The organism is Oceanobacillus senegalensis (assembly GCF_900176885.1).
In the GTDB taxonomy this organism is placed as follows: Bacteria; Bacillota; Bacilli; order Bacillales; family Amphibacillaceae; genus Oceanobacillus; species Oceanobacillus senegalensis.
The window spans coordinates 1,725,826-1,783,496 of the sequence record NZ_LT839648.1; the positions used below are offsets into that span (position 1 = coordinate 1,725,826).

A 57,671-nucleotide genomic window follows, 5' to 3' on the forward strand; every position below is an offset into this window, starting at 1 on the left:
TTTTTTCCAGTTCATAAGTTGAAAAGTGGACAATAATTGGTCTGCCATGTGGACACGTAAATGGATCAGTCGTATTTCGAAGGTCCTCCAGTAAACGAAACATTTCTTCCTGATTTAAATAATGATTTGCCTTAATGGATCGTTTACAGGACATTAAGATGGCTGCATCTTCTCGTATAGCTTCAATATTAACCTTCTCATCATTCATGACTTGCTCAACCATCTCGCGTATAACCTCTTCTTCAAATCCATTTGGAAACCAATTAGGGTGGGAGCGAATGACATAGGTTTGGTTACCAAACTGTTCAAAAAACAACCCAACCTTTTCTAGATCTTCCTTATACTGTTCGATAAAAATGGATTCTTGCTTCGAAAATTCAAAGGTCATTGGTATAAGTAATTCCTGTGACTCGTTAGATGGATGCCCAAGCTTTTCTCTAAAAAATTCATATTTAATTCGTTCCTGTGCTGCATGTTGATCAATCATATATAATCCATTTTCATTTTGAGCAAGGATATACGTACCTTGTAATTGACCAATCGGATACATGGTGGGTACCCTTTCTTGAGAAGCATTAGCATATTCTTTCTTCGTTTCTTCCAACTGTACTGGTTCCCGGACAATTTCATCCTGATTTTCTTGTTCCTCAACAAGTTCATTCCTGGTTATGGTTTCAGTAGATAATGGAGCCATTTCTGTATTAGATTGGTCCTTATTTTGCATAAATGCTTCTTTAGGAGCTTCTATAGGTGCCTCAACAGGATTTAAATTCTCCGCTACACCCTTATTACTTTCAAAATTCATGGTATGCTGATAGGATTTTTCTTTTGGCTTCGGTTTCTTATGCTCCAGTTCAGGAATTAACGTTATCTCTCTAAATTTGTCGCGAATCAATCCCTCAAGAAGAGTAAATAATTCTTTATCCTTACTAAAACGAACTTCCAGCTTGGTTGGGTGTACATTTACATCTACTAAAATAGGATCCATCTTAATAGAGAGTACGACAATTGGTGAACGTCCAATTGGAAGCAAGGTGTGATATCCACGTACGATAGCATGATGGAGTGGAATGCTTTTAATATACCTACCATTAATGATGGTGGAAATGTAGTTTCTGGATGCTCTCGTTACTTCTGGTTTAGCAATATAACCCTCTATTTTAAAATCTAATGTTTCATGTTTAATAGGGAGCATATTCTTTGCTACGTTCATGCCATAAACTTGTGAAATAACCTGCAGCATATCACCTGTACCCGCCGTTTTAAACAACCCTTTTCCATTATGGGTGGCTTCAAAGCGGATATCGGGATGGGAAAGGGATAACCTGTTTAACAGGTCGGTAATATGCCCTAATTCTGTATGAAGGCTTTTCATGTACTTTAGACGTGCTGGAGTATTAAAGAAAAGATTATCAACCGTTATCTCTGTCCCTTTTCTGGCATCACTTTTCTTCTTCTCAATGGTCTTTCCACCTTCCAACCTTAAAATCGTTCCCGCTTCTGTGCCTTCCGATGTTTTAATCGTTAACTGACTAACGGAAGCGATACTTGCAAGTGCTTCGCCACGGAATCCCAATGTCTTAATATGGAATAAGTCATTTTCATCCTTGATTTTGCTAGTGGCATGGGGAAGAAAAGCGCGCTCAGAATCTTCTTCACTCATTCCATCCCCATTATCCGTTATTTTTATTTGTTCTAGTCCCGCTTCTTTAATCTCTACCTTAATCCATGTACTGTTCGCATCGATACTATTTTCGACTAGCTCTTTAACTACAGATGCGGGTCTCTCCACCACTTCCCCTGCAGCTATTTTATTAGCTAATGCATCTGACATTTGGTATATCTTCATGCAAACAACATCCTTTCTTTCTTTGAGGTTGTTCATCGCACGCTATTTTACATTACTATTTTTTGCTTCCTTTTGTAATCGGTACAATTCATTCATTGCATCCATCGGTGTCATTTCAAATAAATCAACATCTAATAACTTTTTAATAACTTTTTCCGTAGGTTCCGATGTTTTTCCTGTATTCGGAATTTCTTGTTTTTTCTCTTTCGGTTCAACAAAGAAGGATAATTGATTTGTTTCAGATTGTTCATCCGATGAATCTAGTTCTTTGGTATTTCCTGATTCTAAATCTTGCAAAATCGCACCTGCTCTTTCTATTAATGTTTCAGGTAAATTCGCAAGCTTGGCAACATGAATTCCGTAACTCTTATCTGCTGCTCCCTCATTAATTTGATGCAGAAATACTACATTTCCTTCATACTCCTCTGCTCGTACATGAATATTTTTTAAATGAGGTAATGTTTCCTCTAGTGTGGTTAATTCATGATAGTGAGTAGAGAATAATGTCTTGGCATGTACATGATTGTGTATATATTCTACTATGGCTTGGGCTAATGCCATTCCATCATATGTGCTTGTTCCACGACCAATTTCATCTAGCAAAATCAAACTCTTATCTGTTGCATTAGCAATAGCATGATTTGTTTCTAGCATTTCTACCATAAAGGTACTTTGACCTGATACTAAATCATCTGCCGCTCCAATACGGGTAAAAATTTGATCGAAAATGATTAGCTCACCATCGTCACTTGGAATAAAACAGCCAATCTGTGCCATGATTACCGTTAATGCGACCTGCCTCATGTACGTACTTTTACCAGACATATTGGGTCCTGTAATTAATAAAATGTGCTTGTCATCATCTAACGTAATATCATTCGGTACATAAGCCCCATCCTTCATCACCTGTTCGACCACCGGATGACGGCCGTTTTTAATATGAAGCTGCTTTTCCCCAAATGTTGGGCGTTTATAATTATTTTTCTCACTCACCTCTGCAAATGCCTGTAGAACGTCAATCTGACTAACGACATCTGCTAGTTGCTGTAATGCAGGAATATGTTCTTTGATATGTTCACGAATATCTGTAAATAGTTCGTATTCCAAATCAACACTTTTTTCTTCCGCTTCAAGAATTAATTGCTCTTTTTCCTTTAATTCAGGTGTAATAAATCGCTCGGCATTTGTTAATGTTTGCTTTCGTTCATATTTTCCCTCTGGCAACAGATGTAGGTTTGCTTTAGTGACTTCAATATAATAGCCAAATACTTTATTAAAACCAATTTTCAATGATTTAATGTTGGTTTCCTGTTTTTCTTTCGATTCTAATTCTGCAATCCATCTTTTTCCATTTCGAGAGGCATCACGATACGTATCAAGTGTATCATTATATCCGTCTTTTATAATTCCGCCTTCCTTAATGGATATTGGAGGGTCATCAATGATTGCATGATCTAATAACTCTACAATATGATCCGGATAAATCAAATCCCGTGCAAGGTTCTTGATTTGTTCTTGTTCAAATTGGTTTAATGTTAACTTCAATTCCGGGATTTTTTGCAATGATTGCTTCAGTTGGATTAAGTCCCGTGCATTAACATTTCCAAAAGCAATCCTTCCGGATAAACGTTCTAAATCATATACTGACCTTAATGTCTCCCGAACAGCATCTCTTTCCATAAATCCATGGTAAAAACCTTCGACTGTATCTAGCCGATTTTCAATGCGCTTTCTATCTAACAATGGACGTTCCAACCACTTTTTCAGCATTCTTGAACCCATAGCTGTAACCGTCTGATCAAGAACCCAAAGTAAGCTACCATGTTTTCCTTTTTTAATGATGGTCTCCGTTAACTCCAAATTTCGTTTGGAATACATATCAAGGGATAAATAATTCTTTAATTCTATTACTTCAGCTGGTTTTAAATGGTCCAATGATCGTTTTTGGGTATATTGAATATAATTTAACAAACGACTAAACCCTGTCATTAGCCGTTTATCATTAAGATTATCACTTAGCTCTCGATATTCCCCATTAAATGTAATCTCATCCTGGTAAGACAAGGTTACATTTAAACGTTCCTTTAATTGTGTTTGCAAACTTTCAGGAAGACTGGATGAAACAACGATTTCCTTAATAGGCTGGTTAAATAATTCATGAATAACCGCATCCCATCCATGGGTGATTAGAGTAATTCGGTTCTCACCCGTTGAGAGATCATTATATACAATGACATAGGAGCCGTCTTCAAAATGTGAGAGACTAGCAATATAGTTATTCTCTCCCTCACTAAGCATATTACTTTCCATTACCGTTCCTGGAGTTATAAGCTGAACGACTTCCCTTTTCACAACTCCCTTTGCTGTTTTAGGGTCCTCCACCTGCTCACAAATTGCCACTTTGTATCCTTTATCAATCAATGCTTTAATATAACTCTCTGCTGAATGGTATGGTACACCGCACATTGGTATCGGTTCATTCTTTCCATTGCCACGTTTCGTCAAGGTGATTTCTAGTTCTCTAGCAGCCTTGATTGCATCCTCAAAAAACATTTCATAAAAATCCCCAAGTCTGTAAAACAAAAAGGCATCTTTATAATCTGCTTTTATTTTCATATACTGTTCCATCATTGGTGTCAGCTTTGTCATAATAATAAAATCCTCCAAAAACCGATATTTACTCTAGCCATTATAGCATAAATGGTCGAAAAAAAGAGTCTTGATTGTTTTACTTTTATTTCTAGTAGAGTGATTATTAAGGTATTTATTTAAACAAAAATGCGAGGGAATCCCCCTCGCATTTTACTTAATCCTTTTTATTTAAGAAATCGGCTTTAACGTCTTCTAGTTCTTCATCTGTTACCTTGTAGTCCCATGCTTCATCATCGTCATCATGATGATCGCCTACCGGATCTACTCTTACAAACACCTTAGTTTCTCCCATCACCTGTACCACAAACTCACGCTCAATCTCAACAACGATTTTATGACCGTTACTAGCGATTTTGCATTCTAAGCAGTTTGGTTGCTGCATCACCTTTGCGAAAACATCATATTCATCACTGATTGTATTCTTATCCATGATAGAAAGTGGAATAACGTCCGTATAATTTACCCGCTCTGTTACAACCTCTGTCTTGGTATTATCGTTGTAAGAATACCAAACGTTAATGTCATAGCTACCTTTTATTTCCACCGTATCATCTGATTTCTTTTTAGCATTATATAAATGGTTAATAACCCAGCACCCTAGTATACTTGAAGGTCTATGTGATGGTGTGATGGAATGGGAATCCTGTGCAAATTTTCGCCCCTTCCCACAAACAGCTTTTGTAATAATTTCTCTGTATTCTTTATCAAGAAAAGTCATAATTACCTTTACCTCCTCTTTTTTCATAGTCATTTTATGCAAGACAAATACCTAAAGTGCATAGCGATTTAATGAAAAGTGGAGTTTGGATTTTTCTTTTCGTTTTATTGAGTAGTATGGATTACTAAAACGAAAGAAATGGGTGATGTATTTGTTTCTATATCCTATGTAAGGAACCCAGATAATGTTTATAAATGTAGGCATTTTTCTTAAGGAAAGTTATTTGTGACGTGAAATAGATAGAATGCGCAGTAATTTTCTAGGAGATACTTGGTGTGATGCGTTTGTTGATTTTCACTACGGACAGTCGCTTTCGGGAACGGCTTCGGCCTTCGTAGAAAAAGATGTCTTCCTTTTTTAGAGTCGACTTCCCTCCCTCAATCAATCCGGTTAATAGTGAAAAACCTATTAATTATTTCAGCTAAATTAAATGTTAAAAACCTCCACACCAGCGGAGGAAATATACGAAGACTCCTCGAAAATAAAGTTCAATTTGTCTGATTGCGATGCGTTGCTGCCATAGCGTTCCTTGTCCTGTGGGACGAGAGGCCTAGGTGAGACCCCGGAGTGCGTAGCACGAGGAGGGCTCAGCAGTCGCCTTTGGTGCGCGTAGTGTATTTCCGTAGCGGTATTATCATACAATCTTGATTTTTAGAGTTACTGCGCATTTTCGTTCAAATACGACGAAAAAAAAACAGATAAAAGGATTGCTCCTCTTATCTGTCTTTTATCATTTATTAATGAGAACACTCAACTTTATTGGATGCTTTTGAACCTGTTTCACCCGCTAATACATCGCCACCAGTTGATTTGATAACATTATTCGTTACTTCACGAGCAATGGTGCCAGATACTAGCTGCAAGACATCATTAACAACAACTTGAGTTTCTTTGAATTCTTGTACAATAGGAATGGAGTCTATTTCATCCTGCAAACGATTAATTTCCTCATCAGCTTTCTTCAATGCTTCCGTCTTGCCATATGCCTGAAAGTTAACAGCTTGCTTTTGCAGTGTTTTAATTTTTTGAATAAGCTTTTGAACTTTTTGATTTTCATTCAGCTTTGCTTCTACCTGCTTAAAGCGATCTATTTCATCTGTACTTGAAAGCATCTCTGCTAATTTCTTCGCTTCATCTAGTACATCTTTTCTTGTGTATTTAGCCATGTTAGTTCACCTCTATTGTGTTTTCCACCATTATACCATCTAATGACCACGTTTTGGCTTCTGTAATTTTTACATCCACAATTTTACCAATTGCCGACTTAGGTCCCTTAAAATTGACTACTTTATTTTTTTCCGTATAGCCTGCAAGAACATCTGGGTCTTTCTTACTTTCGCCTTCCACTAGTACTTTAACTACTTTATCCTTGTATTTTTTCATCGATTCAGCAGATTGTTTATTTACTAACTCATTTAATCGATATAAGCGTTGTTTTTTCACTTGTTCAGGTACATCATCTTTTTTACGAGCCGCTGGTGTTCCCTCACGAGGCGAATAGATAAAGGTATAAGCTGTTTCAAAGCCAACCTCTTCTACAAGAGACATTGTCTCCTCGAATTGCTCATCGGTTTCATTAGGAAATCCAACAATAATATCCGTAGTTAGCGTTACATTAGGGATAGCCTTACGTATTTTACGAACCAATTCTAAATATTCCTCACGGGTATACTTACGATTCATTTTCTTCAATACTTCCGTACTACCCGATTGAACAGGAAGATGGATATGATCAAGGAGGTTACCACCCTTAGCCAATACCTCAATTAAATGGTCATCAAAATCCCTTGGATGTGATGTCGTAAAGCGAACTCTTGGAATATCGATTTTATGAATATCGTCCATTAAATCCCCAAAGGTGTAATCAATATCTTCAAAATCTTTACCATAGGCATTTACATTTTGCCCAAGCAGGGTAACTTCCTGGTAACCTTGTGCAACAAGATGTCTTACTTCTTGAATAATATCCTCAGGTCTCCGACTTCTTTCCTTCCCGCGAGTCATTGGTACGATACAATATGTACAGAATTTATCACAACCATACATGATATTAACCCATGCCTTAATTTTACCTTTTCTAGCCTTAGGAAGGTTCTCAATAATGTCTCCTTCTTTTGACCATACCTCTACAACCTTCTCTTTACCGAACATTGCGTCTTTCACCAATTGTGGCAGGCGATGGATATTATGTGTTCCGAAAATCAAATCAACATGTGGGTGCTTTTTCATAATTCGATTGACGACGGATTCTTCTTGTGACATACAGCCACATACCCCAACAATTAGATCTGGATTTTCTAGTTTAAGTGGTTTTAAGTGTCCAATTTCACCGAACACTTTATTTTCCGCATTTTCGCGGATAGCACATGTATTCAATAGAATAATATCCGCTTCATTCGTATCAGAAGTAGATTCGTATCCCATTTCATGTAAAATACCAGCCATTACCTCTGTGTCATGTTCATTCATTTGACATCCATATGTACGAATTAAAAATTTCTTCCCTTCCCCAATTGATTGCATATCTTCTGGAATAGAGAAATCATAATGGAATTTTACTTCTTCTTTATAGCGTTTTCTAGCTTTTTTTATGTCAGGTGTTTGATTTGCTTGAAAATACTTTGCTATCAAATCATCACTAGAAGTATTTTTTAAGCGTTCCATATTATCTTTATTATCTATATTTATATCTACTTTCTTAATTTGATCCTGTTCTTTACGCTGCTTTTCGTTCATGGATTAACTCCTTTCTTTAAGCCTAGAAATATATGTATAAGTTTACAATTTTACAGTATAACCCTTATTCTTAAATTTAACAATAAAAGAATAAATGGGCAAATAAAAACCTTCCCTATTAAAAAATCAGGAAGGCTATAAGTATAACATATTGTTCAAAAAATCCGGTAAATGGCAATACATTGGTGTGCTGGTTCATTTATCGGTTCATTTTGAATACGTTTTTAACGTTATCTAGGTTCGACAATCAGTTTAATTGCAGTTCGTTCTTCATTATCAATCATAATATCTGTAAATGCTGGAATGCAAATTAAATCCACTCCACTTGGTGCTACAAATCCCCTAGCAATTGCAACAGCTTTTACGGCTTGATTTAATGCACCTGCCCCAATCGCCTGAATCTCTGCTGTACCACGTTCTCGTAAAACATTCGCAAGTGCACCTGCTACTGAATTTGGACTTGATTTCGCTGAAACTTTCAATACTTCCATGACTAGTACCTCCTTCATTTGCTATTGTAGTTCTATTGCTACTATATTCTTGGAGATGTTAGCTTATTCCCTATTATGCATCAATTTTTCATAAAATTCAATAAATCAAACCGTCAAAACCGCTAGAATTCAATGAGGATGCCAATTCAATATTTTTATTTTTTTACACTTTGTCCAACTACTACTTATGAATTTGAATAAAAGTATTACCCAAAGAATGGGTGGTCATCATTAATTAATATTCTTTCTATATCCTTTGTTTTCCCGCTAGAAGGATCAATAGTAACTAAAACTGCCCCCATTTGAGTCCTACCATTTTTCGGTACTTCAAAACGAACTGGCAAGGATGTTAAAAATCGCTTAATCACTGCTTCCTTTTCAACACCTAAAATTCCATCGTACGGACCAGTCATACCCACATCTGAGATATATGCAGTACCTTGTGGTAATATACGTTCATCTGAAGTTTGTGTATGGGTATGTGTTCCAACTAAAGCACTTACACGTCCATCTACGTACCAGCCAATCGCCTGCTTTTCACTCGTTGCTTCCGCATGAAAATCAATAAAAATAAGATTCGTACGTTTTTTTGCTTCCTCTATTAGCTCATCTGCCTTCTTGAATGGATCATCAATTGCGGGAAGAAAGGTTCTCCCTTGTAGATTGATTACAGCAACCTCCACCCCATTTACATTAATATAAGTAATGCCCTTACCTGGAGTTCCTTCAGGAAAATTGGCAGGACGTATCATATATTTTGAATCATCAATAAATTCGAATATCTCTTTCTTATCCCATGTGTGGTTCCCCATTGTAACAACTTGGGCTCCCCATTCCATAAATTGCTTATAAATTTTTTCGGTAATACCTTTACCCGCTGCAGCATTTTCTCCGTTGATTATCGTTAAACTAGGTCGGTATTTTTCCTTTAGTTTCGGTAAGTATTCCTTTACCATATCACGACCTGGTGATCCCACTACGTCACCAATAAATAATATTTTCATCCAATCATCCTATCTATTATATTACTTCTAGTTTTCCATAATGCAGATTTATTGTCAAAATTTTTTGCTATGTAATCTAACCATTTCATTAATAATGTTATCTTTTAATAGCTTGATTTAGACACATAATTTGTATTTTGTACATGAAGTTGACCCAATTTGGTGCATGTTGTATTCCGCTTCAGTGAAATCCAAAGTAACTAAACATACGAAATATAAGATAAATAAAAAAACAAAAGCAGTCGTAAAGACCACTTTTGTTTTAATTATTTCGCATATTCAACTGATCTTGTTTCCCTAATCACGGTTACTTTTATGTGACCTGGATAATCTAGTTCCCCTTCAATTCGTTTACGAATTTCTCTAGCAACACGTACGGATTCTAAATCATCAATTTCGTCAGGTTTAACCATAATTCGAATTTCTCGACCCGCTTGAATTGCGAAGGATTTTTCAACGCCTTCAAATGACTCGGAGATTTCTTCTAACTTCTCAAGTCTCTTAATATAATTTTCAAGCGTTTCACTTCTAGCACCTGGTCTAGCTGCAGATAATGCATCAGCAGCGGCTACTAGTACGGCAATAATAGATGTAGCCTCTTCATCACCATGGTGGGAAGCAATCGAATTAATAACAATTGGGTGTTCTTTATACTTGATTGCTAATTCTTTACCAATTTCCACGTGGCTACCTTCTACTTCGTGATCAATTGCTTTACCAATGTCATGAAGCAAACCAGCCCTTTTTGCTAACGTTACATCTTCGCCTAATTCAGCAGCAAGTAAACCGGATAAGTACGCAACTTCTGTAGAGTGCTTCAACACATTCTGACCATAACTTGTACGATATTTTAGACGTCCAAGTATTTTCACTAAATCTGGATGTAGACCATGTACACCTACTTCGAATGTTGTTTCTTCCCCAACTTCACGTATATATTCATCGACTTCACGTCTAGCCTTTTCCACCATCTCTTCAATTCTAGCAGGATGAATACGACCATCTTGTACCAATTTTTCTAAAGCTATACGAGCAATCTCTCTTCTAATTGGATCAAAACCAGATAAAACGACTGCTTCAGGCGTATCATCAATGATTAAATCAATACCAGTTAACGTTTCAAGGGTACGAATATTGCGGCCTTCACGCCCAATAATACGACCTTTCATTTCATCATTTGGAAGGTTAACAACAGATACTGTTGTTTCAGCAACGTGGTCTGCAGCACAGCGTTGTAAAGCAAGTGATAGAATACTTTTTGCTTTTTTATCCGCTTCTTCTTTCGCACGATTTTCCGCTTCTTTTATCATAATTGCTGAATCATGCTTCACTTCATTTTGAATTCGTTCTAAAATAATCTGTTTAGCTTGGTCTGTTGTATATCCGGAAATGCGTTCAAGCTCCGTTTGCTGCTTCTCTTTCATAGCTTCCACTTTGCTTTTCATTTCTTCAATTTGTTGTTGCTTTTCTGCTAGTGATTGTTCCTTGTTCTCTAACAAAAGTTCACGCTTGTCTAAGGTTTCACCTTTTCTATCAAGACTTTCTTCTTTTTGCAACAGACGATTTTCTTGCTTTTGCACTTCCGTACGACGTTCGCGCAATTCTTCTTCTGTTTGCTGACGAAGTTTATGATTTTCATCCTTCGCTTCAAGAAGTGCCTCCTTTTTAGAGGCATCTGCATTTCGATGTGCTTCCTCTACAATCTGCTTTGCTAAGTTTTCCGCACTAGAAATTTTAGCTTCTGCAATAGATTTACGTATCAGATAACCAACAACAATACCGACGATCAGAGTAAGCAAAATGGAGATGATTACAAAGATAATGTCCATATTTTCACCTCCTATTGCCATAGGTTTTCATTCATATTGTCGGCATGTAACATTTTTGGTGCATAATCTAACAATTAATGTTATAAAAATTATAAAATTATACATTCCCAATTGTAATTGTCTGTCACGCAATTGTCAAGAATTCGCAACAGGAAATGATAAATGATGCAAAGCGTTTTCAGCCTTTCTGTGCTATGATTGACATCCAAAAGACTATGTTTTCGTGCGATTGATTTTCTTCCCAATTAAAAGCTTATCAATCGGATTTGCATTCCGTGCATAACCTGCGAACAATGAGTCTGCCAATACGAAAAAACAATCCTAAACCTAAAAACGGTAAAGGATTGTTCGTTTATTATACATCTAAACTTTCTTGACCTAATTCTTCTGTTTCTTCAGGTTCATCATCTAGACCATAATGGTTACGTATTGCATAATGGATCTCATCCATCATATCTGGATTCTCTTTTAGGAATTGCTTGGAATTCTCTCTTCCTTGTCCGAGTCTTTCTCCATTATAAGAATACCATGCACCACTTTTATCAACGATATCTAAATTAGACCCAATATCAAGAATTTCCCCTTCTTTAGAAATACCTTGTCCGTACATAACATCTACTTCTGCTTGTTTAAATGGTGGTGCTACTTTATTTTTAACAACTTTAATTCTAGCCTTACTTCCGACAACATCATTACCTTGTTTCAATTGTTCTGCACGACGAACTTCAAGTCTGACAGAGGAATAGAATTTAAGTGCACGCCCACCTGGTGTTGTTTCAGGGTTACCAAACATAACACCAACTTTTTCACGAATTTGGTTGATGAAAATAGCGGTTGTTTTAGATTTATTAATAGCACCAGATAGCTTTCTAAGGGCTTGTGACATTAATCGTGCTTGTAAGCCGACATGGGAGTCCCCCATCTCTCCCTCAATTTCTGCTTTCGGAACAAGTGCTGCAACCGAGTCCACAACAATGATATCAACCGCTCCACTACGTACCAATGCCTCTGCGATTTCTAAAGCCTGTTCACCTGTATCTGGTTGAGATAATAATAATTCATCAATATTTACACCTAATGCTCGTGCGTATATCGGATCGAGCGCATGCTCCGCATCAATGAAAGCCGCTTGTCCACCTTGTTTTTGTGCTTCAGCTATGGCATGTAATGCTACAGTTGTTTTACCAGAGGATTCTGGTCCATATATTTCTATAACTCTACCTCTTGGGTATCCACCAATTCCAAGGGCAACATCTAATGCTAATGATCCACTAGGGATGGTAGCAATTTTTTGCATTTCTTGTTCTCCAAGTTTCATAACCGATCCTTTACCAAATTGCTTCTCTATTTGCCTTAAAGCCATATCTAAAGCTTGCTTTTTATCACTCAACAAGACTACCTCCTTAAATTAACTACATTCATCATACAATGTTTTTCATATTTTAACAAGAAAAAATCGAATAAACGTTCTTATATTTTAGATGGAAAAATAGAGCAAAAATTAAATTTCACTCTACTATTTCCCCCTCAAAATTTAAAAACTAGCTTTACTCTTTAACTATTATTTGATTTTAAATAGTTTAAGATTATTTCTAAGCCTTTTAAAGTTGCTCTTCTTCTTACCATCTGACGATCACCAATAAACTCAAATTTTTGAACTGATTTATGCCCATTATGAGCTACAAATCCAATATATACGGTACCAACTTTTTTTCCTTCTACAGGATTAGGTCCTGCTACGCCAGTAAAACTAATACCTATATCTGAATCTAGTTTTTTAGTAACATTTTCTGCCATTTCAAGGGCACATTCCTCACTAACTGTGCCTTTTTCCGAAATTGTCACTTTCGACACCTCAAGCAAATCCTGCTTTACATTTGTATCATAGCAGACAATTCCACCACGACACACTTCAGATGCCCCCGAAACAGATATAAGTTTATCGGTAAACATTCCGCCTGTTAAACTTTCGGCTACTGAAATGCTCTTATTTTGTTCTTTTAATAGATTGATGACTCTTTCTTCAATCTTTTGATCATTTACCCCAAAAAAGTAATCACCAACTCTATCAAGAATAAGTTTTTTCGTATTTTCTAGTAAACCATCCGCTTCTCCATAGGATTCCGCCTTGGCTGTTAAGCGAATCACCACACCGTCATCTTGAGCCAATGGAGCAATCGTTGGATTTTGCTGTCGTTGGATGAGGTCACTCAATTCATGTTCTAATGTTGATTCACCGATGCCAATAAATTTTAATACGAGTGATTTAATAACATCTTGATTTCCGGTTAACTCATGTAAATATGGTAACACTTCATTGGTTACTAGATCCTTCATTTCTCGAGGTACACCAGGTAGAAAAATCCATGTTTTGGAGTCATGAGTTACAATCATACCTGGAGCCATTCCTTGCTTATTAAATAGAACTTTACTACCTTTAAATACACGTGCCTGTTTTCGGTTATTCGGAGTCATTGCCTGACTTTTCCTTGTGAAGTAACTTTCTATTTTTTCCATAGATGCTGCATGCTCTTCCATTTCCAACCCACTGATTAACTGAAAAGCCTCTCGTGTTAAATCATCTTCGGTTGGGCCAAGTCCACCGGTAACAAAAATAATATTGGCTCTTCTTTGTGCCTGCTCAAAAGTATCTTTTACACGATGGATATTATCTCCTACAACTGCATGATGATAAACATTAATACCCATGGATGCAAGCTTATCTGACATCCATTGTGCATTCGTATTAGCAATTTGTCCTAAAAGCAATTCAGTTCCAACAGCAATAATTTCCGCATTAAATTCTTTTGTCATTTAGAATCCCTCATTACATGCCAATTTTTTATAAAATATTCAAGACCAGACCATATGGTAAAGAATAATGAAATATATAACATCATTATACCAAATGGGAAGTCAATATAGGAAAATGGAAAATTATGTAGTAACAACACTGCAATTGCAACCATTTGTGTTGCTGTTTTGATTTTCCCCATACTTCCAGCGGCTAATACAATTCCTTCACCAGCAGCAACGAGCCTGAGCCCTGTCACTGCAAATTCTCGACTTATAATAATAATCACAACCCATGCAGGTGCAACTCCCATTTCAACTAGTAATATTAATGCTGCTGATACAAGTAATTTATCAGCTAGTGGATCTAAAAACTTTCCAAGATTTGTGACAAGGTTATACTTTCTAGCATAATAACCATCGACCCAGTCTGTTCCTGAAGCAATAATAAAAATAAGTGCAGCTATAAAATGTGCTATCGGAAGCTCATTACTACCAATATTCCAAGTACCCCAATCAAATGGAACAGTTAATAAAAAAATAAAAATTGGAATAAGCAATATTCTTGATATAGTAAGTTTATTAGGTAAATTCATATGTCATTTCCTTCCTATTTAAGATATGAAGCAATAAAACTTTACGTCCTAATAATATGATAAACCCTTCCAAAATCATAATAGGAAGGGTTTCTAAAAGGCAGGCATTTTTACTTATTCTGTCTCCTTGATCATATTAATCCGTAATCTTTGGTGTACATAGTCATTTGGATTAACAGGATATTCCAGTTCCACACCATTAATGGTAATAGTTAAATCAGGAGCATTCCCAACGTTAAAGAAAATTTGATCTGTATCCGTTATTTCTAACTCTAACGGAGAGTTATCACTGACAAAGTTTTCACTGACTAGTGTTTCATCACCAGTTTTTACATCGAGCCAGGTATTTCCAGTTGTTTCTAATACAACTGATACTTCCTCACTTACACCCCTTAATTCAAGTGTAGACTCCGGACTTTTTCCTGTACCTTCTTCTACAACCTCAATTTCTACTCGTGATGGCTCTTCTACCTCATCTTCTGTATTAGCTCCATTTCCTAGATTTTCTTCACCTGGAGATTCTTCCTTGTTCGAAGGCTCTTCCTCATTTTGTTCATTATCCTCTGTATCGTCAGCTACCGAACCTTCGTTATTATCTCCTCCATCTGGATTGTTAATGATTATTTCATTATCTTGTAGTTCATCTTCCCCAGAGGTATCATTATTAGCACCTGACATACCATTCCAGAAATACCAAAACACAAACAAAATACCTATTACTAGTAATACGACAATAACAGTAGGAAAGACCGAGAATATCTTCGTGTTTTTTTCGACATTACTTTCCTTTCTAGTACGTTCCATACGACTGTATTGTACGACTGAATCATCTTCTGTTTTAGGTATTTCCTCTTTATGTTCCTCTAATAAATCACTTGGGTCTATACCGACTGCATTAGCATATTCCTTAATAAATGCCCTTGCGTAAAATTTTCCTGGAAGAATTTCTAGTTTTCCTTCTTCAATTGCCGTTAAATATCTTTTTTGTATTTTGGTTATCTCTTGCAACTCATCTAATGATAATTCTTTTGAGACTCTAGCCTCTTTAAGCTTTGCCCCTATATCCATTAAAAACACCTTCCGTTTTTAGAAATCGAACATAGAAAAACCACTTTCTTCACTAAATTGCTGCTTTTCAAGTGTTTCATATGTAATTTCCTCTTCTTCATGACTTCGTAACTCTATAAAATAATCAAAATCATCCAGCGTATATTCCGTTGTTTGAACAAAAATATCTGGATGTTCAACGACTTTTACTGCAGGTAATTGCATGATTTCGCGAACTAATTGCCAATGCTTTTCATTCGCTCTTCTTGTGGAGACAATCCCATCCATGATGTAAATGGTGTCAACATTATATTCTCCCTCAATCAGTTTACTTCTAACCGTTTGTTTGAGCATCGTACTAGAAACAAATAGCCAACGTTTATTAGCACATACACTTGCAGCAACAACAGACTCCGTTTTTCCAACACGTGGCATTCCACGAATTCCGATTAATTTGTGATCATTTTGTTTAAAAAGTTCGGCCATAAAATCAACTAACAGACCTAATTCATCTCGAACAAATCGAAATGTTTTCCGGTCATCTACATCGGTATGTATATACTTCCCGTGTCTGACTGCCATTTTATCTTTTAATTTTGGTTTGCGAACTTTTGTTACCTTAATGGTTTCCATCATTTGTAAAATAGTTTTTAGACGAATAATATTTTCATCAAATTCGGAACGAAGAAGCATACCCCTTCTTGAATTCTCAACACCGTTAATGGTTGTTATATTAATGGAAAGCATCCCAAGTAGTGATGATATTTCCCCTAATAAACCGGGTCTGTCATTTTGAATTTCGTATTCAAGATACCACTCTTTTGTTTCCATGATAAACCCCTTTTCGTCTTAAAAAAGTTGTAATAAAATTAAAATACATACTTAGATTATGCTACCTAATCCTATATATAAATGCAATATAAGGTTATACAAAAGTACGGGTGAAAATGACAATATGAGTGTGTGTCACTGACGGAGTGTTCCTTAACCTGTAGTAACGTAGAACTCAACACAACACTTGCTAGCCCGCTCCTTATGTACCACACATGCTATATCTATCATAAATGATTTTTCTTATAGTGAAAAGATTTAACTTATACTTTTACCAATTTCTCCAAGGGTTAAAGAAAGAAAAAGAAGCTGTACCTCTTGGAGTATACAGCTTCTGATAGGTTTATTGTTTATTTAGCGTTCTGAACAAGTTTTACCATGGTGCTAGCGATAGCTTGTTGTTCTTGTTCAGATGCAGCATTCCAAAGTTCTTTTAAAACTGATTCTTCTTTGTTTTTTGCATCCACATTTTGCGCTAAGTAATCGCCTACCTCAGCAGCGATACTCGTAATGGTTTGCTGATCCATACCTTGCTGTTGTGCCTGTTGTAAGCGGTTTGATAAAAAGCCTTTCCATGTGTCGAAATTATCAAGAACTGACATACATCTGCCTCCTTGGATTTATTACACGTATAGTATTTGAAAGTAATGTTTAAATATACATGGAAAATTTCTAATTACCATCCACCTGTAATGTTAAGAATCTCCCCTTGGATATAGCTCGAGCGTTGATCCAGCAAAAAACTTACGGTATGGGCAACCTCATCCGGAGAACCAGCACGATTCATCGGTATTTCCATATATATAGATGACCTTTCCTCATCAGATAAATGACTGTTCATCTTTGTATCAATAAATCCAGGACTAATAGCATTAACGGAAATACCATTCGGTGCAACTTCTTTAGCTAAAGCCTTCACAAAAGTATTTTGTGCACCCTTTACAGTAGAATAAACTACCTCCAAGCTTGCACCAATATCTCCCCATATCGAGGTAATAAAGATGATTTTACCGAAGCTTTGTTGAATCATATTTGATAAAACAGATTGCGTAATCCTCCAAGGAGCTTTCACATGAATATTAAGCATTTGGTTCAGTACTTCTTCAGGTGTTTCCTGGAATAAACCATAATATGCTTTCCCACTTGCAAAAATAACTCCGTCAACATGAAAGGTAACATGTTTTAGGAATTCTTCTATTTCCACCACATTGCCTAAATCAGCTTGTATGACACTTAAAATTCCTTTATCATTTATCTCTCTTCTTAAATCACGAATGGCTTTTGAATTACGATGATAGTGTAGAATTAACTGGTATCCTTCTTCAGACAATCTTTTCACTATCGCTTTTCCTATATCCCCACTTGCACCAATAATTAATATGTTTTTATCCATTTTTTCTCCTACTCAGCAGTAATTGTACAAACTGCTAATCGATCTTCTTCAATCCAATGTTGTAAAAAGTCATTCGCTTCATTCAATTCTAGGGACTGGATATTCGGTATAATATCAAATAAATCGATGTCAGAAGTATGGTAATGAATATATTTATTTGCCATAAATTCTAAGGAATTCATGGAACGCAATAACCGTCCTATTTTCTTTTTCTTCATTCGTTCAAAATCTTCTTCAGATAATGTTTGATCCTTCGTGGACAATAATAAACTCTTTACCTTTTCAGCAAATTTTTCCGGATTTTCTGTATTACTGCCAATGAATGAATAGCCAAAGTTTTTATCTAATGTTGTTTCAAAATAAAAACTGCTATCAATTAATTTGTCTTGATAAAGTTCTTGATAGAAAGAGCCACCTTTTGAAAAATAAAAATCCATCAGCATATTTTGCAGTAAATCTTTTTTAAGAAACGCTTCTCCACTTAATTTATTAGATGACTCTTTTATTCCAACGGTACACTTTGGTATGGATACTGGCATCGTAATTTTATAGTCCTTTTTCGCTACATTTTTCGGCTCTTCTGGAAAACTACGTTGTAATTCCTCCATCTTTTCAAATTCTTTATTCGCCTGATTATTTTTAATTAATTGCATCATTTTATCTGGATCAAAATGACCAGCTATAAATAATGTCATGTTTTCAGGATGATAAAACGTATGATAACAAGTATACAAATCATCTTTCGTTATTTTACTAATGGATTCCACCGTACCTGCAATATCAATATTTACTGGATGATTCTGAAACAATGCCTTAATGGTTCCCATAAAAGATTGCCAATCTGGTTGGTCGTCATACATCTTAATTTCTTGTCCGATTATCCCTTTTTCTTTCTCCACAGACTGCTCTGAAAAATAAGGGTCCTGAACAAAATCAATTAATGTTTCTACATTTTTCTCAATATGATTAGTAGCTGAAAAAAGATATGCTGTTTTTGTGAAAGAAGTAAAGGCATTGGCTGAAGCACCTTGTTTTCCAAAATCGGCAAATACATCATGATCTTCTTTTTCAAAAAGTTTATGTTCTAGGAAATGGGCTATCCCCTCAGGAACTGTTATCTCTTCCGTTTCACCAATTGGAACAAATGTCTGATCAATAGAACCATAATCCGTAGAAAAAATACCATATGTTTTAGACATCTCAGGCTTTGGTAATAAAAAAACCGTTAGACCATTATCCAGTTTCTCTGTATAAAGTGTTTCTGCTATGTGATCATACGATTGTTTATTCATTATGATTGGCCTCCTTCGCTCGTTAATAAATAAACCGTATCCTCTTGAATTTTCTGAGCTACCGCAATTACTTCCTCTTTTTTTACTTCCTTTATGCGGGTTAACAGCTCATTCGGAGAAATTTCTGTCCCGCCAATCACTTGTTGGTAAAGTAATTCAATTATTCCTTGAGGATGATCCATCGTTTCTAATAATTGGTTAATAATTAACTCTTTGGTCTCATTTAACTGTTCCTCTGTAATATCACCATTTTTCATGGCAGTCATCTGTTCTCTAATAATATCCCTTGCTTTTTCAAAGTTTTCTGGTGCAATTCCACTGAAAACAAATAACAATCCTTTATGACTTTCCATTTTGGAAGATGCATAGTAAGCTAAGCTATTCTTTTCCCTGACATTGATAAATAATTTGGAGCTAGGGAAACTTCCAAAAATCCCGTTAAATACTTGTAACGCTGGATAATCTTTATCTTTATAACGTATATTTGTTCGGTAGCCAATATGAAGTTTCGCCTGTTGAACATTTTCAGTCTCTATTATCTCATTGGATTGAACATCTTCGGGTTCATCTAAAGCAACTGTTATTTGCTTTGAAGTTTCATTTCTTTTTATGTTCGAAGTAATTAAATTCCGCATTTCTTCCTCATTAAAATCGCCAAGCACATAAATATCAAACTGATCTTCCTGAAGTAATTGTTGATAATATTCATATAAACCTTCTGGTGTAAGGCTATTCAAATCATCTTCATAACCATGAACGTGGAGTTCGTATGGTTCCCCTTTACACATTTCATCAATTAAGCGCATGTTTGCGTACTGCATTTTATTATCCTTAATCGATGAAATTTTCTGTTTCAATGTTTCTACTTCCCGTTCAAAAGTTTGTTTATCAAAAGAATTATCCTTCACGTTTGGATTTAATAAAATCTCACTGAATAACGCAATACCTTCTTCGGTGATAGAGGATGTTTCCGGAAGATATTTTGGATTTGCTAGTTCTAAACGAAAAGTTAAAATATGGTTTTCCCCTTTTTTTCCACCGTCAACGGAAAGAACCGCACCATACAAATCGTCCAATTTTAACTGCAAATCTTTTCTTGTAGGATAAGATTTCGTTCCTTGTTTTAAAATGTATGGTAATAGAGCCCGTTTTGTAACCGTTTCTCTATCCAAATGACCTCTCAACTTTGCAATAATATTTAATGTTTTATATTTTTTACTTTGAATAAAATGTATATGCATACCTTGTTCATCTAAACGTTTTTCCGTAATTTCCTGCATGTATGATCCTCCCAGAAAAAAATAGTTTTACTTATAGTATATTGCACAATTTTTCCATTTATCATCCATTATACGTGAAAAAATATGGAGTTGCTATGGTAACAAATTTGTTTTCCATTCAAAATATCATAAAGTGCGTCTTCAATCGGTGGGGGTTTTCCTTCATCCTCACATTTTTCCGCCATTTTTGAGGTGTAGTACTGCCCCTTAACCTGCGATAAAAAGCGATATAGCTTAAGATTTGCTATACCGCTTTTAATTTTATTTATGACGTCTTTTCTTCTTGTACTTGTGAAACGAGTACGGTTCTAGGCTTACTTCCTTCATAAGGCCCCACAATGCCTCTGTCTTCCATAGCATCGATTAGTCGGGCCGCTCGTGTATAACCTATACGGAATCTACGTTGTAGCATAGATACACTTGCACTTTGCATTTCTATAATCATCTGAACTGCATCATCATATAGTTCATCATCTACCTCTTCCATCACTTCATCATTTTCCTCTGGAATCATTTCTTCCTGATAGGAAGCTTTCTGTTGATCGATACAATGATCAACAATTCGTTCAACTTCCTCATCCGATAGAAAGGCACCCTGAACACGTTTTGGTTTCGAAGCGCCAACAGGGAAAAATAACATATCACCTTTCCCAAGTAGTTTCTCCGCACCACCTGAATCCAAGATAGTTCTAGAATCAGTTTGTGACGAAACACTAAAAGCAATTCGACTCGGAATATTAGCTTTAATGACACCTGTAATAACATCAACAGATGGTCTTTGTGTTGCAATGATAATATGGATTCCAGCAGCTCTTGCCATTTGAGCTAAACGAGTGATTGCATCCTCCACATCATTGGAAGCAACCATCATTAAATCTGCTAGCTCGTCGACAATGACAACAATATAAGGTAGATGGGCTTGCGACTCCTCGGAAGTTAAATTATATTTACGAATGTGCTCATTATAACCCTCGATATTTCTTGTTCCGGTTTCTGAAAATAGGTCGTATCGTCTCTCCATTTCAGCAACTACTTTTTTCAATGCCCTAGAAGCCTTTTTCGGATCAGTGACTACCGGTGTAAGAAGATGTGGAATTCCATTATAAACATTTAATTCCACTTTTTTGGGGTCAATCATCATCATTTTAACTTCATGCGGCTTTGCTCGCATTAATATGGTAGTAATAATTCCATTAACACAAACACTTTTACCACTACCTGTTGCACCCGCAATCAATAGATGGGGCATTTTATTCAGTTCAGCAACTACTGCGTCTCCTGAAATATCCCTTCCTAATCCAACTAATAGTTTAGAATTTTTATTATTCGAAGTGCTATCCATCACTTCTCTTAATGAAACCATTGCAACTTCTTGATTTGGAACTTCAATCCCAACAGCTGACTTACCAGGAATTGGTGCTTCAATCCGAAGATCTCTAGCAGCAAGGGCTAACGCCAGGTCATCATGTAAATTAACTATTTTACTGACTTTTACACCAGCCTCTGGTGAAATTTCATATTTTGTAACAGCTGGACCGACATTCACCTTCGTTACCCTTGCTCGTACACCAAAGCTTTTAAACGTTCTCTCTAATTTCCGAACAGTTGCCTGAATTTGTGATTTTTCATGTTGTTGTGTATTATGTGCTGGTTCAGAAAGCAAATCAGGAGAAGGTAGAATATATTCATAATTTTCTACCTCTGTCGTCGATATTGGATATTCCATATCATCCACTTCTGCATCATTGGCTTTTTTCGATTCATTGGCACTAGCAACTTTAACCGATTCTTTTTCTTGATGATTCATTTGGTCTTGTTGCTTTTCTCCTTGTAAATCCTGAATTGTATAAACATCTGTAAAATCATTTATTAATGGTTCTTCATTCGGTATATCATTTGTCATGATTTCAGGTTCTTTGTCTAATTCTTCCAAGGATTTTGATCGTTTGGTCTTCGCACCCTCTATACGTTCACGCAATTTTTGAGCCCTGCTAGTTAACCGATTATAAAGTTTTATAAAAATGTCACCGAGTGATACTTCTGTAATAAATAGAAATCCAATTAGCATGGAAAAGATACTAATAATTTTTGCCCCTACTAAGGAAAATAAATAATTAGTAAAAGCTAACAAAACACCACCTAATATTCCTCCCCCAGTTTGTATGGAGGGACCTTGTCCATTCATAAATAAAAGAAAATGATTCCATGTTGAACGAAGGATGGACATATCTTGAATTAATAATCGTTCAAATGTCTGAATATGTGTAAATAGTAATACACCCATAAATAAGATATAAAACCCAACTAACTTTCTATGAAAGAAATCTGGCAATCTTCTCTTAATCAATAAAAAGATTCCTGTTATAAAAAGGAAAACAGATGCAACAAAATACCAGATTCCTAGAAAGAAACGAAATAAATACTCTAAACCTCCTGGAATGGCTCCATCACTTATAGCACTTGCACCACTTCCAAATATTGCCAGTGCAATTAATAATAAACCAAGTAATTCATTTTTCAATTGCATCGTTTGTTTTGATTTTTTACGTTTTTTTCTCTTTTTTGCCATTATCTCACCTCATTTCACTTACTAACAAAATTGACCGTCTATTTCCATGAAATAAAATACATGCTAGACCACATGAAAAGAAAACCCTGCCAAAAATGGCAAGGGCTGTATCATTTTATATTCATTATATCATAAAGTAACCACTTATTAACCTAATATTGATCCAGGTAAAAATCTTTGATCAAGAAAATCTTCAGGATTGGATGAAAGTAATTGTACTACTTGGTATGTTCCATCCTGGTTTCTATCAGCTATCATCATTTTTCCATCACATGAAATACATTGTCTACTTGAAAATGCATCCTCTGTTGGTGGAAATATATCATTTTCTGATAAAGGTGTATAAAGTATCATTGAATCACCTGATCTTCCTGGCCTTTACTCTGATCAATGAATTCACTTAATTTTTTCATAGCTTCATTTACACCGCCAACTTCGTCAATTAACCCATACTCCACTGCATCAGTACCTATTACATTGGTACCAATATCTCTTGTTAAGTTTCCTTTAGCGAACATAAGATCTTTAAATTTTTCTTCCTTAATGTCTGAATGTCCGATAACGAATTGAATCACTCGTTCCTGCATTTTGTCTAGGTATTCAAAAGTCTGCGGCACACCGATTACTAGGCCAGTTAATCGTACAGGATGTATGGTCATCGTTGCTGTAGGTACAATAAAACTATAATCGGTTGATACTGCGATAGGCACACCAATCGAATGCCCTCCACCTAATACAATGGAAACGGTAGGTTTAGACATAGATGCAATCATTTCAGACAATGCTAGTCCTGCTTCTACATCACCTCCGACTGTATTTAATAAAATAATAACACCTTCAATTTTTGGATTCTGTTCAATAGCAATTAATTGTGGAAGCAAGTGTTCATATTTGGTTGTTTTATTTTGTGGTGGCAATTGGACATGACCTTCGACCTGCCCGATAATGGAAAGAACATGAATATTCGAATCAGGTGCCTGTGGTAAATTGGTTTGACCAAGAGCCTGAATTTTTTGCACTAATTGAGAGGAATTTCCTTGTTCCTCTTTTTTCTCTCCTTGTTGATTTTCTTTAGCCAATACAGTTCACTCCTTTAATTTGTACTCACTCCTTACTTAGTATGAACGTAATTGTAATTACAATGCAGAACAGATTAATATTAAGTGGTTTTCAGAATACCATTTTGACACCGCATTATATGTATTTTACAAAATGGCACAAATTTTAGGACCTATTTCCAAAATATATACCTTTACTATAAACAGTAATCAGCGTGAACCAAATTAGATTGTAATCTTTAACTACAAATAAAAAAAATATACGATACTTGAAAAAATCAATATAAAAAATATCGGCTAATTTCTAGCCGATATTTTTTAATAAAGCTTTTATATTCTCTGTTTCGCTATCTGATAATGGTATAAGCGGTAATCGCACACTACCAACCTCTACTCCCTTTAGATTTAAAGCTGTTTTAACAGGAGTAGGTGAAGGTACTGCAAATAATCCGTTCATAATTGGTAGTAATTTATGGTGAAGTTTTGCAGCATCTTCAACTTTACCAGCGAAAAAGAGTTTAATCATTTTTTTCATTTCATTCCCAATGACGTGGGAAGCTACAGATACTACTCCGGTTGCTCCAAGCGATAACATTGGTAAGGTCATACTGTCATTACCGCTATAAACACTAAAGTCATTATTTGTACGTTCTACAATTTCTGATAGTTGATCCATATTCAATCCAGCTTCTTTGATGGATACAATATTATGAATCTTACTTAGTTTAATAACTGTTTCTGCATCCATATTAATGACAGAACGACCTGGAATATTATATAACATGATTGGTAATTTTGTACTCTGAGCAACAGAACTAAAATGCTCGAACAGTCCTTCTTGATTTGGTTTGTTATAGTAAGGTGTTACAAGTAGAATGCCATCTACACCAGACGCTTCGGCTTCCTTTGTTAGGGCGATAGAATCTTTCGTATTGTTACTTCCCGTACCAGCAATAACAGGAACTCTATTATTTACCACCTTTACAACGTGCCTAAATAAATGAACCTTTTCTGCCGATGTTAAAGTAGGTGATTCACCGGTAGTACCCGCAACAATCAAACCATCTGTTCCATTTTTTAACAAATAGTCGATTAATGGATTTATTTTATAAAAATCGACTTCTCCACTTTCACTAAACGGTGTTACCATCGCAGTTAGCAGTTGGCCGAAATTCAATTCCGTCACCTTCTTAAAATAGTGAAGTTATACTAACTTGTGATTTAAGCATTATTAAGAGCAAACACTTCATGCAAGGCATTTACAGCTACTTTTAAATCTTTTTCGTGTACAAGAACCCATATTGTCGTATGACTATCAGCTGATTGTAATATCTGCACTCCTCTATCAGTTAATGCTTCTACAATTTTTGCTGCAACACCTGGCACCCCTGTCATACCCGCTCCTACAGCAGAAACCTTTGCACATTTTTCAGTGACTTCTGGATAATACCCTAATGTTTCAAGAACATGGGTTGCTTTATTTGTCATTGTGTCAGGTACTGTGTATACAACACCAGCTGGTGAAATATTAATAAAATCTACCGAAATTCCAGCCTCTGCCATAGCTTTGAATATTTCGGACTGTATTCTATATACTTCTCCCTTTGTTTGAACTTTTATTTGAGATATCGATGACATATGGGCAATACCGGTTACTAATTGATCGGGAATATCTGTTACTTTTTCACGTTCTCTCGAAGAAGTAACAAGTGTTCCATTTTCTAGTGAATAGGTCGACCTAACACGCATCGGTATTTCTGCCTGCATTGCAATTTCTACCGCCCTTGGATGAACTACTTTTGCTCCTTGATATGCTAAATTACAAATTTCTGAATATGTTGCAACATCAAGTGATTTTGCATTTTCAACAATTCTTGGATCGGCAGTCATAATTCCTTCAACATCGGTAAAAATTTCTACCATTTCAGCTTGTAATGCTGCTCCAAGAGCTGCTGCAGAGGTATCACTACCACCACGTCCGATTGTCGTGATTTCCCCAGATTCGGATTGACCTTGAAATCCTGCCACAACAACCACATCATTTTTCTCTAATTCCTTATAAACTCTATCTGGTTTCACTTTCTTAATTTTAGCTTTTGTGAAATCCTCTGTCGTAATGAATCCTGCTTGAGCTCCTGTTAGTGCAGTAGCCGTAATATGCTGTTTTTGAAGTTCATTAGCTAATACGACAGAGGAAATAACCTCCCCAACAGACATGAGTAAGTCAAGTTCACGATTAGAATTACTATTTGCTGGGAAGTTGACTAAATCCAATAGCGTATCTGTTGCATATGGATCTGGTTTCCTACCTAGTGCAGACACAACAACTACTAATTTATATTCTTTTACTAAAGCATTTTTTATATGCTTTATAACATGCTCTCTATTTTCTTCCGACTGCACAGAAGTACCACCAAATTTTTGAACTAAGATTTCCATCTCAACACCTCTAAATCAAAACACCTTATAACCAATTATTTTTTACTAACGTTTGTGCAATTTGTACTGTATTCCATGCAGCACCTTTCAGAAGATTATCGGATACAATCCATAAATGGAATCCTTTATCATTGTCTAAATCTTTACGAACTCGACCAACGAATACTTCCTCTTTATTTGCTGCACTTAATGGAGTTGGATAAGTTTGTGTTGATGGATCATCTTCTAAAACAATGCCATCTGCATTTCTTAGCACATTCCATAAGTCCTCAACAGTAACTCCTTCCTTATCCACTTCAACATATACACTTTCTGCATGAGATGTGAAAAATGGAAGACGTACACAAGTTGCAATAACAGATAATTCTGGTGCATGCATAATTTTCTTGGTTTCATTTATCATTTTCATTTCTTCAAATGTATATCCATTGTCCTGGAACTTATCAATTTGTGGCAGCGCATTGAATGCTATTGGATAATGCTTTTTATCCCCACCTACAGGTAATATATTTGCTTCCATTTCTTCGTCATTAAGATATTGCTGTGATTGTTCCACTAATTCGTCTACAGCTTTCTTTCCTGCACCTGAAACAGCTTGATAAGTTGATACAATAATACGAGATAATCCGAATTGATCTTTAATAGGTTTTAGTCCTGCTACCATTTGAATAGTGGAGCAGTTAGGATTAGCAATGATTCCTTTATGTTTCTGGATATCCTCACTATTAACCTCTGGTACAACTAGTGGTACATTCTCATCCATTCGGTATGCACTTGTATTATCAACCACAACGGCCCCGCGCTTCACAGCCTCTGGAGCTAATTGTTTAGAAACAGATCCCCCTGCTGAAAATAGTGCTATATCTACTCCTTCAAAACTCTCTGGCTTAGCTTCCTCGACAACAATGGTTTTGCCATCAAATTCTAGTTCTTTCCCTGCTGAGTTTTTAGAAGATAATAGTTTTAAATTATTAATAGGAAAGTTTTTCTCCTCTAATATTCTCATAATCTTTTGACCTACTGCTCCTGTTGCTCCTACCACTGCTATATTATAAACTGTTTTTTCTGACATATTATTTTCTCCCCTCAAAATGATATATTAGTCCCTTGGTAGATTATTTTAACATACTTTACTGATTATGAGGAATAATTATGGGTTGAAGCTGTTCTCTATTTAGTGCAGACACGATACTTTCCTCTAATAAATCGAGATTAGCAACAAGAGAATTAGGTTTTTTCATCGGATTATCTTGCCCGAATGGAACAAAATAAATATGCTTACTATTGATTAAACGCATTAAATTAACCCCATTCATACCAAGGGCATCATTTGTTGTCACACTTAAGACTACAGGATTTTGATTTCGTATCGTTGATTTTGCAGCCATTAATACTGGATTATCTGTCATACCATTGGCAAATTTTGCCATTGAATTTCCGGTTAATGGAGCAATAACCATACAGTCCAATGGATTTTTGGGTCCTAATGGCTCTGCATCCTGCATCGATTTAATTACTTTTTTTCCAGTAAGTGACTCCAACCTTTTTACATGGTCTGTTGCATTACCAAATTTAGTATCTGTGTGTTGGACCGTATTAGAGACAATGGGGATCACTTCTGCATTTTTCTCTACTAATCTTTTAATTTGCTCAAATACTTTACTATACGTATGATGTGAACCGGTTAATCCAATACCTATTCGTTTTCCCTCTAACTGTTTCATGATACGCTCCCCTCATTAAGCAAAATTTGTTTAATGACATCAGCCAGTATTCTACCAGCTGTTTTTGGCGCAACAATACTCGGTAAACTTCCAGTTAATATCGCCTGAATTCCACGTTTTTTTGCAAATTCAAAGTCTGTTCCTCCTGGCTGTGAGGCTAAATCTATAATAATTGCATTTGACGGTAGTTTTTGAATTGCCTTTTGATTAACTACTAAAGCGGGCACAGTATTTATTAAAATGTCACATCTGTCTGTGTATTCATGTAATTGATCAATCGGAATAGGAGTAAATCCCATCTCCGTAATCCTAGCAAGTTCTTTTATGCTATTCGCACTCACTGAAACCTTTGCACCAAATGAACCAAATCGATTAGCAACCGTCTGCCCTACTCTACCAAATCCAGTTACAATAACTCTTGATGAGTGAATGGTATAATCCGTATGTTCTATTGCCATCATAATGGCGCCCTCTGCTGTTGGAATAGAATTATAAATGGCAACATCATCGCGATTTAATAAAGGAATAAGGGAAATATTAGCATCCTTTATTACCTCATTCAAAAATGCATTAGTGATTCCAGTAAATACAGTAGTCGAATCCTTCAATTGGTGAAACCAATCTTTCGTAAGTTTTATTTTTTGATCGGAAAAAACAGTTTCTATATTTCCATCTAAATCTGTTCCTGTTATCGGTAAAATAATAATATCTAATTGATTTAATTCCAAATCCTCAAAGTCCATTTTCTTTAATCCTGTAAATCCCTGTTCTAAATGATCAAATCCAACAAGGATGATAGTTGTTTCTGATAACATTTGTAATTGTCTTATTAATTCTAGATATCTTGCATCGCCGCCAATTACAGCAATAGTTCGACTCATCGTTGTTTGAACCCTCCAGACATACTGTTCCTAAATCTGTTCTATATAGCATATGCCCAAGAGAATAGAGGGTGATTCCTTCCTATAAAAATGCACAAAAAAAGACTAACATCATGGATGAGGTTAGTCTTAACTTAAAAAGTTCTATAGATTTTCCAACGTCGCATTTGAAAGAAAATGCGCAGTAATTCAGCTGATGTTATTAATGACTGCCTTTCCAATTAAAAGGGAAAATGGGTGCACTTCAATTTCCACTGTGGGCAGTTAGGGCACGGATTCAAACAAGTGCTATTCCCACAGGACAAGGAAGGCCCAGTCAGTATGACATCTATGTTAGATGATTTATCTTTATTTTCAAGGAGTGGACTGGTCCTCCCTTCATCAACCATTATTATAGCTAAAATAATAAAAGAAGATTATGCTCAAAAATAGCGAAGGAAATATACGTAGACTCCTGTGGGACGAGAGGCCTAGGTGAGACCCCGGAGTGCGATAGCACGAGGAGGGCTCAGCAGCCGCTCACGGAAAGCGCAGTGTATTTCCGTAGCGGTATTTACGCACCTTTTTTCGTATTAGGTTACTGTGCATTCTATCTATAATGCGTAATAAATCATATTTTGATAATAACATTCATCATTTTTATAGAGTATGTTAAAATTTATCCATTTCCACCATTATCATGTCTTCTCCAATTTTTTTAACAGCATTCCAGCGAATTTTGGTTTGGTCACCTTCTTTTTTTAAACCAAACCACTTATAAGAAGGTATGATAAATGCTTCAATTTGTCCTGTTTTTTCATTTATTTCTAAATCAGTCTGTCCTAGTACTCCTAACCTTGTACCTTCATTTATATTAACGATTTCCTTTCCACTAATTTCTTTAAATCGCATCATAATACCCCCCATTAATATAGGATATTTCATTATATGCGGATTAGTAAGGGGGTATGCATTTTGTCCCATTTTATTACACAATTAAAAAATGCTCACCATTTAATAATTAGTAAGCATTTTCCTGTAAGGATAGACTACGAAACCTGCGGAGCTATTAATGCTGTTGATGCTGAAGTTTTAAATGTAGAATCAATCACTTCTTGAATAGACTCATGTGTAACTGCATCAATCGCTGTAATTAACTCATCTAGTGTTCGATGTCTTTTTAATAAAAGTTCGTTTCTACCATTCCGACTCATTCGACTAGTTGTACTTTCTAAACTTAGCATTAAACTTCCTTTTAATTGTTCTTTACTATTTATCAGTTCTTTATCTGTTAAACCATTACGAATCAAATGATTAATTGTTTGATCAATTGTATCTTGCAATTTCGGTAATTGATCTTTACCTGTTCCAGCATAAATGGTTAATAGACCATTATCTAAAAATGAGGAGTGGTAAGAAAAAACGGAGTATGCTAAACCTTGTTTTTCTCTTACTTCCTGGAAAAGTCTTGAACTCATACTTCCACCAAGAACATTATTCATGACAACTAAGCTATACATATTCTCGTTACCAAGTTCTAAACCATCAAAGCCAAGGCACAAGTGTGCTTGTTCCGTATCTTTATTTCGTTCAATCTGCTCAGCTAAAAATGATGGTTTACTTATCGTTCCATCGTCACCCGATGATTGGTAATTTCCAAAATGATTTTCAATGTCCTTTACAAAACCTTCATCCACATTACCAGCAACTGAAATAACTACATTATTAGGTGTATATCTATTTTTAATATAATTTCTTAATAAATCGGGTGTAAATGATTTTAAATGATTTTCTGTTCCCAAAATAGGATAACCCAATGGATGCTGACCAAATGAGGCTCTTGCCAATAAGTCATGGACAATATCATCTGGCGTATCCTCGTACATTTTGATTTCTTCATAAACTACTTTTTTCTCTCGTTCCATCTCTTCTTCATCAAAAGAAGAGTTAAAAAACATATCCGCTAAAATATCTAACGCATAATTTTTATGAGTATCGAGAACCTTGGCATAATAGCAAGTATACTCCTTTGATGTAAACGCATTAATTTGTCCACCTATAGAATCAAATGCTTCCGCAATGTCCTGAGCTGTTCTTGTTTTTGTACCTTTAAAAAACATATGCTCAAGAAAGTGGGAAATACCATTATTTTTATCTGTTTCATTTCTTGAACCGGTTAATACCCATATACCGATTGTTACCGAACGTACAGCGGGTATATTTTCTAAAACTACTCTTAATCCATTTTTACAAGTATGTCTTTGTACCAAAGCATGTCCTCCTACACTAAATTTAAAACAAGTTGTGTTCTAATAATTCTCTTCACTTAGTAATTTCTCAATCGTACCAATACGATAACCTTTATCTTTTATCATCTTAATTAGATCGTCTAGTCCATCAGCAATAGCTGCTGTAGGGTGCATAAGTATCGTTGCTCCAGGATGAATTCTATCGTTTACTCGGTTAATCATAACATTTACTGTCGGATTCTTCCAATCAATCGTATCTACCGTCCAAAGAATAGTTTCCATTTGTAAATTACTAGCTGTCTGAACCACTTGTTCATTAAAATTTCCGCTAGGGGGGGCAAACCATTTCGGTTTTTTATCTGTAATGGCTGTGAGGATTTCATTGGTTTGTACAATTTGTTCAACTATTTTCTGATTAGGTATAGTGGCCATATTCGGATGATTATAAGCATGATTTCCAATTATATGTCCTTGCTCATCAATCATTTTCACTAATTCCGCATTTTCCTTAGCCCATTTTCCCTCAATAAAAAAGGTTGCTTTCACTTTATTTTCTTTTAAAGCCTTTAATATGTGCGGGATATGCTCCGTTCCCCATGAAACATTAATTAGAAACGCAACCATCTTCTTATCCGGATGTCCTCTATAAATTGGAGATGCCGGAAGATCTGAAAGTTTTATTTCAGGAGGAATCTGCTCGTATACTAATAATGACTCATCAAATTCCCCTTTTTCCTTCATTTTTTCATAGGATTTATCTACATCCACTTTTTTACCATTTCTTCCTGGTGTTTTTTTCCAAACCTCATCTATATATGCATTCTCAGGAGGTTTTTGAAATTCCTTACTCTTTTCCTCGATTTCCTTGTATAATGAGTCCTCTCGCATGATTGCATGTGATAACGTGGTGGTAACTTCCTCATTCACTTTTAAGGGATTATCACTTACGGTATCATTAATAGTATTATATGATAAAGCAACTATTATTATAAACAAACATAAATTTATATATTTCTTATACTGAAACATTCTCTTCCCCCCTCCGCTTAAATAATATGCAGGAGAAGGACAAGGTATGATTGAAACACTTATTTATGTGGCTTTTTCGTATGTTTTGTTGCTTTTTTATCGCACCTCTTGATTTCCGCAGGCACGACTTCAGACACCATAGTAGAAATCATCGCTAAAAACCAAACTGATTGAAGGTTCACTTATTTCCTACAATAGAAAAAGGCCATAAAAAAAGAAACTGTTTGTACAGCTTCTTTCTCGCTTGTAGGAAAGTATAAAATTTTTAACTAAAGCTAATTAAGAGAAAACCAACACAAAACCAAGCCTATACGAAATTTCTAATTAATTTATAATCATTTGGTTTTATTGTTTTGCTTTTTCTTTTCTTTCCTTCTCTTCTTTGAGGACAGCTTTTCTCGAAAGATTAATTCTTCCTTGACGATCGATTTCTTTTACTTTAACCATAATTTCATCGCCTATAGAAACAACATCTTCCACTTTATTTGTACGTTCTTCAGCCAGCTCAGATATATGAACCAGACCGTCTTTTCCTTTAAACAGCTCGACGAAAGCTCCAAATTTTTCAATACGTTTTACAGTACCTAAATAAATTTGACCAACTTCAACTTCACGAACTATATCTTCTATGATTTTCTTCGCTTTGTTATTCATTTCCGAATCAGTAGAAGAAATGAAGATACTACCATCCTGTTCAATGTCAATCTTAACACCAGTTTCATCAATGATTTCATTAATTTGTTTACCACTTGGTCCAATTACAGAACGAATTTTATCTGGATTAATGGACATGGTTAAAATCTTAGGTGCATATTGTGATAAACCTTCCCTCGGATGGTCAATGGTTGCTAACATGGATTCTAGTATTTGCATACGGCCTTTTTTCGCCTGGGTTAATGCTTCTTCTAGAATTTCTTTAGATAAACCTTCAATCTTAATATCCATTTGAAGAGCGGTTACCCCTTTTTCAGTACCTGCAACCTTGAAGTCCATATCTCCTAATGCATCTTCCATACCCTGAATATCAGTAAGGATCGTGTAATCTTCACCAGATTTAACTAACCCCATTGCAATTCCAGCTACAGGAGATTTAATTGGTACCCCAGCATCCATCATTGCTAAAGTACTTGCACAGATACTTGCTTGGGAAGTGGAACCATTAGATTCTAGTACTTCTGAAACCAAACGAATAGTATATGGGAAATCCTTTTCTGAAGGGACTACCTTTTCAAGAGCACGCTCCCCTAATGCCCCATGCCCAATTTCACGTCGACCAGGTCCTCTAATTGGCCCTGTTTCCCCAACACTAAATTGCGGGAAATTATAATGATGCATGAACCGTTTGGATTCTTCCAAGTCTAACCCGTCTAGAATCTGCACATCACCTAATGCTCCAAGTGTACAAACACTTAAAGCTTGCGTTTGTCCACGAGTAAACAATCCTGATCCATGAGCTCTAGGTAAAATACCCACACGTGATGATAGTGGACGAATTTCATCACTTTTTCTTCCATCTGGTCGTACCTTTTCAACCGTAATCAATCGTCTTACTTCTGCTTTCACCATTTTATCTAAAACTGTTTTAACTTGACCAATAATTTCCGTTTCTTCTTCATCATATTGTTCAAGAATTTCATCTTTTACTTGTTGAATTGCATCTTCTCTAGCATGCTTTTCTTTTACTTGAATAGCTTCAATTAGTTTATCTTTTGCTGCTGCTTCCACTTTTCGATTTAAATCCTCTTCCACTTCAAAAAGCTTTACTTCAGATTTTTCTACTCCACAAGCTTGGATAATTTCCTCCTGAAAAGCAACAAGACGCTTAACTTCTTCATGTCCAAACATAATCGCCTCGAGCATTACCTCTTCTGGAACCTCATTTGCTCCAGCTTCAACCATGTTAATGGCATCTTTTGTACCTGCTACGGTTAAATCAATATCACTTTGTTCATTTTGTTCAACAGTAGGATTAATGATAAATTCTCCATTAATACGACCAACATGCACCCCTGCGATTGGTTGTTCAAAAGGTATATCAGATATACTTAATGCAATGGATGAACCAACCATAGCCGCAATTTCTGTAGAACAGTCTTGATCCACACTCATCACTGTACTAATTACTTGTACTTCATTACGAAAACCGTCGGGAAACATTGGGCGAATCGGACGATCAATTAATCTGGAAGAAAGAATGGCTTTTTCACTCGGTCTTCCCTCACGTTTAATAAAGCCTCCAGGAATCTTCCCCACTGCGTACAGACGTTCTTCATAGTTAACGGTTAACGGGAAAAACGGTAGGTCCTTTGGCTCTTTAGAGGCAGTTGCTACAGCTAATACAGAGGTATCACCATAATGTATCATACATGCCCCATTGGCTTGTTTCGCTAATTCTCCTATTTCAACAGAAAAATTTTTACCAGAAATTTCTGTAGAGAATACTTGTTTTTCTTCTGCCATTCGATATAATACTCCTTTCTTTGCATTTCTAATTTCATTTTATAGTTTATAGTCATAATTGTAAATTTTATCCCATGAAACGACTTGGAAGTTTCATACAAGTTCATTCATATGTAGAAATAAGGGTTGTTCTATTTTTAGGATAAATAAAATATCCAGATAATAGAAGAAGCAGGATTTCTCCTGCTTCTTAAGATTATCGGCGTAAGCCAAGTCTTTTAATTAATTCACGGTAACGAGTAACATCCTTGTTACGTAGGTAGTTAAGTAAATTACGACGTTTACCTACCATTTTTAACAAACCACGACGTGAATGATGGTCTTTCTTATGAACACGTAAATGATTATTTAACGTATTGATTTCTTCCGTAAGTACAGCTATTTGTACTTCTGGAGAACCTGTGTCCGTATCATGAACTTTGTATTCATTAATGATTTCATTCTTACGTTCTTGTGTAATTGCCATTTGGCACACCTCCTATTATTTCTTAATCCCCAATCTCCTAGCAAGCGTCGGAGTTACGATTTGCCAAGGGACGGTTCACGAATATAAGCATAACGTTTTTTTGGTGAAAATGCAAGCAAAAGTCTATAATTGAGAGAAATAGTTTCGAATATTTTTTTCGTCAAGTGCCATTGTATCAATTAGTTCTTGAACATTAGCGAACTTTTCTTCTTCTCTCATGTATTTATACCATTCTGTAACCAATTCTTCCCCATATAGATTATTATTATAATCAAATATATGAACTTCAATGGATAAATCTTCTCGATCAGCAGTAAATGTTGGATTTGTACCAATGTTAGCCATTCCAGTTAATTCTTCATCCTTATATAATACTTTAACCGCATATATGCCTGGTTTTGGTAATAGTTTGTCTGGATTAACTTTTAAATTAGCAGTTGGGTAACCAATTTCCCTTCCTCTCTGATCCCCTTTGATAACTGTTCCATTAAGTCGGAATGGTCTCTTGAGAAGCTTGTTGGCAACATCAATTTTTCCAGTTCTTAATAGCTCCCTAATTCTTGTAGAACTAACCTTTTCATTATCCTCTGTCACTTTATCAACAGCCTTATATGTAAATTTACCACGAGTGTAATTCTTGATATTATCCATATTTCCACGACCTTTATGGCCAAATGTATAATCAAATCCAGCAACGACATGCTTTATATTTAAACCTATAATAAAATAATCGATAAATTCCTGTGGAGATAATTGGGATAGTTCACGATTAAAATTAATAATATATAACCGTTTCACTCCTAAGTTCTCTAATATTTTTATTTTATCTTGTATAGGTGTAATATATCGTATATTAGAATGTTCCTTTTTTAAGACCACGGAAGGATGCGGGTGAAATGTAATAACAGCACTTTCCATCTTTCGTTCATTAGCCTCGTTGATAGCTGATTTTATAACTTTTTGATGGCCTTTATGTATTCCATCGAAAAAACCGATAGCTGTTACGGTTTCAGGTAATTCACTAGCTGTTAGCGAATGTGGATAACTTAATTCAAATGTTTTCATTAATATTCACCTGCACTTATTCTTACCCATTAAAAACACGAACCGGTTTTATTTGATCCATGTTTTCGGGGTGATTTTGGTAGATTGCGAGTAGCTTTTCATCATACATCATTAAAAAAGGATCAGTCGTTATTTTTCTTACTGGCTTAGGAAGCTTTTGTCCATTCAGAACCTTAATTTTTGTTTTTTCATCCACCAGAAGTTTATCTAGATGATCTAAACCTTTTACAATTGGAAGTAAAAGCTGCTCTTGTTCATTTTTTTTTACCTTTTCTTCTATCGTATCAAAAGTCACTGAATTTTTCTTTGAAAAAGCGGCAGTTTTAATTCTTGTTAAATTAGACATGTGCGCAGGATAACCTAATTGCTTACCAATATCGACGCATAGTGTTCGTATGTAAGTACCTTTTGAACAGACGACCCTTACCTGAAAACTACTCTCATGGACTGCTAATAAATCAAGTTCATAGATAGTTACCTCTCGCTTTGGTCGTTCCACCGTTTTATTCTCTCTAGCATATTCGTATAGCTTTTTTCCATTTACTTTTACTGCCGAATACATGGGAGGCACTTGAGTAATAGTTCCTGTAAAGCGATTTAACACTTTTTCAATAATTTTTTTGGACGGAGATTCTTTTACAACTTTTTCTTCCATAATATTTCCATGAGCATCCTCTGTATCTGTAGCAATCCCTATCTTTACTTCTGCGATATATGTTTTTTTCGTATCTGTTAAAAAAGGAACTATTTTTGTTGCTTGTCCAATACAAATCGGTAGTACACCATCCACTTCTGGATCTAATGTTCCCGTATGACCCACTTTTTTCGTATTATAAAGTTTTCTACATTTCATCACACAATCGTGTGAGGTCATTCCTCTAGGTTTCCATAAAGGTAAAATACCGTCCATCCAATCAACTCCATTTATATAGCGTTTTCTACACAATCATACGAATGGAAAAATCTGACTCGTTAACTATACGAGTCAGATTAATAATTTTATATTTCTAAAGTGAATGTTCAAAAGTCAGGTAAAAATGACAATCGATTATCTTCGTCGTCTTGCTTTATATCTTGCTTTTGAACAAACATAAAAAAGCTTTTTAGTCAATAGTTTTTACTTTATTTGTTCAAATCACGTAGTATGGTTTCAATATGATTCCCATATGCATATGCTTCATCGAATTCAAATGTGAGCTCAGGTGTTTTTCTTAAACGAATTCTTTTTCCAATTTCTGACCGGATAAACCCCTTCGCTTTCGTAAGACCTAATAATGTGTCTTTCTTCTGTTTTTCGTCACCTAAAACAGATATATACACCTTAGCTTGCTGTAAGTCGCCAGTTACCTCAACATCTGTAACCGTAACAAATCCTACTCGAGGGTCTTTAATTTTTCTTGTAAAAATTTCACCCAACTCTTTTTTCATTTGCTCCGACACGCGATTTGCACGTAATTCAGCCATTATTTTCACCTCGTTAAAAGCCTTTAATGAAAAGTGTTGATTATAATCTTTCTACATTAGTTAGTGTACGTTCTAATTCCATAAATGTATCGATAACTCTCAACACTTCCTGAATAACTTGTTCTGCATGAGTTAGAGTGGTAGAGATGGTTACAATTCCTAGTTTTGTCCTCTGCCATAAATCATGGTAATCCAACTCTGTTACAGCAACATTAAAATCATTTTTTAGTTTAGCAATGACACGCTTAATCAAAGAACGTTTTTGTTTTAAAGAATGCCCTTCATACATCATACACTCAACTTCAGCATACATTATCATGTACGTTTAATTTCCTCCATTACAAATGCTTCAATGATGTCTCCTACCTTAATATCATTAAAATTCGTAATTGTTATACCACATTCATAATTTTGCGCCACTTCTTTAACATCATCTTTAAATCGTTTTAATGTATCGATTTCACCTTCAAACAGAACGACACCATCACGAATAATTCGAACACCAGAATCTCTTGTAATTTTACCATCTGTAACATAGCTTCCAGCTATTGTACCTACTTTAGAAACCTTAAATGTTTCCCTTACTTCTGCTTGACCAATTACTTTCTCCTCAAATTCTGGATCAAGTAATCCTTTCATTGCAGCTTCCATTTCTTCAATAGCTTTATAAATAACACGATGAAGGCGAATATCCACTTTCTCTCTTTGTGCAGAACCTTTTGCATTTGCATCAGGCCGTACGTTAAAGCCAATTACGATGGCATTAGATGCAGAAGCTAAAATGATATCTGATTCTGTAATCGCACCTACTCCTGTATGGATAATATTAATGTTTACGCCTTCTACATCAATTTTTTGTAAAGAAGATGAAAGTGCCTCGGCAGAGCCTTGAACATCTGCTTTGATGATAATATTTAATTCCTTCATTTCTCCTTGTTTGATTTGTTCGAACAAATCATCTAGGCTAACTTTGGTTTGTTCACTGCGATTTTGATCAATTGCTTTTGCTTGACGAGCTTCACCGATTTGACGTGATTTTTTCTCATCATCGAATACTAGGAATTGGTCACCAGCTTGTGGAACATCTTGCAGCCCTGTAATTTCTACCGGCATAGAAGGACCAGCTTCATTCACCCTTGCTCCAGTGTCATTAATCATTGCACGCACACGACCAAAGGTATTTCCTACTACAAGCGAATCACCAACATGTAGTGTACCATTTTGAACAAGTAAAGTAGCTACACTACCGCGACCTTTATCAAGCTCAGCTTCAATAACCGTACCAAAACCATTTGCATTTGGGTTTGCTTTTAATTCTTCTACTTCAGCAACAAGAAGAATCATTTCTAATAAATCATCGATACCTTCGTTTTTAATTGCCGACATATTCACGAAGATAGTGCTTCCTCCCCAATCTTCAGGAATTAGTTCATATTCTGTCAATTCCTGCATAACACGATCGGGATTAGCGGCCTCTTTATCCATCTTATTTACCGCAACAATAATTGGAACCTCTGCTGCTTTAGCATGGTTGATTGCCTCGACTGTTTGTGGCATTACCCCATCATCTGCTGCAACAACTAAAATAGCAATATCTGTTATCTGCGCACCACGAGAACGCATGCTTGTAAATGCAGCGTGACCAGGAGTATCTAAGAAGGTAATTTTTTTATCATCGACCTCAGCTTGATATGCACCAATATGTTGGGTAATTCCCCCTGCCTCTCCAGCAGTCACTTTCGTATGACGGATAGAATCGAGAAGAGTTGTTTTACCATGGTCTACATGCCCCATAATGGTTACAACTGCAGGTCTTTCTACAAGATTTTCCTCTTTATCTTCTTGTATATATTTATCAAAGTCCGTATCCTCTAAGATGATTACCTTTTCTACTTCTACATTAAATTCACTACAAATTAATTCAACCGCATCATCATCTAAGTCCTGATTTTTTGTAGCCATTACACCTAGAAACATTAATTTTTTAATAATTTCTGCAGGTTCTTTATTCAGTTTCTCTGCTAAGTCACTAACAGTTAGTGTATCACTATAAGTAATTTTTTCAGGTGTCTCCTTTTTTACGGCTGGCTGTTGATTAGAAGTTTTTCCTTTGTTACCTTTTTTCGGTCCTTTTTGATTTTTATTATTGTTTTTATGTTTAGATTGATTTTTTCCCCTGTTATTATCAGTTTTTCCCTTTTTGTCTGTTTTTTTCTTTGTGTTAGATTCCTTCTGTTGATTACTATTATCTGGTTTCGATTTTTCATTAAATTTTCCATCTAATTTCGTAACCGTATCTGTAGAAATAGTAGACATATGATTTGAAACTTCTATTTTTAATTCTTTTAAATAATTGATTACCTCTTTACTAGTTGTGTTCTTTTGTTTTGCATATTCATATACACGCATTTTGCTCATACGTTCACCCCCGAAATTAATTACCCGAGTAACGATTGGATTTTATTAGCGAAACCTGCATCTAAAATTGCGATAGCTACTCTTTGGGATTTTCCAATTGCACTAGCTAATGTCTCACGATCGTCAACTACTACAAATGGTACGTTATAAAACTTACATTTATCCGTCAATTTCTTTTTCGTTTGCGGACCAGTATCACTTGCAAGAAGTACTAGCTTTGCTCTTTTTTTTTGAATATCCTTTAATATTGTCTCTTCCCCTAAAGAACATTTTCTTGCACGATAAGCAAGCCCAATCAAATTTAAGTAATTACTTTTCATTGACATCTACCAACGATTTAAGTTCTTCATATACAGCAGAATCAACCTCTGCATTTAAATGGCGACTCAAAGCATTTGATTTTTTCGCTTCTAAAATAACATCCATGTCTTTAGAAAGATAGGCACCACGACCATTTTTCTTTCCAGTTGGGTCAACAAAAACCTCCCCTTCTTTATTACGTACAATGCGAATAAGGTCTTTTTTTGGTTTCATTTCATTTGTAATAATACATTTACGTTCAGGTACTTTTCGCTTTTTCATTACAATCATACCTCCTTATTCGAACAAATCTTCCTCAGTGTCAGAATAAGTATCTGTATCTTCTATTTCCGATAACAGTCCTTCTTCTCTTGCCTCTGACTCACTCTTGATATCAATTTTCCAGCCAGTTAATTTTGCTGCAAGCCTAGCATTTTGACCACGTTTACCAATTGCTAAGGATAGTTGATAATCCGGTACAATTACCGTTGTAGCTTGTTCTTCTTCATCCACTAATACCTCTACTACTTTAGATGGGCTTAATGCATTCGAAACATAGACTTTTGGATCCTCTGACCATTGGACAATATCAATTTTCTCTCCTTTAAGTTCATCCACAATCGTTTGAACTCGTTGTCCTTTTTGACCAACACAAGAGCCAACTGCATCCACATCAGGATCTGGAGCATAGACTGATATTTTAGATCGATCGCCTGCCTCACGGGCAACAGATTTTATTTCAACCGTACCATCATATATTTCAGGTACTTCCATTTCGAATAATCTTTTTAATAATCCAGGATGGGACCGAGAAATATAAATTTGTGGTCCTTTACTTGTATTTTCTACTTTAGTTACGAATACCTTAATACGATCATGTATATAATATTCTTCTGTTGGCATTTGTTCAGCTTCTGCTAATTTGGCTTCTACTTTTCCTAAGTTAACATAAACAAACCGAGAATCCTTCCGTTGAATGATCCCTGTCATAACATCTTCTTCTCGATCTATATATTCAGAGAAGATAACACCTCGTTCCGCTTCCCTAACCCGCTGTGTAACAACCTGCTTAGCTGCTTGTGCGGCAATTCGGCCAAAATCCTTTGGTGTTACCTCCACTTCTATAATATCATCTATCTCATGATTTGGATTGATTTCTCTCGCTTCATCTAAAGATATTTCTTGTTGGGTGTCTTCTACTTCATCAACGACCGTTTTCCTTGAATACACGCTCATTCTTCCTGATTCTTCGTCAAGTTCAACTCTGACGTTGGAAGCAGACTTGAAATTCTTTTTATATGCGGAAATCAGAGCAGCTTCTAATGCTTCTAAGAGAATCTCCTTATCAATTCCTTTTTCTTTTGACAAATTATCCAGTGCGTCAAACAGTTGACTGCTCAATTTATTTATCCCCCTTTAAAAGACTACGGCAAGCCTTGCTTTAGCAATTTTATCAAATGGAATTTCAACTTGTTTTTTTCTGGTTTTCACTTTATATTCCACGGTTAAAACATCATTTTGAAATTCCTTTAAAATACCTTCATACTCTTTTTCACCATCAATTTGTTCGTATAGTTTAATATATACATTTTGATTCACGTTTTTTTCAAAGTCATCTTTTGTTTTTAGTGGCCTTTCTACACCAGGTGAAGAAACTTCTAAGAAATATGGATCTTTTATCGGATCTTTTTCATCTAATTTCTCACTTAACTGTTCGGAAACCTCACCACATTCTATAATGTCAACACCGCCAGGCTTATCAATATACACACGTAGAAACCAGTTTTTTCCTTCTTTTACATATTCAATATCAACTAATTCCAATTCTTTTTTCTGTAATATTGGTTGAACTAACTCTTCCGTCGTTTTTGTAACTTGAGAACTCATTTTCATCCTCCTTTACCAAGTTGTTATTCGTTTCAAAAAAGATGTTATAAGAGTTTTTTTAGAGAATTACGAACCTATTTCAAATTTGTCTCATTCTATTTTTAAAGATGACAACTGAAGCCCTATCCTCTTTCTCTACCCACTTTTATTATGAACCAACCTCTTGAATACTATCTATACCAATATAAAACCCCTGCCTGAAATTGATGGCAAGGGAGGGTAGAGTTCAAGAAGGATAGTATGAAGAAAGAGTGGGTAAAAACCCACTCTTTGAACAATTCGTATCATTGCTTACCAACAAAAATATATCATAAAAGGGTAAAGGATGCAAGAATATGCGCATTACAGATATTATTTTAAATAAATGCGATTTCCTTCACTTTCATCTATGATTAAATAATCATTAAGTGCTTGCTGTAAAGTTGCCTTAATTTCTGCTTTATTTTGAAATGCAATATCTAAGTTGACTATATTTTTCACCACATCAGGTCGTATACCTGTAATAATCGTTTTACATCCCATCATAATAATACCGTCTAATAACCTTGTAAAAAGTCGTACTGCTTGAACATCCATTCTGGCAATACCCGATAAGTCCATTATTAAGGTTTGAATGCTCTTTGAACCGATTTCAAATAAAAGTTTTTCTTCAATGATGTTAGCACGAAGCTCATCAATTTCGCCGATAAGTGGTAGAATACTAACAGTTGAGGAAATTGGTATAACTGGTACGGATAAATTTTCAACTAATTTCCTCTGAGCCTCCAGCAATTCATCTTTGTAACTGGAGTAACTAATAAAAAATCCTTTAAAGAATACATCGATTAATCGATTTACTTCTTTCCCCATTTCAAAGAACTCCACCGTATTTTTAGATTGTTCACTAAGCTTTTCATATTCATAAAGGAAATTCCATAAAGTTGTTCGAATAGACTGGATCCACTCTAACTTAAAAGCAAGGGTAAGATTATGTTTCGCCCACGCAATCCCTTCCTGATGACCAAATTCGTTCACTTCTTCTTCCTTGTTTTCTACAACCAACAAAATGACTTTATAAGCATTAGCAACCAAATTGATATTCCCAATTAATTTTATTTCCTCAATTTTATCCCGAACATTAATCGCCTCATTTAAGAGCTCTATTTCAAATTGTTCACGATTTTCTATTAAAAATTCTTTCACACTATGGTCCGAGTTAAACTTCAAATTCATAATAACCACTCCCCTAACCAAGTTTATGTTGAAAATAGTAAAATAAATCATTAAAAAAAATAATACGAATAAATATGCCTATTAATTATACCATAAAAGTAGTATATTTCAGAAAATAGCATAATTGCATTATTTTATAGGTATTGTTGTTAATGAACATAATAGATAGAATGCGCAGTAACTTTACCTGAAATCTGGAGCTTAAATACCGCTGCGGAAATACACTACGCTTTCCGTGGGAGCTGCTGAGCCTCCTCCGAGCTAACGCTCTCCGTAGTCTCACCTAGGCTTTTCATCCCACTGGAGTCTTCGTGTATTTCCTTCGCTGGTTGGTGCTAAACATCACACACCTTCTATTTATGTCAAAAATTTATTCACATATTGAATAGTGAATTGGAATGGAGTGCAGTTGCCTCCTTGAAAATACTATCCGCTTTTCTAACGAAGATGTCATGCTCACGAAGCCTTCCTTGTCCTGTGAATAGCACGTCTATAATGTATTTACGTATCGGTATTATTTATACTATATTGATTTTTAAAGTTACTGCGCATTTTCTTTCAATTACGAGATAATATACAACAAAGCTCAATCCAAATATTATTTACAATGCATTATCTGCTTTTACTTTAAAGAACTTACTCGAAATAATCATGACAATTGCTATTAATCCAACCTGAATCATTCCATAGGCAGCTGCTTGCCCCATATTAAACATCCGTAATTGGTTCATGATTTCAATGGATATCGGTCGGTTTCCTAATGTATAGAGTAGTACGGATGTTGGGAACTCACCGACCGCTTGCACGAAAGCTAGTAATGTACCACTTAACACACCAGGTAAAATGATAGGAATAACAACTCTTCTAAATGTATAGAACCATTTGGCACCCAAGTTCTGTGCGGCTTCCTCAATCGAATCATCCATTTGCTCTAATACTGCAGTTGTCGAACGAACAACTAATGGAATAAACCTAATAAAGTATGCCAGTGGCAGAATCCAAAAGGTACCTACTAATACTTGACCAAATGAAAATACAGATGGTTCATTAAATGCCAACACCATATTCATCCCGACTACCGTTGCAGGTAATACCCACGGGATCATCACAAGAATATCCAATAGGTTTTTCCCGACAAACTTACGCTTAACCAATGCATAGGAGGTAATAATTCCAAATACAAATACACCAATACAAGCAATGAAGGACATAATTAAACTATTTCTAACAGGATCCCAGATGTTTGGATCTTCAAACAGTAAACGATAGTTTTCTAGATTGAACACCTGCGGATACGTTTGCCATGTCCATCCACCTTCTGGAACAAGGGATAAAATAAGTAAGGTTGCGTGTGGCAATAACAGTACAATCATAGCTAAGATTCCAATTGTCACCATCACCCATTTTAATAATGGGTTACTAACTTCACTACGATGGGCACCTATTCCCTTACTTGCCATACGATAATCTTTTCGATTTTGATACCAACGCATAAATAGTAAGAAGGAAATAGAAACCATCGTTAGGACGACAGATTGGGTTGCTGCCATTTCTAAGTCACCATTAATTTTAGAAAAATAGATTTGCAAACTTAAAACACGAAATCCCCCGGCTAATAAAAATGGTGCACTAAATGATGCCATCGATACCATGAAAACAAGTAAAGATGCAGCAACGATACCGGGAGTTAACAATGGAAAAGTAACCTTCCTAAACACCCTAAATCGGTTTGCACCGAGATTATATGCAGACTCCTCCAAGGAAGGATCGATATTATTTAATGCCGAAGATGTCGTCATATAAAAATAAGGGTACATCGTATAGGCATGAACAATGAGAATGCCAGAAATTCCGCCAATGCTAAAGGGTACCTCAGATAAGTTAAATAAGTCCTTCATGATATTCGGAACTAAACCAGCTTCTCCATATAAATACATAAAAGCCATGACACCTACTAGGGATGGCAAAACAATAGGCATAATCGCAATCTGTGAGAAAAATATCCTCCCAGGAAAATCATACCGGTTAAAAATGTAGGCTAGTGGAATACCGATTAACGCACTAAAAAATACGGATAATAGAGATATCCAAACCGAATTCCATAATGCTTCTAAATTGGCTTCTGCTTTTTCTCCAAAAAAGTCTTGATAATTCTGTAAGCTAAAGGTTCCCTCTTTTTTAAAACTTTCAATCATGGTTTCAATAGACGGATATAAGACATATCCGACTAGAACAAGAATAATAGGGATTAATAGTAGAATGGTTTTTCTTTTTTCAGCATTTAACATGTGATCACGTCCTTGCCTTTGGAATCACGCGTATTTGATCAGCTGGAAGCCGTACAGTAACCTTCTTACCTTCACTTAAATATGTACTTGGACCTTCATTTAAATCCGTTGTTCTTATCATCAAACCATCTTGAAGTGTTACATAAGTATGAACAGATGCACCTGTAAATTGAACAAGAGAAACCTCTCCCTGGAGTATATTTTCCATTTCCTCCTTTTCCTCAACGATTTGAACTGCTTCTGGTCGTATAGACATAACGAGTTCATCTGAATCATCATAAGAAGCAATATTCAATTTGTTATCGTTTACAAAAATAGAAGTATCTAAATCTTCATTCCGGTAAATCTTCTGGGTCTCTGTCTGATTTTCAAATGTGATAGGAAGTAGATTTGTCTCCCCGATAAATTCAGCTACAAAATCATTGACGGGCTCATTATAGATTTCAGTCGGTGTGCCGACTTGTTGGCATACCCCCATATTAAAAACCGCTATTCGATCACTCATTGTCAAGGCTTCTACCTGGTCATGGGTAACATAGATGGTGGTAATGCCATAATCCCTTTGCAAGCGCAAAATTTCATTACGCATTTCATCTCGTAGTCTAGCATCCAAGTTACTAAGTGGTTCATCTAATAAGAGAATATCCGGCTCAATAACTAATGCACGTGCTAATGCAACACGCTGTTGCTGTCCACCACTTAATTGACTCACTTGTCTGTCGATATATTGCTCCAAACGTACTTTTTTCAGAACATCTTCTACTCTTTTTTTCGTTTCACTTTTATTCATCTTTCTTACCTTTAAACCAAAAGCCACATTTTCAAAGACAGTCATATGTGGGAATAATGCATAATTTTGGAAAACCATGCCCGTATTTCTTTTCTCCGGTGGTACCGTAGTCATATCTTTATCATTAAACAAAACCTTCCCCTTCGTAGGATAGTAGAATCCAGCAATCATGCGAAGAGTTGTTGTTTTACCACATCCACTCGGACCGAGAAAAGTAAAAAATTCACCTTCATTAATTAATAGATTTAATTCTTTGACTGCTGTTACATGACCAAATTGTTTTGTTATCGTTGATAAATTAACGGTTGACATAACAACAACTCCTTTAACAGNCTTATTCACATATTGAATAGTGAATTGGAATGGAGTGCAGTTGCCTCCTTGAAAATACTATCCGCTTTTCTAACGAAGATGTCATGCTCACGAAGCCTTTCTTGTCCTGTGAATAGCACGTCTATGATGTATTTACGTATCGGTATTATTATACTATCTTGATTTTTAGAGTTACTGCGCATCATCCTTCAATTGCGAAGATATAAAGCAACAAATTGGTCTTATAAATTCATTGCAACTTAAAAAAATCAAGCAAGCGTAATAGCCTGCTTGATTTTTTATTCACGTTAATGGAAATTTAGAATAAAGAAAGTTGATTTTTCTCGGCCATGCCTTCTAGACATCCATGATTATCTAGGTACTCAAGAACAGTTTTAGAAATTTTACTGCGTTCACGTAGGTCTTCCTTGGATAAGAATTCTCCTTCTTCGCGTGCTTTAACAATGTTAATTGCAGCGTTAGTACCAAGACCATCTACTGCGTTAAATGGTGGTATTAAGCTGTCACCATCTACAAGGAATTCTGTTGCACTAGATTTATAAAGATCTACTTTTTTAAAGTTAAATCCACGTTCACACATCTCAAGAGCAACCTCTAATACGGTCATTAAATTCTTTTCTTTTGGTGAAGCGTCATTTCCTTTAGCCGCGATTCCCTCTATTCTATCTCTAATTGCTTTAGAACCTTTAACCATAGTATCTAAATCAAAGTCATCAGCTCTCACAGAAAAATATGCTGCATAGAATAAAATAGGGTGATGGACTTTGAAATAAGCAATACGTATTGCCATTAAAACGTATGCTGCCGCATGGGCTTTCGGGAACATGTATTTAATTTTTTTACATGATTCAATGTACCAATCTGGTACATTATGTTTTTTCATCTCGGTAATCCACTCGTCTTGTAGTCCTCTTCCTTTACGCACAAACTCCATAATTTTAAAAGCCAGGGAAGGTTCTAACCCTTTATGCATTAAATACACCATAATATCATCACGGCATCCAATAACATCGGCTAGTTCACAAATACCCTGTTCAATTAATTCCTGTGCATTTCCCAACCATACATCTGTACCATGGGATAAGCCAGAAATAATTAATAACTCCGAAAAGGTAGAGGGCTTGGTATCCTCTAGCATTTGTCTAACAAACCTTGTTCCAAATTCAGGAACACCTAGTGTCCCTGTTTTACAATTAATTTGCTCTGGGGTGACCCCAAGTGATTCAGGTCCAGAGAAGATTTTCATTACTTCTTTATCGTCGGTAGGAATTGTCTTAGGATCAATTCCACTTAAATCTTGTAGCATTCTTATAACGGTAGGATCATCATGGCCAAGGATATCCAGTTTAAGTAGATTGTCATGAATGGAGTGAAAGTCAAAGTGAGTGGTTCTCCATTCACTATTTCGGTCATCAGCTGGATATTGAATTGGAGTAAAGTCGTAAATCTCTTTATCGTCTGGCACAACGATAATACCTCCTGGATGCTGCCCAGTAGTACGCTTTACTCCTGTACACCCTTTAACCAGGCGGTCCACCTCTGTATTTTTATAAACAAGATCATAATCAGATGCATAGCCTTTTACATAACCATAAGCTGTTTTTTCCGCAACAGTACCAATCGTACCTGCACGGTAAACATAATCTACACCGAATAACTCCTTCGTATAGTTATGCGCTCTAGGTTGGTAAGCACCAGAGAAGTTTAAATCAATATCAGGGACTTTATCCCCTTTAAAGCCTAAGAACGTTTCAAACGGTATATCCTGACCGTCCTTCGTTAATTCAGCCCCACATTTTGGACAAGGCTTATCAGGTAAATCGAAACCACTCCCCACTGATCCATCATCAATAAATTCATTATAATGACACTCCAAGCAAACATAATGTGGTGGTAATGGGTTGACTTCAGTAATTTCGGTCATCGTTGCTACTAATGACGAACCAACGGACCCCCTCGAACCTACAAGATAACCGTCTTCTAAAGATTTCTTAACTAGCTTTTGGGAAATTAAGTAAATAACGGAAAAACCGTTACCGATAATGCTTTCTAGTTCCTTTTCCAGTCTATCACTTACAATTTTAGGAACTGGGTCACCATATATACTCTTTGCTCGGTTATATGACAGGTCTCGGATTTCCTGGTCTGCCCCTTTAATCGTAGGAGTGAACAACCCATCCTTTACAGGAGCTATTTCCTCTATTTGTTCTGCAATAGCATTCGGATTGTATACAACTATTTCTTTCGCTTTCTCCTCACCAAGGAAGCTGAAGGATTCTAGCATTTCATTCGTTGTACGGAATGGTGTATCCGGTAATGTCTTTTGACGATTTAACGGATTACCTGCTTGTGCCTTAATCAATATTTGTCTATAAATTTTATCATGCTCATCTAAATAATGAACATTCCCCGTAGCGACAACCGTTTTATTTAACCGCTTACCCATATCAACTAATTTCGATATAATGTCATAAATTTGAGCTTCATTCTGAACCAATTCTTTCTCAATTAAATGAATATAATTGGTTGGCGGTTGTACCTCAATATAATCATAGAATTCCGCAACCTTCTCCGCTTCCTCAGCAGATTTCTGCATCATGGTTTCGAATACCTCTCCCTGATCACAGGCAGTTCCTATAAGCAATCCTGTCCGATATTTTTGCAATAAGGAGCGAGGAATACGTGGTACACGGTAAAAGTAGTCTATATGTGCATAGGATACGAGCTTATATAGATTTTTTAGCCCTTCCTCTGTCTGTGCTAATATGGTTGCATGATATGGACGAGAGCGTTGATATGCATTTCCTTGACCCATATGATTATTTAATTGGCTATGATTTGTAATATCCATTTTCAATAGTTTTTCTACTTGCTTCCAGAGAATATAACCCGTTGCTTCCGCATCATAAATAGCTCGGTGATGCTGCGTTAATTCGACATCAAGATGTTTACTTAGCGTGTTGAGTCGGTGGTTTTTTAATTCAGGATATAAAAATCTTGCAAGCTCCAGTGTGTCAATAACTGGATTTGTTGCTTTTTCATAGTTCATTTTCTTAAATCCTTGATTTAAAAATCCCATATCGAAGCTTGCATTGTGGGCTACTAAAATATCATCTTCCATCCAATCATGAAAGTCTTTCAGCACCTCTTCTACTTCTGGTGCATCCTGAACCATATCATCAGTAATACCTGTCAAATCAATCGTTGTTTGTGATAATGGATGATGCGGATTAGCAAATGCCTCAAATCGATCAACAATCTCACCTTGATGAATTTTTACAGCTGCTAACTCAATAATCGTATCATAAACAGCTGATAGACCTGTAGTTTCTACATCAAACACAACGTATGTTGCATTTTCTAACTCAACATTTGCTTCGTTATATGCTATTGGCACACCATCATCCACCAGATTTGCCTCTACCCCGTAAATGACCTTGATATTATTCTTTTTTCCAGCCCCATATGCTTCAGGGAAACCTTGTACACCTGCGTGGTCTGTAATAGCAATCGCCTGATGCCCCCATTTTGCTGCTTGAGAAATCAGTGCTTCAGGTGACACAACAGCATCCATCTGACTCATTGTCGAATGGGCATGTAATTCTACTCGTTTTTCATTATCCGGTGCTTGATCCATTCGGGTTTCAACCTTAATTTCGTGAATATCATTCGCCATCATGGATAATTCATTAGTATACATATCCGTTTGTATGCTTCCTCTTGCCTTAATCCACATTCCCGCTTTTACAGATTTAAATGCTTCTGCATCCTCATCCCCTTTAGAGAACATCTTAATGGTCAGGGAGTCTGTATAATCCGTTGCTTTAATAATTAATAAACTTCTACCAGATCGTAATTCACGTATCTCTGAATCAAAAATATAACCTTGTACAATAACTCGCCTTTCTTCTTCCTGTATCGTTTCCATTTCAATAGGATCATCCTGAAATTTATAACCTAAAATTAGTGGTTTATTTTCATCTTGACTAGATTTCTCTTTATCCCGCTTTTCCTTCTCCTGAACAGTTCTCAGAACAAGTTGTTGATCTTCTAATTTCTTTTGCTCTTTAAATTTCTCTAGTACAGCAAAATCTGTTTCTACTTCAATTTCAAGAGGGTAGGCTAACATTCCCACCTTTTTACAATACGTCTTGAAGTTTTCTTCTAATCTTTTTCTTAATGCATTAGCCTCAGCATCATTTCTTGCGGTTAACATAATCTTATTATTGTTTATTTTAGGGGTCTGATTGTAAACTAAATCCTTATAGGCCGGAGATAGACTATTTATGGAGGATATATAATTTTTCCAGTAGCCACGAATTGTCTCCTCCGTACATGTCTTGTCCTCTGTTGCTATCGTTAAATCAATTGTTGCGATTTGTTGAAAAGCTTGTTGTAATTTGGAAACAAATATTAAATAAACATTCGGTGGCAATACTTGATTCATGTGAATGAAAAAATGCCATTTTTGTTCTTTTTTATATACTTCAACCTTCTCGATATAACTATCTGAAAAATATTTTGATGCTTCATCTTCCGGTAGTTGAATTTGCTTTAATAACACATCCATTTTTTCTTTCTTGGATAAATCCATTTATTTTCCCCCTATGAGGTTATTGCTTTTGTATAGTTGGTTAATTAACCTATTAATATTTTATAGTATTATTGCTTTTGTCGCTAAATAAAGTGAAGAAATCAAATTATTCAAAACCTCAAAAAAACAGCTAGAATGATGGAAAACCCTTGCCAAAGTTCGACAAGGGTTCCTTATTTATCAATGAACAGACCATTATAAAAATAATCTTTGTATGTCATTCCATGTTACAACAATCATTAATAACATTAATAAAGCAAATCCAATGAAATGAAAGATACCTTCCTTTTCTGGTGGTACTGGTTTTCCACGAAGCTTCTCAATTCCAACAAACATTAATCGACCGCCGTCTAATGCTGGTAGTGGAATTAAATTAACTATACCGAGGTTAACACTTAGCATTGCTGTCCACATAATTAAGTTCATAAAACCAGTTTGAACCACTTGATCTGTTGCATCATATATACCAACTGGTCCAGATAATACATCCAAAGGAACCTGTCCAGTTATTAGCATACCTAAATTAGTTAAAACAAGTCTAGTTATTTCATATGTCTGTTCAAATCCATATTTTAATGTTTCTATTACTGATTTTTCAAATCCTTGATATACACCAATTTGACCGATTTGAATCGTTTCTCCTTGCTGGTTGATCCCTTCAACTTGTCTAGGTACAACAGTTAGTGTCTCCTCTTCACCATTTCGAAGAACCGTCATATTTAATTCTTGTCCTGGGTTTTCCCTAACAATGGTTGTAAATTCTTCCCATGTTGATATCGATTGGTCTTCAATTTGTACGACTTGATCATTTGCCATCATTCCTGCTTCTTCCGCAGGTGTATTTGGTTGAATTTCACCCATAATCGCTTCGTCTACAGGAACTCCCTGTACGATTCCTAGAACTAGGAATAGTATAATGGCAAGGATGAAATTCATTAATGGTCCAGCAAAAAGCTGCATCGCTTTTTGTCCAGCGGTTTTGGAGGCAAATTGACGATCATATGGGGCAATTTGTGTCTCTCTTTCATCCATCACGAAGAATGCTTTTGAATCAACATCAAATGATAGTCTCGTATCCTCATCATCCAATTCATAGCCCTCAATGACAAGCCTATGATCTAAATCCACTCGCTCCACTTCAATAATCCGGGCATTCGGATGTTTTGATTTATTATTAACAATTATTTTGTCTACTCTACCATGTTCATTAAATTCTAAGCCAACATGATGTCCCGGTTTTAACTCAATAATTTCAGGATCTTCACCAGCTACTCGGACATACCCTCCTGCAGGTATGAGGCGAATAGTATATAAGGTTTCATTTCTAGTGAATGAAAGGACTTTTGGTCCAAAACCAATTGCGAACTCTCTAACAAGCATCCCGGCACGCTTGGCAAAAATCATATGACCCCACTCATGTACAAACACAAGTAAGCCAAACATAAATATAAAAGCAATTACAGTGGTCAAAGAAAGCACATCCTTTTCCAGTATAGGTATGAACGTACAGTACTAAATTCACACACACGAATTAATTTTACCTTTTTCTTATCAATTTGTTCAAGTATAAATCATTGGAAATTCGTCCTTAAATAAAAAAATATGTTTTAACCTATCGTTTCCAGGTAAGGTCTTCCAACTTTTTATATCTATGATGCAAAGCCGAATCCTATTTTCGTTCACCCTATGTCAGGAGAAAAATTGAATGATATGTAATAAAGGCAATACAAACAGCAAACTATCAAATCTATCTAATATTCCACCATGACCTGGTAATAATTTTCCGGAATCCTTCACATTATAAATTCGTTTGAGTGCCGATTCGACCAAGTCTCCAATTTGTCCAAATATGGATGCTATAATCGTCACAGCAATTACCATTACCATAGAATGTTGGAAAGGGAAAAAGAAATGAAAAATTGCTGTTACAATACATGCTAATACAATCCCACCAACTGCACCTTCTACCGTTTTATTTGGGCTAATAGTAGGCCATAGCTTTCTTTTTCCTAAGGCTCGTCCAAATAAATACGCACCAGTATCCGTTGACCAAACAATTAAAAAGGCAAATAGGATATTTTTTAATCCTTCGATACCCGATCCATCTCTTGTTTCTATAAGATAATAGAAGCCAACTCCAACATAAAATGTAGCTAATAGGATAAAACCGACATGATCAAATGTAAATTTATTTTTAACTAAGACAGTATATGCAAGCAATATTAGTATAATGAGTGTTATCCATTCAAATTTTTCTAAGTGAATAGAAAACAAATACTGATCTTGAAACAGTAATAACCACAATAATACAATCGCCAGTAAGGAGGGAAGAGTATATTCTATCTTCCGCATTTTAATTAACTCCATTAATCCAATGGTAGCAATTAAATATACAAAAATTTCAAACGGCCAACTTCCGATAATTATTAATGGCAAAAATATAATTAATGCAATTATTGCTGTAATGGTCCGTTGCTTCATTTATTAGTCACCATCCTACAATCCGCCATAACGTCTCTTACGTTGCTGGTATTCACGTAGAGCTTCTTTAAATACATGCTCATCGAAATCAGGCCATAACACATCCGTGAACCAAAATTCTGTATAAGCGGATTGCCATAATAAAAAGTTACTCAAACGCTGCTCTCCACTCGTTCTTATTAATAAATCTGGATCCTGTAATTCCTTTGTATATAGATACTGTGAAAATAGTTCTTCATCCAACTCATTTATAGATAAGCCATTTGAGTCTATATCATGGATGATTTTATCCACTGCACGAATAATTTCATAACGACCACCATAATTCAATGCAAAATTTAACAACATCCCATCATTATTTTTTGTACTGTCAACCGCGTATTCAATAACTTTTTTTGTATGTTCGGGTAATGCATCAAATTCTCCTATGGTTTTTATTCTCACATTATTATCCATAATTTCAGGTAAATACATATGTAAAAACTCTTTTGGAAGCTTCATGAGAAAATCAACTTCTGATTTAGGCCTTTTCCAGTTTTCTGTAGAAAATGCAAACATGGTGAGTGCCTTAACACCTGATTGAGATGCAATTTTAACTACCTTATTAACAGCGTGCACACCTTCTTTATGCCCTGATATACGAGGTAGTCCTTTTCGCTGCGCCCAACGCCCATTCCCATCCATAATAATGGCAACATGGCCCGGTACATTTTCTAAATCATCCTGGCTTTCTTCTGCTTTTTGTTTCTTTTTTAAAAAAGGAATTTTCATAGACATGCACTGTCCTCCGAATATTGTTATTGCTTACGTTTCCTTTACTATTATTATGAAGGTAAAAGGGTATATATTACGTACCTTTTGGGTTCACTTGCTTGGCAAATGGCAAGTTACTAATATTATAACGGTAAAATGAAACGAATACAAAAGCCCCCTTATTATGAAGAGGGCTTTTAATCATTTTACACTTAATTGATTACTTATGAAAGTTTTAAAAGGGGAATTATAGAAGTTTTATACTTCCATAATTTCGTTTTCTTTATTTTTTGTTAAATCTTCAATTTTCGCAATATATTTATCTGTTTCCTTTTGTACCATATCTTGAAGATTCCTTAATTCATCCTCTGTAATGTCGCCATTTTTCTCAGATTTTTTCAACTGATCATTAGCATCTCTGCGCACATTACGTACTTGTACACGGTAATCTTCCGCATATTTTCCAACTACTTTTACTAGTTCTTTTCTTCTTTCTTCTGTTAAAGCTGGAATACTAATGCGAATTACATTTCCATCATTTGATGGAGAGATTCCTAAGTCAGCTTTTTGAATTGCTTTTTCTATATCACCTAGTGATGATTTATCATATGGAGTAACGACAAGCATTCTCGCTTCTGGAACAGAAATATTCGATAATTGGTTTAATGGCGTTGATGCACCATAGTAATCAACGAATACACTGTCAAGAAGGCTTGGATTTGCACGACCTGCCCGAACAGTTGCTAAACTTTTTGAATAAGCTTGTACTGCTTGTTCCATTTTTTCGCGCATTGTATTTAAAATTGCATCTGACATGTTTATTTCCCCCTTATTGTTGTTCCAATGGTTTCACCTTGAACAACTTTTTTAATATTTCCTTCTTCTGTTATAGAAAATACGATTAATGGGATATTATTATCCATGCATAGTGAAGAGGCTGTAGAGTCCATTACACCGAGCCCTTCGTTTATCATTTCCAAGTATGAAAGACTTTCATACTTTTTTGCATCTTTGTTGATTTTAGGGTCATCTGTATAAACTCCATCAACATTATTTTTTGCCATTAGAATAACTTCAGCTTCTACTTCGGCTGCTCTTAATGCAGCAGTAGTATCAGTTGAGAAATATGGATTTCCAGTACCAGCAGCAAAAATAACAACACGTTTTTTCTCTAGATGACGAATTGCTTTTCTTCTTATGTAGGGTTCTGCAACCTGGCGCATCTCAATGGATGTTTGGACACGCGTTGGAATACCTATTGTTTCAAGTCCATCCTGAAGTGCTAGAGAGTTCATTACTGTTGCCAGCATACCCATATAGTCTGCTGTGGCCCGATCCATTCCCATTTCACTTCCAACTTTTCCACGCCAAATATTTCCACCACCAACAACTACCACGACCTCGACACCTAGTTCTACAACTTCTTTCACCTGAGCTGCTATTGATTTAATTACCTTAGGATCAATACCAGAACCTTGATCCCCACTTAATGCTTCACCACTTAATTTTAACACAATTCTACGGTATCGTGCTGTCATATTAACCTCCAAGAATTTAAATATTCATTATCACTTTTTCATGAGGAAATAGGGAACAAATTCATTGTCCCCTATTTGAGGTATCCTTATTATTTTTTAATTTGACTCATTACTTCATCAGCAAAGTTTTCTTCACGTTTTTCTAAACCTTCACCAACTTCATAACGAATAAATGATTTAACAGAAGCACCTTTATCGGCTACATATTTTTTAACCTTTTGGTCAGGATCTTTAACAAAGTCTTGTTCTAATAGGCAGATTTCTTGGAAGAATTTACCTAAACGACCTTCTACCATTTTTTCAACAATTTTCTCTGGTTTTCCTTCATTTAGGGCCTGTTGTTTTAATACTTCACGTTCATGGTTTACCTCTTCTTCATTTACATCTTCACGAGAGATATAACGAGGGTTAACCGCTGCAACGTGCATAGCGATGTCTTTACCAACTTGTTCATCGGTTGTTCCTTCAAGTACAGATAACACACCAATACGGCCACCCATATGTAGATAAGCACCAAATGTATCATTATCCGTTTTTGTAAGGATAGTAAATCGTCTTAATGTAATTTTTTCACCGATTTTAGAAACAACAGTATTGATATATGTTTCAACAGATTCTCCATCACCATGAAGTTTTTGTTGTAGAGCTTCTTCCACTGTTGCTGGTTGTTCTTTAACTAGGTGTTTACCTAGGTTAGAAAGTAATTCTTTAAACTGATCATTTTTGGTTACAAAGTCCGTTTCACAGTTTACTTCAAGAAGTACTGCAGTGTTGTTATCTACCTCAATGTGAGTAGATCCTTCTGCAGCAATACGGTCTGCTTTTTTGGCAGCTTTTGCAATTCCTTTTTCACGTAGAAAGTCAACTGCTTTTTCCATATCACCATCTGTTTCTTGAAGTGCCTTTTTACAATCCATCATACCTGCACCAGTTTTTTCGCGTAGTTCTTTTACTAATTTCGCAGTAATTGCCATGATTTTTCCTCCTTGGATATACGATGATTTATTAAAATGATTCTTTTGCATATAGTTAAAAAAGAGGATGAACCGGATGAATTAGACATCCTTCCTTTTAAAAAAGGTGATAAAAGGCTCATATCCTCTTATCACCCTCACCTTTTAAAATTACTCTTGATTTACTGCAGCTGCTTCTGCTTCTTCAGTAGTTTCTTCTGATTGTACTT

General features: G+C 35.7%; 50 protein-coding genes (2 of these 50 only partly in view). All 50 read right to left on the reverse strand.

Features of this window, described 5'->3' with window-relative positions; genetic code table 11:
- Positions 1 to 1,849: the 5' portion of a DNA mismatch repair endonuclease MutL gene (gene mutL, locus CAO17_RS08220; RefSeq protein WP_085992344.1), read on the reverse strand. Its footprint begins 20 nt before the window's first position; the window shows 1,849 of its 1,869 coding nt (coding positions 1-1,849); it begins with the start codon at positions 1,847 to 1,849; the stop codon falls past the left edge of the window.
- A gap of 42 nt (positions 1,850 to 1,891) precedes the next feature.
- Complete coding sequence (mutS, locus tag CAO17_RS08225; RefSeq protein WP_085992345.1) at positions 1,892 to 4,498, reverse strand: DNA mismatch repair protein MutS; 2,607 nt, start codon at positions 4,496 to 4,498, stop codon at positions 1,892 to 1,894.
- A 157-nt stretch (positions 4,499 to 4,655) separates the two neighbouring features.
- Positions 4,656 to 5,219: an outer spore coat protein CotE gene (locus tag CAO17_RS08230; RefSeq protein WP_085992346.1), complete on the reverse strand. Its 564-nt coding sequence runs from the start codon at positions 5,217 to 5,219 to the stop codon at positions 4,656 to 4,658.
- 737 nt (positions 5,220 to 5,956) lie between these two features.
- Positions 5,957 to 6,385 (reverse strand): YlbF/YmcA family competence regulator, encoded by a 429-nt coding sequence (locus CAO17_RS08235; protein ID WP_085992347.1) that lies wholly within the window; start codon positions 6,383 to 6,385, stop codon positions 5,957 to 5,959.
- Position 6,386: 1 nt separating this feature from the next.
- Positions 6,387 to 7,955, reverse strand: coding sequence for a tRNA (N6-isopentenyl adenosine(37)-C2)-methylthiotransferase MiaB (gene miaB / locus CAO17_RS08240; protein ID WP_085992348.1), 1,569 nt, complete (start codon positions 7,953 to 7,955; stop codon positions 6,387 to 6,389).
- Positions 7,956 to 8,185: 230 nt separating this feature from the next.
- Complete coding sequence (gene spoVS, locus CAO17_RS08245; RefSeq protein ID WP_047186108.1) at positions 8,186 to 8,446, reverse strand: stage V sporulation protein SpoVS; 261 nt, start codon at positions 8,444 to 8,446, stop codon at positions 8,186 to 8,188.
- Positions 8,447 to 8,652: 206 nt separating this feature from the next.
- Entirely contained in the window at positions 8,653 to 9,450 is a 798-nt protein-coding gene (locus tag CAO17_RS08250) for a TIGR00282 family metallophosphoesterase (protein ID WP_085992349.1), read from the reverse strand.
- 266 nt (positions 9,451 to 9,716) lie between these two features.
- The gene (gene rny, locus CAO17_RS08255) at positions 9,717 to 11,279 is read right to left on the reverse strand and encodes a ribonuclease Y (RefSeq protein ID WP_085992350.1); all 1,563 of its coding nucleotides are present in this window, start codon (positions 11,277 to 11,279) and stop codon (positions 9,717 to 9,719) included.
- A 355-nt stretch (positions 11,280 to 11,634) separates the two neighbouring features.
- The gene (recA, locus tag CAO17_RS08260) at positions 11,635 to 12,669 is read right to left on the reverse strand and encodes a recombinase RecA (RefSeq protein WP_085992351.1); all 1,035 of its coding nucleotides are present in this window, start codon (positions 12,667 to 12,669) and stop codon (positions 11,635 to 11,637) included.
- A 164-nt stretch (positions 12,670 to 12,833) separates the two neighbouring features.
- A complete protein-coding gene (locus CAO17_RS08265; RefSeq protein WP_085992352.1) occupies positions 12,834 to 14,093 on the reverse strand; it encodes a competence/damage-inducible protein A in 1,260 nt (419 codons plus the stop codon).
- Positions 14,090 to 14,668 (reverse strand): CDP-diacylglycerol--glycerol-3-phosphate 3-phosphatidyltransferase, encoded by a 579-nt coding sequence (gene pgsA / locus CAO17_RS08270; RefSeq protein ID WP_085992353.1) that lies wholly within the window; start codon positions 14,666 to 14,668, stop codon positions 14,090 to 14,092. The genes CAO17_RS08265 and pgsA overlap by 4 nt, the downstream gene beginning before the upstream one ends.
- Before the next feature lie 114 nt (positions 14,669 to 14,782).
- Positions 14,783 to 15,736, reverse strand: coding sequence for a helix-turn-helix domain-containing protein (locus CAO17_RS08275; protein WP_085992354.1), 954 nt, complete (start codon positions 15,734 to 15,736; stop codon positions 14,783 to 14,785).
- Between the two features lie 18 nt (positions 15,737 to 15,754).
- A complete protein-coding gene (locus tag CAO17_RS08280) occupies positions 15,755 to 16,546 on the reverse strand; it encodes a DUF3388 domain-containing protein (RefSeq protein WP_085992355.1) in 792 nt (263 codons plus the stop codon).
- Positions 16,547 to 16,896: 350 nt separating this feature from the next.
- On the reverse strand, positions 16,897 to 17,148 hold the full coding sequence (locus CAO17_RS08285) for a DUF3243 domain-containing protein (RefSeq protein WP_085992356.1): 252 nt from the start codon (positions 17,146 to 17,148) through the stop codon (positions 16,897 to 16,899).
- A 74-nt stretch (positions 17,149 to 17,222) separates the two neighbouring features.
- On the reverse strand, positions 17,223 to 17,939 hold the full coding sequence (gene ymfI, locus CAO17_RS08290; protein ID WP_085992357.1) for an elongation factor P 5-aminopentanone reductase: 717 nt from the start codon (positions 17,937 to 17,939) through the stop codon (positions 17,223 to 17,225).
- A gap of 8 nt (positions 17,940 to 17,947) precedes the next feature.
- A complete protein-coding gene (yfmH, locus tag CAO17_RS08295) occupies positions 17,948 to 19,231 on the reverse strand; it encodes an EF-P 5-aminopentanol modification-associated protein YfmH (protein ID WP_085992358.1) in 1,284 nt (427 codons plus the stop codon).
- The gene (yfmF, locus tag CAO17_RS08300; protein ID WP_085992359.1) at positions 19,231 to 20,511 is read right to left on the reverse strand and encodes an EF-P 5-aminopentanol modification-associated protein YfmF; all 1,281 of its coding nucleotides are present in this window, start codon (positions 20,509 to 20,511) and stop codon (positions 19,231 to 19,233) included. Before yfmF ends, yfmH begins: the two co-directional genes overlap by 1 nt.
- Before the next feature lie 265 nt (positions 20,512 to 20,776).
- Entirely contained in the window at positions 20,777 to 23,080 is a 2,304-nt protein-coding gene (locus CAO17_RS08305; RefSeq protein ID WP_085992360.1) for a DNA translocase FtsK, read from the reverse strand.
- 147 nt (positions 23,081 to 23,227) lie between these two features.
- Positions 23,228 to 23,434, reverse strand: a complete 207-nt coding sequence (locus CAO17_RS08310) for a YlzJ-like family protein (RefSeq protein WP_085992361.1) — start codon at positions 23,432 to 23,434, stop codon at positions 23,228 to 23,230.
- Complete coding sequence (locus CAO17_RS08315) at positions 23,431 to 24,159, reverse strand: ClpP family protease (protein ID WP_085992362.1); 729 nt, start codon at positions 24,157 to 24,159, stop codon at positions 23,431 to 23,433. The genes CAO17_RS08310 and CAO17_RS08315 overlap by 4 nt, the downstream gene beginning before the upstream one ends.
- A gap of 283 nt (positions 24,160 to 24,442) precedes the next feature.
- The gene (gene dapA, locus CAO17_RS08320) at positions 24,443 to 25,315 is read right to left on the reverse strand and encodes a 4-hydroxy-tetrahydrodipicolinate synthase (RefSeq protein WP_085992363.1); all 873 of its coding nucleotides are present in this window, start codon (positions 25,313 to 25,315) and stop codon (positions 24,443 to 24,445) included.
- A gap of 44 nt (positions 25,316 to 25,359) precedes the next feature.
- On the reverse strand, positions 25,360 to 26,577 hold the full coding sequence (gene dapG / locus CAO17_RS08325) for an aspartate kinase (protein WP_085992364.1): 1,218 nt from the start codon (positions 26,575 to 26,577) through the stop codon (positions 25,360 to 25,362).
- A gap of 25 nt (positions 26,578 to 26,602) precedes the next feature.
- Positions 26,603 to 27,649 (reverse strand): aspartate-semialdehyde dehydrogenase, encoded by a 1,047-nt coding sequence (asd, locus tag CAO17_RS08330; protein WP_085992365.1) that lies wholly within the window; start codon positions 27,647 to 27,649, stop codon positions 26,603 to 26,605.
- A gap of 58 nt (positions 27,650 to 27,707) precedes the next feature.
- The gene (dpaB, locus tag CAO17_RS08335) at positions 27,708 to 28,301 is read right to left on the reverse strand and encodes a dipicolinate synthase subunit B (RefSeq protein WP_085992366.1); all 594 of its coding nucleotides are present in this window, start codon (positions 28,299 to 28,301) and stop codon (positions 27,708 to 27,710) included.
- Positions 28,298 to 29,182, reverse strand: coding sequence for a dipicolinic acid synthetase subunit A (gene dpaA / locus CAO17_RS08340; protein WP_085992367.1), 885 nt, complete (start codon positions 29,180 to 29,182; stop codon positions 28,298 to 28,300). The genes dpaB and dpaA overlap by 4 nt, the downstream gene beginning before the upstream one ends.
- A 651-nt stretch (positions 29,183 to 29,833) precedes the next feature.
- Complete coding sequence (locus CAO17_RS08345) at positions 29,834 to 30,073, reverse strand: YlmC/YmxH family sporulation protein (protein WP_179151920.1); 240 nt, start codon at positions 30,071 to 30,073, stop codon at positions 29,834 to 29,836.
- Positions 30,074 to 30,210: 137 nt separating this feature from the next.
- Entirely contained in the window at positions 30,211 to 31,431 is a 1,221-nt protein-coding gene (locus tag CAO17_RS08350; RefSeq protein WP_085992369.1) for a M16 family metallopeptidase, read from the reverse strand.
- A 39-nt stretch (positions 31,432 to 31,470) separates the two neighbouring features.
- Entirely contained in the window at positions 31,471 to 32,439 is a 969-nt protein-coding gene (locus CAO17_RS08355; protein ID WP_085992370.1) for a polysaccharide deacetylase family protein, read from the reverse strand.
- 345 nt (positions 32,440 to 32,784) lie between these two features.
- Positions 32,785 to 34,899: a polyribonucleotide nucleotidyltransferase gene (locus CAO17_RS08360; protein ID WP_085992371.1), complete on the reverse strand. Its 2,115-nt coding sequence runs from the start codon at positions 34,897 to 34,899 to the stop codon at positions 32,785 to 32,787.
- A gap of 196 nt (positions 34,900 to 35,095) precedes the next feature.
- Positions 35,096 to 35,365 (reverse strand): 30S ribosomal protein S15, encoded by a 270-nt coding sequence (gene rpsO, locus CAO17_RS08365; RefSeq protein ID WP_085992372.1) that lies wholly within the window; start codon positions 35,363 to 35,365, stop codon positions 35,096 to 35,098.
- Positions 35,366 to 35,488: 123 nt separating this feature from the next.
- Entirely contained in the window at positions 35,489 to 36,430 is a 942-nt protein-coding gene (locus tag CAO17_RS08370) for a bifunctional riboflavin kinase/FAD synthetase (RefSeq protein WP_085992373.1), read from the reverse strand.
- 22 nt (positions 36,431 to 36,452) lie between these two features.
- Positions 36,453 to 37,340: a tRNA pseudouridine(55) synthase TruB gene (gene truB / locus CAO17_RS08375; protein WP_085992374.1), complete on the reverse strand. Its 888-nt coding sequence runs from the start codon at positions 37,338 to 37,340 to the stop codon at positions 36,453 to 36,455.
- A 212-nt stretch (positions 37,341 to 37,552) separates the two neighbouring features.
- Positions 37,553 to 37,894, reverse strand: a complete 342-nt coding sequence (rbfA, locus tag CAO17_RS08380; RefSeq protein ID WP_085992375.1) for a 30S ribosome-binding factor RbfA — start codon at positions 37,892 to 37,894, stop codon at positions 37,553 to 37,555.
- Between the two features lie 40 nt (positions 37,895 to 37,934).
- Complete coding sequence (locus tag CAO17_RS08385) at positions 37,935 to 38,213, reverse strand: DUF503 domain-containing protein (RefSeq protein ID WP_085992376.1); 279 nt, start codon at positions 38,211 to 38,213, stop codon at positions 37,935 to 37,937.
- Positions 38,210 to 40,312 (reverse strand): translation initiation factor IF-2, encoded by a 2,103-nt coding sequence (gene infB, locus CAO17_RS08390; protein WP_085992377.1) that lies wholly within the window; start codon positions 40,310 to 40,312, stop codon positions 38,210 to 38,212. The genes CAO17_RS08385 and infB overlap by 4 nt, the downstream gene beginning before the upstream one ends.
- A 20-nt stretch (positions 40,313 to 40,332) precedes the next feature.
- Positions 40,333 to 40,632 carry a YlxQ family RNA-binding protein gene (locus tag CAO17_RS08395; RefSeq protein ID WP_085992378.1) on the reverse strand — a complete coding sequence of 100 codons (300 nt, stop codon included), beginning with the start codon at positions 40,630 to 40,632 and terminating at the stop codon, positions 40,333 to 40,335.
- Positions 40,622 to 40,903, reverse strand: a complete 282-nt coding sequence (gene rnpM / locus CAO17_RS08400; protein ID WP_085992379.1) for an RNase P modulator RnpM — start codon at positions 40,901 to 40,903, stop codon at positions 40,622 to 40,624. Before rnpM ends, CAO17_RS08395 begins: the two co-directional genes overlap by 11 nt.
- Positions 40,904 to 40,909: 6 nt before the next feature.
- The gene (nusA, locus tag CAO17_RS08405; protein WP_085992380.1) at positions 40,910 to 42,013 is read right to left on the reverse strand and encodes a transcription termination factor NusA; all 1,104 of its coding nucleotides are present in this window, start codon (positions 42,011 to 42,013) and stop codon (positions 40,910 to 40,912) included.
- Between the two features lie 15 nt (positions 42,014 to 42,028).
- Complete coding sequence (gene rimP, locus CAO17_RS08410) at positions 42,029 to 42,499, reverse strand: ribosome maturation factor RimP (protein ID WP_085992381.1); 471 nt, start codon at positions 42,497 to 42,499, stop codon at positions 42,029 to 42,031.
- Between the two features lie 351 nt (positions 42,500 to 42,850).
- Positions 42,851 to 43,711 (reverse strand): STAS domain-containing protein, encoded by an 861-nt coding sequence (locus CAO17_RS08415; protein ID WP_085992382.1) that lies wholly within the window; start codon positions 43,709 to 43,711, stop codon positions 42,851 to 42,853.
- Between the two features lie 602 nt (positions 43,712 to 44,313).
- On the reverse strand, positions 44,314 to 45,999 hold the full coding sequence (locus tag CAO17_RS08420) for an ABC transporter permease (protein ID WP_085992383.1): 1,686 nt from the start codon (positions 45,997 to 45,999) through the stop codon (positions 44,314 to 44,316).
- A 4-nt stretch (positions 46,000 to 46,003) separates the two neighbouring features.
- Positions 46,004 to 47,101, reverse strand: coding sequence for an ABC transporter ATP-binding protein (locus CAO17_RS08425; RefSeq protein WP_085992384.1), 1,098 nt, complete (start codon positions 47,099 to 47,101; stop codon positions 46,004 to 46,006).
- 319 nt (positions 47,102 to 47,420) lie between these two features.
- Entirely contained in the window at positions 47,421 to 51,716 is a 4,296-nt protein-coding gene (locus tag CAO17_RS08430) for a PolC-type DNA polymerase III (protein ID WP_085992385.1), read from the reverse strand.
- A 195-nt stretch (positions 51,717 to 51,911) separates the two neighbouring features.
- Positions 51,912 to 53,186, reverse strand: coding sequence for an RIP metalloprotease RseP (rseP, locus tag CAO17_RS08435; RefSeq protein ID WP_085992386.1), 1,275 nt, complete (start codon positions 53,184 to 53,186; stop codon positions 51,912 to 51,914).
- Between the two features lie 219 nt (positions 53,187 to 53,405).
- Positions 53,406 to 54,197, reverse strand: a complete 792-nt coding sequence (locus tag CAO17_RS08440; RefSeq protein ID WP_085992387.1) for a phosphatidate cytidylyltransferase — start codon at positions 54,195 to 54,197, stop codon at positions 53,406 to 53,408.
- Positions 54,198 to 54,212: 15 nt separating this feature from the next.
- The gene (locus CAO17_RS08445) at positions 54,213 to 54,974 is read right to left on the reverse strand and encodes an undecaprenyl pyrophosphate synthase (RefSeq protein ID WP_085992388.1); all 762 of its coding nucleotides are present in this window, start codon (positions 54,972 to 54,974) and stop codon (positions 54,213 to 54,215) included.
- Positions 54,975 to 55,208: 234 nt separating this feature from the next.
- Entirely contained in the window at positions 55,209 to 55,766 is a 558-nt protein-coding gene (gene frr, locus CAO17_RS08450; protein ID WP_085992389.1) for a ribosome recycling factor, read from the reverse strand.
- A 2-nt stretch (positions 55,767 to 55,768) separates the two neighbouring features.
- A complete protein-coding gene (gene pyrH, locus CAO17_RS08455) occupies positions 55,769 to 56,488 on the reverse strand; it encodes a UMP kinase (protein WP_085992390.1) in 720 nt (239 codons plus the stop codon).
- A gap of 89 nt (positions 56,489 to 56,577) precedes the next feature.
- On the reverse strand, positions 56,578 to 57,462 hold the full coding sequence (gene tsf, locus CAO17_RS08460) for a translation elongation factor Ts (RefSeq protein ID WP_085992391.1): 885 nt from the start codon (positions 57,460 to 57,462) through the stop codon (positions 56,578 to 56,580).
- A 150-nt stretch (positions 57,463 to 57,612) separates the two neighbouring features.
- Positions 57,613 to 57,671: the end of a 30S ribosomal protein S2 gene (rpsB, locus tag CAO17_RS08465; RefSeq protein ID WP_085992392.1), read on the reverse strand. The gene runs 694 nt beyond the window's last position; only the last 59 of its 753 coding nucleotides appear in the window; its start codon lies beyond the right edge, outside the window; it ends in the stop codon at positions 57,613 to 57,615.

Bases quoted from the DNA above. Each gene is read 5' to 3' on its own strand.
- mutS (WP_085992345.1), bottom strand. From the start codon at position 4,498: ATGACAAAGCTGACACCAATGATGGAACAGTATATGAAAATAAAAGCA.
- CAO17_RS08230 (WP_085992346.1), bottom strand. From the start codon at position 5,219: ATGACTTTTCTTGATAAAGAATACAGAGAAATTATTACAAAAGCTGTT.
- CAO17_RS08235 (WP_085992347.1), bottom strand. From the start codon at position 6,385: ATGGCTAAATACACAAGAAAAGATGTACTAGATGAAGCGAAGAAATTA.
- miaB (WP_085992348.1), bottom strand. From the start codon at position 7,955: ATGAACGAAAAGCAGCGTAAAGAACAGGATCAAATTAAGAAAGTAGAT.
- spoVS (WP_047186108.1), bottom strand. From the start codon at position 8,446: ATGGAAGTATTGAAAGTTTCAGCGAAATCAAGTCCAAATTCAGTAGCA.
- CAO17_RS08250 (WP_085992349.1), bottom strand. From the start codon at position 9,450: ATGAAAATATTATTTATTGGTGACGTAGTGGGATCACCAGGTCGTGAT.
- rny (WP_085992350.1), bottom strand. From the start codon at position 11,279: ATGGACATTATCTTTGTAATCATCTCCATTTTGCTTACTCTGATCGTC.
- CAO17_RS08265 (WP_085992352.1), bottom strand. From the start codon at position 14,093: ATGACAAAAGAATTTAATGCGGAAATTATTGCTGTTGGAACTGAATTG.
- pgsA (WP_085992353.1), bottom strand. From the start codon at position 14,668: ATGAATTTACCTAATAAACTTACTATATCAAGAATATTGCTTATTCCA.
- CAO17_RS08275 (WP_085992354.1), bottom strand. From the start codon at position 15,736: ATGGATATAGGGGCAAAGCTTAAAGAGGCTAGAGTCTCAAAAGAATTA.
- CAO17_RS08280 (WP_085992355.1), bottom strand. From the start codon at position 16,546: ATGGAAACAAAAGAGTGGTATCTTGAATACGAAATTCAAAATGACAGA.
- CAO17_RS08285 (WP_085992356.1), bottom strand. From the start codon at position 17,148: ATGTCAGTTCTTGATAATTTCGACACATGGAAAGGCTTTTTATCAAAC.
- ymfI (WP_085992357.1), bottom strand. From the start codon at position 17,939: ATGGATAAAAACATATTAATTATTGGTGCAAGTGGGGATATAGGAAAA.
- yfmH (WP_085992358.1), bottom strand. From the start codon at position 19,231: ATGAATAAACAATCGTATGATCACATAGCAGAAACACTTTATACAGAG.
- yfmF (WP_085992359.1), bottom strand. From the start codon at position 20,511: ATGCAGGAAATTACGGAAAAACGTTTAGATGAACAAGGTATGCATATA.
- CAO17_RS08305 (WP_085992360.1), bottom strand. From the start codon at position 23,080: ATGGCAAAAAAGAGAAAAAAACGTAAAAAATCAAAACAAACGATGCAA.
- CAO17_RS08310 (WP_085992361.1), bottom strand. From the start codon at position 23,434: ATGATACTTTATACACCTTTATCAGAAAATGATATATTTCCACCAACA.
- dapG (WP_085992364.1), bottom strand. From the start codon at position 26,577: ATGGAAATCTTAGTTCAAAAATTTGGTGGTACTTCTGTGCAGTCGGAA.
- asd (WP_085992365.1), bottom strand. From the start codon at position 27,649: ATGTCAGAAAAAACAGTTTATAATATAGCAGTGGTAGGAGCAACAGGA.
- dpaB (WP_085992366.1), bottom strand. From the start codon at position 28,301: ATGAAACAGTTAGAGGGAAAACGAATAGGTATTGGATTAACCGGTTCA.
- dpaA (WP_085992367.1), bottom strand. From the start codon at position 29,182: ATGAGTCGAACTATTGCTGTAATTGGCGGCGATGCAAGATATCTAGAA.
- CAO17_RS08345 (WP_179151920.1), bottom strand. From the start codon at position 30,073: ATGCGATTTAAAGAAATTAGTGGAAAGGAAATCGTTAATATAAATGAA.
- CAO17_RS08355 (WP_085992370.1), bottom strand. From the start codon at position 32,439: ATGTTTCAGTATAAGAAATATATAAATTTATGTTTGTTTATAATAATA.
- CAO17_RS08360 (WP_085992371.1), bottom strand. From the start codon at position 34,899: ATGGCAGAAGAAAAACAAGTATTCTCTACAGAAATTTCTGGTAAAAAT.
- rpsO (WP_085992372.1), bottom strand. From the start codon at position 35,365: ATGGCAATTACACAAGAACGTAAGAATGAAATCATTAATGAATACAAA.
- CAO17_RS08370 (WP_085992373.1), bottom strand. From the start codon at position 36,430: ATGAAAACATTTGAATTAAGTTATCCACATTCGCTAACAGCTAGTGAA.
- truB (WP_085992374.1), bottom strand. From the start codon at position 37,340: ATGGACGGTATTTTACCTTTATGGAAACCTAGAGGAATGACCTCACAC.
- rbfA (WP_085992375.1), bottom strand. From the start codon at position 37,894: ATGGCTGAATTACGTGCAAATCGCGTGTCGGAGCAAATGAAAAAAGAG.
- CAO17_RS08385 (WP_085992376.1), bottom strand. From the start codon at position 38,213: ATGATAATGTATGCTGAAGTTGAGTGTATGATGTATGAAGGGCATTCT.
- infB (WP_085992377.1), bottom strand. From the start codon at position 40,312: ATGAGCAAAATGCGTGTATATGAATATGCAAAACAAAAGAACACAACT.
- CAO17_RS08395 (WP_085992378.1), bottom strand. From the start codon at position 40,632: ATGAAAAGTAATTACTTAAATTTGATTGGGCTTGCTTATCGTGCAAGA.
- rnpM (WP_085992379.1), bottom strand. From the start codon at position 40,903: ATGATTGTAATGAAAAAGCGAAAAGTACCTGAACGTAAATGTATTATT.
- rimP (WP_085992381.1), bottom strand. From the start codon at position 42,499: ATGAGTTCTCAAGTTACAAAAACGACGGAAGAGTTAGTTCAACCAATA.
- CAO17_RS08415 (WP_085992382.1), bottom strand. From the start codon at position 43,711: ATGAATTTGAAGTTTAACTCGGACCATAGTGTGAAAGAATTTTTAATA.
- CAO17_RS08420 (WP_085992383.1), bottom strand. From the start codon at position 45,999: ATGTTAAATGCTGAAAAAAGAAAAACCATTCTACTATTAATCCCTATT.
- CAO17_RS08425 (WP_085992384.1), bottom strand. From the start codon at position 47,101: ATGTCAACCGTTAATTTATCAACGATAACAAAACAATTTGGTCATGTA.
- CAO17_RS08430 (WP_085992385.1), bottom strand. From the start codon at position 51,716: ATGGATTTATCCAAGAAAGAAAAAATGGATGTGTTATTAAAGCAAATT.
- CAO17_RS08440 (WP_085992387.1), bottom strand. From the start codon at position 54,197: ATGAAGCAACGGACCATTACAGCAATAATTGCATTAATTATATTTTTG.
- CAO17_RS08445 (WP_085992388.1), bottom strand. From the start codon at position 54,974: ATGTCTATGAAAATTCCTTTTTTAAAAAAGAAACAAAAAGCAGAAGAA.
- frr (WP_085992389.1), bottom strand. From the start codon at position 55,766: ATGTCAGATGCAATTTTAAATACAATGCGCGAAAAAATGGAACAAGCA.
- pyrH (WP_085992390.1), bottom strand. From the start codon at position 56,488: ATGACAGCACGATACCGTAGAATTGTGTTAAAATTAAGTGGTGAAGCA.
- tsf (WP_085992391.1), bottom strand. From the start codon at position 57,462: ATGGCAATTACTGCGAAATTAGTAAAAGAACTACGCGAAAAAACTGGT.